Source organism: Nostocoides sp., assembly GCF_037045025.1.
Classification (GTDB): Bacteria; Actinomycetota; Actinomycetes; order Actinomycetales; family Dermatophilaceae; genus Nostocoides_A.
Genome location: NZ_JBAOHM010000013.1, coordinates 519,043 through 576,713 on the forward strand (window position 1 = coordinate 519,043; position 57,671 = coordinate 576,713).

Consider the following 57,671-nt stretch of genomic DNA (forward strand, 5'->3'; position numbering starts at 1 on the left):
GACCTTGAGCACGTTCCCGGTGGCCACGAGCGATGTCGCGCTCGTCGTCGACGAGGCGGTGCGCGCGGCCGACGTCGAGGCCGCGCTGCGCGCGGGCGCGGGGGAGACGCTGGAGTCGGTGGCGCTGTTCGACGTCTATCGCGGTGCCCAAACCGGTGACGGCAAGAAGTCGCTGGCCTACCGGCTGGCCTTCCGCGCGCCCGATCGGACGCTCACTACCGAGGAGGTCTCGTCCTTGCGTGACCGCGCGGTCGCCGCCGCGCTGGCAGCGGTCGGCGCCGAGCAGCGCACCTGACCCGGAGTCGCGGGCTCGACCCGTCGTGCCGCTGGCGGCGACCCGCATGTTCTTGCCAGGGACTGTATAGTCATGCGAGTGAAGCTACGGGTCGCGGTCGCGGGAGCGAGTGGGTATGCCGGAGGCGAACTCATTCGTCTCCTCCTCGGCCACCCCGAGGTCGAGTTGGGGGCGATGACGGCGAGCAGCAACGCCGGTCAGCGGCTCGGGGCCGTTCACCCGCACCTCGGGCCGGTCGCCGACATCCCGATGCAGGCGACGACCGCGGAGGTGCTCGCCGGCCATGACGCGGTCTTCCTGGCACTCCCGCACGGGCACAGTGCCGCGCTCGCGGCGGGGCTGCCCGAGGACGTCGTGGTTGTCGACTGCGGCGCCGACTTCCGGTTGGAGCGCGACCACGACTGGACAGCGTTCTACGACACCCCGTATGCCGGCAGCTGGCCCTACGGGCTGCCCGAGCTCCCGCTTCCGGATGGCCGGCAACGCCAACAGCTGATCGGTGCCACCCGAATTGCCGTCCCGGGCTGCTACCCGACCGGCATCAGCCTGGCACTCGCCCCCGGGCTGGTCGCCGGGGTCATCGAGCCTCGCGACATCGTCATCGTCGCGGCGTCGGGCACCTCCGGTGCGGGCAAGGCGCTCAAGCCGCATCTGCTCGGGAGCGAGGTCATGGGGGCGATGTCGCCCTATGGCGTCGGGGGAGTGCATCGGCATACGCCGGAAATCGAGCAGAACCTGACGCGTGCTGCGGGCACAGCGGCGACGGTCTCCTTCACGCCGACCCTCGCTCCGATGTCCCGCGGGATCTTGGCGACGAGCACCGCGCGGCTCGTGCCCGGCGTCGAGCCCGGCGCCGTGCGCGCCGTGTGGGAGGAGGCGTATGCCGAGGAGCCGTGTGTCACGCTGCTGCCCACGGGCCAGTGGCCGCGCACGAGCGATGTCCTGGGCTCCAACGTAGTTCACCTCCAGATTGCCGTCGACGAGCGCGTGGGGCGATTGATTTGTGTGTCGGCAATCGACAATCTGACCAAGGGAACAGCGGGTGCGGCCATGCAATGCCTCAACCTCGCATTGGGTTTCCCGGAGCTGGCAGGACTATCGCTCGTAGGTGTGGCACCGTGAGAGGTATCGACCCGACCAACCGAAGGGTGGCACCGACATGAGCGTGACCTTCCCACAGGGTTTCCGAGCGGCTGGCGTGACCGCTGGGCTGAAGTCCAACGGTGCTCTCGACCTGGCCCTCGTCGTCAACGACGGCCCCCGGCACGACGCCGCGGCCGTATTCACCGCCAATCGAGTCCAAGCGGCCCCGGTCATCTGGTCGCGGCAGGTCCTGGCGGACCACCGAGTGGACGCCGTCGTCCTCAATTCCGGCGGCGCCAATGCCTGCACCGGGGCCCGGGGATTCCACGACGCCCATACGACCGCGGAAAAGGTTGCCGACGTCCTCGGTGTCTCGCCCGGCGATGTCGTCGTCTGCTCGACGGGGTTGATCGGCGAGCCGCTCCCGATGGACAAGCTTCTGCCCGGGGTTGACGCGGCAGCGGCGGCCCTGAGCGTCACCGGCGGCGAGAGCGCGGCTGAGGCGATCCGGACGACCGACACCGTCGCCAAGACGAGCACCTATGCGGCCACGGGATGGAGTGTCGGCGGCATGGCCAAGGGCGCCGGCATGCTGGCACCGAGCCTGGCGACGATGCTCGTCGTCCTGACGACGGACGCCGTGATCGAGCCGGATCGACTCGACGCCGCACTGCGTCGCGCCGTCTCGCTCACCTTCGACCGGATCGATTCGGACGGCTGCATGTCGACCAACGACACCGTCGTCCTGCTCTCCTCAGGTGCCTCGGGGATCCCGGTCCCGGATCAGATCTTCGAACGGGCCCTGATTGAGGTCTGCGCCGAACTGGCAATCAAGCTGATCCAGGACGCCGAGGGGGCGGCACACGACATCCGCATTGATGTCCGCGGCGCCGCAACGGAATCGGACGCAGTCGAGGTCGCCCGAGCGATCGCTCGCAACAACCTGTTCAAGTGCGCGATTTTCGGCGGAGACCCCAACTGGGGCCGCATCCTCGCGGCGATCGGGACCACGTCAGCAGCCTTCGACCCCAACGCAATCGATGTCACGATCAACGACGTGACCGTATGCCGCTCCGGCGACGTCGGCGACGACCGTTCGCTCGTCGACCTCACCGACCGGCAGGTCCGGATCCAGATCGACCTGCGCGCGGGTGAGGAGGGCGGCGTGCTGTGGACCAACGACCTGACCCATCAATACGTCCACGAGAACTCCGCCTACAGCACATGAACCCCACCCCAACCCTGCGCGACACCACCGGCATCGCCGATGCCGCCGTCAAGGCGGCCACTCTGGTCGAGGCGCTGCCCTGGCTGGAGCGCTTCCGCGATGCCCTCGTCGTCGTCAAATACGGCGGCAATGCGATGACCGACCGCTCGCTCCAGGAGGCCTTCGCCCAGGACGTCGCCTTCATGCGGTATGCCGGGCTGCGCGTCGTGGTCGTGCACGGTGGCGGCCCGCAGATCAAGGCCATGCTGACCCGTCTCGGCATGAGCAGTGAGTTCAAGGCCGGACTTCGGGTCACGACTCCGGAGGTCATGGACGTCGTCCGGATGGTGCTCACCGGGCAGGTGGGTCGCGAACTCGTGGGCCTGCTCAACCAGCACGGCCCGATCGCCGTCGGCCTTTCGGGCGAGGACGCTGCCCTGTTTGGCGCTCGCCGACGCGGGGTCGTCATCGACGGGGTGGAGGAGGACATCGGTCTTGTGGGCGACGTGGTTGAGGTCAACCCCGCTGCCGTGCAGGACATTCTGGCCGCTGGAAGAGTGCCGGTCGTTTCGACGATCGCCCCCGATCTCGATATCGACGGCCAGGTGCTCAACGTCAACGCCGACACGGCGGCGGCGGCGCTCGCCGTGGCGCTCCGGGCGCGCAAGCTGGTCGTGCTGACCGATGTCGAGGGTATTTATGCCGCCTGGCCGGATCGCGGCAGCCTGCTCTCGGAGATCGACCTGACCGGCGCCAAGGACCTGCTCACGCGCGTCGACGCCGGAATGATCCCCAAGCTCGAGGCGTGTGTGAAGGCGGTCGAGGAAGGCGTGTCACAAGCGCATGTCATCGACGGTCGGGCCCCGCATTCGCTTTTGCTCGAAGTGTTCACGTCGGAGGGGACGGGCACGATGATCCTGCCGGATACTCCGAGCGGCTGGGAAGGAACCACCGATGACGGGGACTAGCGACTATCAGGCCAGGTATGCCGACAGCCTCCTCGGTATCTTCGGCACTCCGTCGCTCGTGCTGGAACGCGGCGAGGGCTGCTGGGTCTGGGACGTCGACGGCAACCGGTATCTCGACCTCGTCGGCGGCATCGCGGTGAATGCCCTGGGGCACAACCATCCCGAGTTGGTCGCCGCCGTCTCCAAACAGGTGGCCAGCGCCATCCATATCTCCAACTTCTTCACTTCCCGCGCTCAAATCGAGTTGGCCGAGCGACTCCTGGAACTCGCCGGCGCTCCTGCGGGATCGCGGGTATTCTTTGCCAACTCGGGCGCGGAGGCGATCGAGGGGGCGATCAAGCTGGCCCGCCGAACCGGCCGACCCGGCATCATCGCCGCCGAGGGGGCCTTCCACGGGCGCACGACCGGCGCCCTGGCGTTGACCGCGAAACCGGCCTACCGTGAGCCGTTCGACCCGTTGCTCCCGGGCGTGGTCCGGGTTCCCTACGACGATGTGGCGGCCCTGGAGGCTGCTCTGACGCCGGACATCGGAGCCGTTGTCCTGGAACCGATCCAGGGTGAGGCCGGCGTCGTGGTTCCGAGTCCGGACTACCTGGGCAAAGCCCGTGAACTCACGACCTCCGCCGGCGCCTTGCTGATCATTGATGAGATCCAGACCGGGATCGGGCGCACCGGATCGTGGTTCGCCTTCCAAGAGGCCGGGATCACCCCCGACGCGATCACGCTGGCCAAGGGCTTGGCTGGTGGGGTGCCGATCGGCGCACTGGTGACCTTTGGGCCGGACGTCTCCGGCCTGCTCACGGCCGGCATGCACGGCTCGACCTTCGGCGGCAACCCGCTGGCCGCCTCGGCCGGCCTCGCCGTGTTGGCGACCATCGAGCGCGACGACCTGCTGGGCAATGCTGTCCGCCTCGGCAACCACATTGCCAATCGCGTTGCCGCGCTGGGACATCCGGGTGTTCAAGGGACTCGGGGCCGCGGCCTGCTGCGCGCCATCCAGCTGACCGCCGAGATCGCTCCCGCCGTCGCCGCGCAGGCACGCGCGGCGGGCTTCATCGTCAACCCGGTGCACCCGTCGGCGCTGCGGCTTGCTCCGCCGCTGATCCTCACGACGGCAGAGGCGGACCTGTTCGTCGACGCTCTGCCCACCCTCATCGACGCGGCCGAGGAGACCTCGTGACCATCAGGCATTTCCTACGTGACGACGACCTGACCCCTGTCGAGCAGGCCGAGGTCCTCGCCCGGGCCGCTGTCCTTAAGGCCGCTCCCTTTAGTGACCGCTCACTCGAGGGACCTCAGGTCGTGACGATCCTCTTCGACAAGCCGACGCTGCGCACGCAGGTTTCCTTTGTCGCTGCCGTCGTCCACCTTGGTGGCCAGGCGATGACGGTCGACGGCAACCTTGCCAAGGTAGGAGTGCGGGAGTCGATCGCGGACGTTGCCCGCGTCCTTGGCCGACAGTCCGCAGCGGTTGTCTGGCGGACTTTCGGCCATGACCGGATCGAGGAGATGGCCGCGTATGCCGGGGTGCCGGTCGTCAACGCCCTCACCGATGACTACCACCCCTGTCAGATCCTCGCGGACCTGTTGACCATCCAGGAGCACAAGGGCGCCCTCGCTGGGCTAACGGTTGGCTACGTCGGCGACGGCGGCAACAATATGGCGCACTCCTACCTGCTCGGCTGTGCCCTCGCGGGCATCCACATCCGCATCGGCACTCCCACGGCGCACCAGCCCAAAGCCGAGATTGCCGAGCGGGCTGTGGCCATCGCCCGGCAGACGGCCGGCTCGGTCCTGATCACCGACGACCCCGTCGCTGCGGTCATGGGCGCCGACGTAGTCATCACCGACACGTGGGTGTCGATGGGCATGGAGTCGGAGAAGGACGAGCGACAGGGTGAGCACTCACCCTTCGAGAAGTATTCCGTCACACCGGAACTGATGGACCTGGCCGATCCCAAGGCGATCTTCCTGCACTGCCTGCCGGCCTATCGCGGGTTTGAAGTGGCCGCCGAGGTCATCGACGGTCCGCAATCGGTGGTTTGGGACGAGGCGGAGAACCGGCTACACGCACAGAAGGCGATCATCTCCTTCCTGCTCGAGAAGTCGGGTCCGTCGGCGTCCCATGCGGGGACGGTATGACGGTCGCCTCATCCCGCGGCGCCCGCCAGCAGCGGATCGTTGACCTCCTCGGCGAGCACGCGGTCCGCTCCCAAATCCAGCTGCTCGAACTTCTCGCCGCCGAAGGCATTGAGGTCACCCAGGCGACGCTGTCGCGGGACCTGGTCGAACTCAGCGCCGAGAGGGTGCGGGTCGGCAAGAGCTTGATCTATGCCGTGCCGGGGGAGGGCGGGGATCGCACCGTCCGCCCGGCGCCCGAGGCCCGCGAAGTGAGCCGCCGGCTCGCGGCCCGCTGCCAGGAACTGCTCGTCTCGGCGGCCACGTCGGCCAATCTCGTTGTGCTGCGCACCCCCCCGGGCGCGGCCAGTTTCCTCGCGTCGGCCATCGACCACGGCCAGGTGGACGGTGTCCTCGGCAGTATCGCCGGGGATGACACGATCATGCTCATCACCGAAGGGCCGACCGCGAGCGAGACCGTGGCCGCCACCCTGCTCAGCCTTTCCGGGAAGGACCCCGCGTGACCGACCAGCCTGCTGGTGACCAGACCGGAAAAAGTGCAGGCACCGACAAGGTCAGCCTCTGGGGTGGTCGCTTCAGTGGCGGTCCGGCCGATGCCCTGGCCGCGCTGAGCAAGTCCACCCATTTCGACTGGCGACTGGCTCCCCAGGACATTGCGGGCAGCCGCGCCCACGCCCAGGTGCTCGCCGCGGCCGGGCTGCTCGATGAGCCGACGCAGCGGGCCATGCTCGACGGGCTCGACCGGCTCGAGGTCGATGTGCGCTCGGGCGTCTTCACACCGGGCGAGGACGACGAAGACGTGCACACTGCCCTCGAACGCGGTCTCATCGAGCGCGCCGGAGCCGACGTCGGCGGCCGGCTGCGCGCGGGCCGGTCCCGCAACGACCAGATCGCCACGCTTTTCCGGATGTACCTGCGCGAGCAGGCCCGCCACCTCAGCGCCCGCATCCTCGATGTCGTCGATGCTCTTGTGGCACAGGCCGATCGGCACTTGGGGGTAGCCATGCCCGGGCGCACTCACCTCCAGCACGCCCAGCCGGTCCTGCTTAGCCACCACCTCCTCGCCCACGTGTGGAGCCTGTTGCGCGATGTCGAGCGCTTCGGCGACTGGGACAAGCGGGCCGACACTTCGCCCTACGGCTCGGGCGCCCTTGCCGGGTCCTCACTCGGCCTGGACCCGGAGAAGGTCGCCGCCGACCTCGGCTTCTCTCGGTCGGTCGAGAACTCCATCGACGGCACCGCGGCTCGCGACTTCGCCGCCGAGTTCGCCTTCGTGTGCGCCCTGACGGCCGTCGATATCTCCCGGATCGCCGAGGAGATCGTCCTCTGGGCGACAAAGGAATTCGGCTTCATTCGGCTCGATGACGCCTATTCGACCGGGTCGAGCATCATGCCGCAGAAGAAGAATCCCGACATCGCCGAACTAGCCCGAGGCAAGGCCGGCCGGCTGGTGGGTGACCTCACTGGACTGTTGACGACGCTGAAGTCGCTCCCGCTCGCCTATAACCGGGATCTGCAGGAGGACAAGGAACCGGTCTTCGACGCGATCGACACTCTCGACGTCTTGCTGCCCGCCTTCACCGGCATGATTGCAACGATGACATTCGACGCTGCTCGCCTGGAAAGCCTTGCGCCCCAGGGGTTCTCGCTAGCGACCGATGTCGCCGAGTGGCTGGTCAGGAGGGGCGTGCCCTTCCGGATCGCTCACGAGGTCGCCGGAGCCTGCGTGCGCGAGTGTGAGGGCAGGGGGATCGAGTTGTGGGAGCTGAGCGACGCCGACCTGGCCGCGATCTCACCCCACCTGAATCCCGGCGTGCGCGACGTCCTCTCGGTGCAGGGCTCGCTCGCCTCACGGGACGCCAAGGGCGGCACCGCGCCGGCCCGCGTCAGCGAGCAACTGCTCACGGCGCGATCGGCCGTGGCGCGCGCCCGCGAATTCGCTTCCGGCTGAACTCATCTGCTCAGCAGCCCAGACCCGCGGGTCGAGAGGACCGGTCGGCACGGTTCTGACCACAAACGTTCCGACACGCTCCTCTCGACCCCGTCGGACCGATCATCCGCCGCTCCGGACAACGTCACGACACCAACCCACCAGTAGCCCTTCGTCTGGCCCTCGACATCGGCTCAGTCACCACGCCACTCACCGAACTCCTTGAGTCAGTCCAGTTGGAGCCGCATCTCGCTCGTTGAGGTGAATCCTGCTGCCGCATAGATCGCCCGGCCAGCATCGGAGGCATGCAACGTGACAACGTCGACCCCTTTGGTCCGGCAGGCGTCGAGCGCGGCTGCCGGCAGGATGCGGGCGATGCCCTGCGAGCGGTGCACCGGATCGACGTACATATTGAGCAGGTAACCGCGAATACTCTTTGTGGTATTCATGTTTGGTGGCAGGTCCTGCCACAGGATGCCGACGCCGCCGACCACCTGGCCGTCGAGGTGCACTAGTAGCCCGACATAGCGGCCATCGCTTAGCTTAGGGCTGCCGTCAACCATGCGAGCGCGGGAGCGCTTGCCGCGGTGACGTCCTCAGCGGCGATTCGCATATCGGTGAACATCGCGTCGCGGCGCCCAGAGATGGTTGCGGCATCCTCCACACGGGCTTGTCGGATCTCCAGACGCGCAGTCACGTTATGCGGTCTTGCATGGGCGAGGATGGGAAGATGGATCCTCGGTTGCCGCGGGCGTTCTTCGCCCGCCATGTGCTCGAGGTGGCGCCAGATCTGTTGGGGCGCAACCTGGCTCATGCTGGGGTCACCGTGCGCATCACCGAGACGGAGGCCTACGCCGGGGAGGCCGGCGACCCGGGCTCGCACGCCTTCCGCGGGTGGACACCCCGGACCGCACCGATGTTCGGCCCGGCTGGCCTCACCTACGTCTACTTCACCTATGGCATGCATTGGATGCTCTGCCTGGTCACCGGCAGGGACGGCGGCGCCCAGGCCGTCCTCATCCGAGCGGGCGAAGTGATTGCTGGACACGAGATCGCCGCCGCCCGCAGGCCTGGTGTGGCACAGCGCGATTGGTGTCGCGGCCCCGCACGGTTGGCGACGACCCTTGCACTCGATGGCAGCCACACCGGCCTCGACTTCTGCCGGCCCCCTTTGCGCAGGCCGGGCCTGCGCAGCATTGACCTCGTCCTTCGCGCCGGCAGTTCAGCCGACCCGGCGTTGATCCGCACGGGCCCCCGGGTGGGCGTGAGTGGTCCAGGGGGTGACGGGTCCGCATACCCGTGGCGCTTTTGGATCGACGCCGAGCCGACCGTCTCGCCCTATCGGCCGGGCGTGCTCAGGACGAGTTCGGGGCCTCCAGGGTGAGCACGCGTGCCACGTCCGTAACGTCCACGGTGCGCCCCGACCGGGCCGCCTCCTCCACGGCGAGTGCGACCGCGACCGCTTGCGTCCCCGCGATCGCGCTCACTGCCGGGGCCTCGCCCTCGGTGACCGCCCGGGTGAAGGCGCCGACGCTGACGGCATACAGGTCCTTCCGCTCGCCGACCTCGACGCTCGACATGCCCGAGGAAGTGCGTAGCTGGAGGTCACCGATCGGGTCCTGAGTCAAGGCATCGGTGGCGTGCAAGCTGCCCTCGGTGCCGTAGATATCGATCGAACTCGAGTTGTAGGGCACCGTGTACGCATCGTGCGTCTGGGCGAGGAAGTCGTCCTCCCAACGCAGCACGGTCATGACCGCGTCGGGGGCGCCCTTGGGCCAAGGGCCCTGACGGACCGTTTGCGCGGCTGCAGTCGCGGGTGGAGGCTCTCGCAACAACCCGATGACGGCCGCGTCATGCACGGTGATGTCAAGGATCACGCCGCCACCGGGAACGTCCTCGAGGCGCCAGCCGCGAAGCCGCTCCCGCAAGAGGAAGGCATGGTTGATCCGCATCCCCAGGAGCGAACCAATCGCGTCTTCGCGGGCCATCGAGGCGAGCGTGCGGAGCACGCTGGAACACGGCAAATGGTGGTTGACGGCGAACACCAAATCCTGCTGCCGGGACAGGTGGATCAGCCCCACCGCTTCCCGCAGGTCGAGCGTGATCGGCTTTTCGCACAACACGTGCACGCCCGCCGAGAGTGCGGCCCGGGCCTGCTCCGCGTGCTTGGGATTGTGCGAGCTGATGTAGGCCACGTCCACGCCGTCGAGCGCCGTGTCAAGCTCGGTGGTGGCTCGCTCGATTCCGTTGGCGGCGGCATACGCGCGGGCGTGGTCCGGCGAGCCACTAAGGACGGCGGCCGCCTCCCCGCCGAGCCCGCGTATGGCCGGCAACATCCTGGAGGCAGCGATATCGCTGGCTCCCAGCAGCGCCCATCGCAGTGGTCTCATAGCGTGTCCCCTTCGCAGTTCGGTTTCGGGTGTGCGGTGTTGAGGTGATCGGTGATCTCCGCGGTGATGCGGTCCTTGACCTCCGGCGGTGCGAACGAGACCGACACCGCGGTGGTCGCGAGGTTCGCCAGGCTGCGGGCGTCGAGGTGGAGCAGCTCGGCGGCAATCTCGTACTCCCCGTTCAAGGTCGTGCCGAACATTGGGGGATCGTCGCTGTTGACCGTCACGACGACGCCGGCGTCGCGCAGGGCGCGGATTGGATGGTCGGCCAAGCGGTCCACACAGCGCGTTGCGACATTAGACGTTGGGCACACTTCCAGCGGAATCCGTTCGGCGACAAGGCGTTCGACGAGAGCAGGGTCGTCGATCGCCCGGATGCCGTGGCCGATCCGCTCCGCGCCGAGGTGGTCGAGGGCGTCCCACACGGACTGGGCGTCGGTCGATTCGCCGGCGTGGGGCACCGAGTGCAATCCCGCCGCGCGAGCGCGCGCGAAGTAGCCGGCGAACGGGCGGCGCGGCACCTCCGGCCCGCCCAGGCCGAAGCCGATCAGCGCGGCCGGGCCGTGCTCGACCGCATAGGTCACCGTGGCCTCGGCCCGCTCGACCCCGACCTCGCCGGGGATGTCGTAGATCCACCGCACGACGACCCCGTGATCACGTTCGGCCGCGACCCGCGCGTCCTCGATCGCCTCGGTGTAGGCCTCGATCGGGATTCCCCGGACGACCGATGTGTACGGCGTCATCGTCAGCTCGGCGTAGCGGACGTTCTGCGCCGCCAGGCCCTCGATGACCTCGTAGGTGAGGAGGCGGATGTCCTCCGGGGTCCGCAACAGGTCGACGACCCCGAGGTAGACGTCGATGAAGTGGGCGAAATCGGTGAACGTGTAGAAGCGGCGCAGGGCGTCGAGGTCCTTCGGCACAGCGGTGTCGGGATGGCGCTCGGCGAGCGCGAGCACCGTCTCCGGCCGGGCCGAGCCGACGTGGTGCACGTGCAACTCCGCCTTCGGCAACCCCGCGATGTATGCCGTGAGGTCGCCTCCAGACCCGCCGCGCGTCGTCGTCATGGGCGGCAGTGTGCCTCAGCGGAGTTGGCGGCTCGCCAGCCGGTCCGGTGAAACGCCGGTGCGGCGCCCGGCGCGGGCATGGCAGGCTGGGCGCCCGGCCGGCAACCGGCGCACGGTGCGCCGCCCGGCATACGAGCCGCACGGCATACGAAGCAAGGAGCGAGACGATCGTGACCAACATCCTCGACGAGCTGCAGTGGCGCGGAGCGGTGGCGCAGTCCACCGACGAGGCCGCGCTGCGCCAGGCCCTCGCGGACGGACCGATCACGGTGTATTGCGGGTTCGACCCGAGCGCGCCCTCGCTGCATTTCGGCAATTTCGTCCAATTGATGTCGCTGCGGCGGATGCAGCGGGCGGGGCACAAGGTCATCTGCCTCGTCGGGGGCTCGACCGGACTGATCGGCGACCCGAAGCCGACCAGCGAACGGGTGCTGAAGACCAAGGAGGCGACGGCGGCGAATGTCGCGCGGATCAAGGCGCTGGTGCGTCCGTTCCTCGATTTTGAGGGGACCGACCCCGCCTGCGCCCACCCGGCGATCCTCGTCGACAACCTCGACTGGACCGCGCCGATGTCGGCCCTCGACTTCCTGCGTGACGTCGGCAAGCACTTCCGGGTCAACCAGATGATCCGCAAGGAGGCGGTTGCCGCGCGGTTGGAGAGCCAGGAGGGGATCTCGTACACCGAGTTCAGCTACCAGCTGCTCCAGGCGCTCGATTTCCTCGAGCTCTACCGGGTCCACGGGTGCACGATGCAGATCGGCGGGTCCGACCAGTGGGGCAATCTGACCGCCGGGGTCGACCTGATCCACAAGGTCGAGGGGGCGACGGTCCATGTGATGACCTCGCCGCTGCTCACCGACTCCTCGGGGGTGAAGTACGGCAAGTCGGAGGGCAACGCGATCTGGTTGTCGGCGGATATGACCAGTCCGTACGCCTTTTACCAGTACTTCCTCAACGTCGAGGACGCCTCGGTGATCACGCTGCTGAAGATCTTCAGCGACCGGGGGCAGGAGGAGATCGCCGACCTGGAGCGCGCAGTCGCCGATGAGCCATTCCGCCGGGCGGCGCAGAAGGCGCTTGCCGCCGACTTCACCACCCTCGCCCACGGCGCGGCCGCGACCGCCGCAGTCCAGGCGGCGTCGGAGGCACTATTCGGCAAGGGTGACCTGCACGCCCTCGACGCGGACACCCTGCAGCGACGCGACCGCCGAACTGCCCGGCGGTGACGGGGACGTTGGGCTGGGAGTTGTGGACGCACTTGTCCGCACTGGTTTGGTCGACTCGCGCAAAGCGGCTCGTCGCACGATCAGTGAAGGCGGGGCGTCGCTCAACGGGGAGAAGCTCGCCGACCCGGAAGCCGTCATCGCAACGGCGGACTTCCTCCACGGCCGCGTGGCCATCTTGCGGCGGGGACGCCGCAATCTCGCCGCGCTGCGCCGCCGGACGGCCAGTCCGCCGGAGCGCTCACCCGCCTCCTGAGGGCCGATTTGCATCCCCCGAGCCGCTCATCTAGGGTTTTCCCTCGTCAGCCCGCACGGGAGGAACGGACGCCACCGCGGGAGTGATACTCCCGACGAAGCCGGCCGGTCCCAGGTTGACACCACCTCCCAGCACGAGCAGACCTCGCGCTGGGCCAAGCAGGCGAGCAGCACCCGCTGCACGACTAGCGAGCAGCCGGTCACGGCTGCTAACCTGGTTAACCCGCTGCAGGCAACAACCGTCAACGGCCCCGGTCAGCTCCCATCTGGGAGCGGGGCCCAAGTTGACGCCGATGTCGTCAGCGGGTAAGCTAGAACGGTTGCCCCAAAATCCGCGATGAGAAGTCACCGTGGGTGAGGTGCGCGCCCGAACCTTGAGAACTCAACAGCGTGTCAAAAATCGATGCCAATAACCTCGTCGTGATCCTCGGCGCCTGCCGTGGTCACACGAATCCTTTTTGGTTGACAACGATCATCTAGCAATAGCTAGTTGTTCTTGCTCAGCCAGTGATTTTGCCCTTCGGGGTGTTTGATTTCTCGGGCCCCAGCGGTCCGAGGCCAAAACATCAACGGAGAGTTTGATCCTGGCTCAGGACGAACGCTGGCGGCGTGCTTAACACATGCAAGTCGAACGGTGACGGAGAGCTTGCTCTCCTGATCAGTGGCGAACGGGTGAGTAACACGTGAGTAACCTGCCCCAGACTCTGGAATAACCCCGGGAAACCGGAGCTAATACCAGATACGAGACGGAGAGGCATCTCTACCGTCTGGAAAGTCTTTCGGTCTGGGATGGACTCGCGGCCTATCAGCTAGTTGGTGAGGTAACGGCTCACCAAGGCGACGACGGGTAGCCGGCCTGAGAGGGCGACCGGCCACACTGGGACTGAGACACGGCCCAGACTCCTACGGGAGGCAGCAGTGGGGAATATTGCACAATGGGCGAAAGCCTGATGCAGCGACGCCGCGTGCGGGATGACGGCCTTCGGGTTGTAAACCGCTTTCAGCAGGGAAGAAGCGAAAGTGACGGTACCTGCAGAAGAAGCACCGGCTAACTACGTGCCAGCAGCCGCGGTAATACGTAGGGTGCGAGCGTTGTCCGGAATTATTGGGCGTAAAGAGCTTGTAGGCGGTTTGTCGCGTCTGCTGTGAAAACCCGGGGCTCAACCCCGGACTTGCAGTGGGTACGGGCAAACTAGAGTGTGGTAGGGGAGACTGGAATTCCTGGTGTAGCGGTGAAATGCGCAGATATCAGGAGGAACACCAATGGCGAAGGCAGGTCTCTGGGCCATTACTGACGCTGAGAAGCGAAAGCGTGGGGAGCGAACAGGATTAGATACCCTGGTAGTCCACGCCGTAAACGTTGGGCGCTAGGTGTGGGACTCTTTTCACGAGTTCTGTGCCGCAGCTAACGCATTAAGCGCCCCGCCTGGGGAGTACGGCCGCAAGGCTAAAACTCAAAGGAATTGACGGGGGCCCGCACAAGCGGCGGAGCATGTGGATTAATTCGATGCAACGCGAAGAACCTTACCAAGGCTTGACATATACCGGAAACATCTAGAGATAGGTGCCCCGCAAGGTCGGTATACAGGTGGTGCATGGTTGTCGTCAGCTCGTGTCGTGAGATGTTGGGTTAAGTCCCGCAACGAGCGCAACCCTCGTTCTATGTTGCCAGCGCGTTATGGCGGGGACTCATAGAAGACTGCCGGGGTCAACTCGGAGGAAGGTGGGGATGACGTCAAATCATCATGCCCCTTATGTCTTGGGCTTCACACATGCTACAATGGCCGGTACAAAGGGCTGCGAAACCGCGAGGTGGAGCGAATCCCATAAAACCGGTCTCAGTTCGGATTGGGGTCTGCAACTCGACCCCATGAAGTCGGAGTCGCTAGTAATCGCAGATCAGCAACGCTGCGGTGAATACGTTCCCGGGCCTTGTACACACCGCCCGTCAAGTCACGAAAGTCGGTAACACCCGAAGCCGGTGGCCCAACCTTTTGGAGGGAGCCGTCGAAGGTGGGACTGGCGATTGGGACTAAGTCGTAACAAGGTAGCCGTACCGGAAGGTGCGGCTGGATCACCTCCTTTCTAAGGAGCACTGGTCGCGCAAGCGATCCAGAGCCTCGCCGGCGGCGACCGTTCGCCGGGAGGAGCTCATGGGTGAAACATCGATTAGTTGGCATCGCGCGCATCGTCGGAACTGGCAAGTACAAGTCCTTAGGGACAGTGGAACGCGGCCGATGAGTGCGGGATGCCTGACACGCTGTTGGGTCCTGAGGGCTCGGGCATTCTAACCAGTCTTCACGGCCGATGAGAATCGGACGCGGACCCTGATCAACGCTGAACCGTCGCGACTGCGATAGGCACGATCATGATCAGGATGCCGCCCGTATTTTGAGAACTACACAGTGGACGCGAGCATCTTTGTGGCTCAAGTTTATAAGGGCACACGGTGGATGCCTTGGCACCAGGAACCGAAGAAGGACGTAGGAATCTGCGATAAGCCTCGGGGAGTCGATAACCAGACTGTGATCCGAGGATTTCCGAATGGGGAAACCCGGCTGGAGGCAAGTCCAGTCACTCTCATCTGAACACATAGGGTGAGTAGAGGGAACGTGGGGAAGTGAAACATCTCAGTACCCACAGGAAGAGAAAGCAACCGCGATTCCGTTAGTAGTGGCGAGCGAAAGCGGAAGAGGCCAAACCAGACATGTGTGATAGCTGATCAGGCGTTGCATGTTTGGGGTAGTGGGACTTCTCAGTCAGTGCTGATTCACTGACATGGAGTAAAAAATTCGCGTCATAGTCGAAGGGCATTGAATGGCCCGGCACAGAGGGTGGCACCCCCGTAGACGAAATGGCGCGAACTTCAGAGAAATATCCCAAGTAGCACGGGGCCCGAGAAATCCCGTGTGAATCTGGCGGGACCACCCGCTAAGCCTAAATATTCCCTGGTGACCGATAGCGGACAAGTACCGTGAGGGAAAGGTGAAAAGTACCCCGGGAGGGGAGTGAAATAGATCCTGAAACCGCGTGCCTACAATCCGTCGGAGCCTCCTTGTGGGGTGACGGCGTGCCTTTTGAAGAATGAGCCTGCGAGTTAGTGCTCGGTGGCGAGGTTAACCCGTGTGGGGAAGCCGTAGCGAAAGCGAGTCCGAATAGGGCGTTTTAGTCGCCGGGTCTAGACCCGAAGCGGAGTGATCTACCCATGGCCAGGTTGAAGCGACGGTAAGACGTCGTGGAGGACCGAACCCACTTAGGTTGAAAACTGAGGGGATGAGCTGTGGGTAGGGGTGAAAGGCCAATCAAACTCCGTGATAGCTGGTTCTCCCCGAAATGCATTTAGGTGCAGCGTCACGTGTTTCTTACCGGAGGTAGAGCTACTGGATAGCCGATGGGCCTCACCAGGTTACTGACGTTAGCCAAACTCCGAATGCCGGTAAGTGATAGCGTGGCAGTGAGACTGCGGGGGATAAGCTCCGTAGTCGAGAGGGAAACAGCCCAGACCACCAGCTAAGGCCCCTAAGCGTGTGCTAAGTGGGAAAGGATGTGGAGTTGCATTGACAACCAGGAGGTTGGCTTAGAAGCAGCCACCCTTTAAAGAGTGCGTAATAGCTCACTGGTCAAGTGATTCCGCGCCGACAATGTAGCGGGGCTCAAGCACACCGCCGAAGCTGTGGCATTGACACACTGCCTGGCAGCAATGTCCAAGCGTGTTGATGGGTAGGGGAGCGTCGTGTGGCGAGTGAAGCGGCGGAGTGATCCAGCCGTGGACGCCACACGAGTGAGAATGCAGGCATGAGTAGCGAAAGACGGGTGAGAAACCCGTCCGCCGAATAACCAAGGGTTCCAGGGTCAAGCTAATCTGCCCTGGGTAAGTCGGGACCTAAGGCGAGGCCGACAGGCGTAGTCGATGGGCATCCGGTTGATATTCCGGAACCGGCGAAGAACCGCCCCTGATGAATCTAGTGATGCTAAGCGCCCGAAGCCCGCTGATCTCTTCGGAGTGACGTTGGTGGAGCGCGCGACCCTACCTAGTAGTAGTCAAGCAATGGGGAGACGCAGGAAGGTAGCCTCCGCGTGGCGATGGTTGTCCACGTCCAAGGGTGTAGGGAGTGAGGTAGGCAAATCCGCCTCACACATATCCTGAGACCTGATAGTGACCGCGAATGCGGGAAGCAGGGTGATCCTATGCTGCCGAGAAAATCCTCTAGCGAGGTTCTAGCCGCCCGTACCCCAAACCGACTCAGGTGGTTAGGTAGAGAATACCAAGGCGATCGAGTGAATCGTAGTTAAGGAATTCGGCAAAATGCCCCCGTAACTTCGGGAGAAGGGGGGCCCGGATTCTGAAGTCCTTTCGGACTAGGATGATGGGCCGCAGAGACCAGGGAGAAGCGACTGTTTACTAAAAACACAGGTCCGTGCGAAGTTGCAAAACGATGTATACGGACTGACGCCTGCCCGGTGCTGGAAGGTTAAGAGGACGGGTTAGCCGCAAGGCGAAGCTCAGAATTTAAGCCCCAGTAAACGGCGGTGGTAACTATAACCATCCTAAGGTAGCGAAATTCCTTGTCGGGTAAGTTCCGACCTGCACGAATGGCGTAACGATTTCTCCACTGTCTCAACTGCGAACTCGGCGAAATTGCATTACGAGTAAAGATGCTCGTTACGCGCAGCAGGACGGAAAGACCCCGGGACCTTTACTATAGCTTGGTATTGGTGTTCGGTACGGCTTGTGTAGGATAGGTGGGAGACTGTGAAGCATGCACGCCAGTGTGTGTGGAGTCAACGTTGAAATACCACTCTGGTCGTTCTGGATATCTAACCTCGGTCCGTGATCCGGATCAGGGACAGTGCCTGGTGGGTAGTTTAACTGGGGCGGTTGCCTCCTAAAATGTAACGGAGGCGCTCAAAGGTTCCCTCAGTCTGGTTGGCAATCAGATTTTGAGTGTAAGTGCACAAGGGAGCTTGACTGCGAGACTGACAGGTCGAGCAGGGACGAAAGTCGGAACTAGTGACCCGACGGTGGCTTGTGGAAGCGCCGTCGCTCAACGGATAAAAGGTACCCCGGGGATAACAGGCTGATCTTGCCCAAGAGTCCATATCGACGGCATGGTTTGGCACCTCGATGTCGGCTCGTCGCATCCTGGGGGTGGAGTCGCTCCCAAGGGTTGGGCTGTTCGCCCATTAAAGCGGTACGCGAGCTGGGTTTAGAACGTCGTGAGACAGTTCGGTCCCTATCCGCTGTGCGCGTAGGAAACTTGAGAAGGGCTGTCCCTAGTACGAGAGGACCGGGATGGACGAACCTCTGGTGTGTCAGTTGTTCTGCCAAGAGCACTGCTGATTGGCTACGTTCGGAAGTGATAACCGCTGAAAGCATCTAAGCGGGAAGCACGCTTCAAGATTAGGTTTCCATGGGCTTTGCCCGAGAGGCTCCCAGTAGACGACTGGGTTGATAGGCCAGACGTGGAAGTGCAGCAATGCATGTAGCTGACTGGTACTAATAAGCCGATAACTTGACCAACACATTGTAAAAGTGTCAAAGATTTTGCTCGCGTCCACTGTGCAGTTCCCGAGATACGGTCGGGAACCAGATATCTCCATAGAGTTTCGGCTGTCATAGCGAAGGGGAAACGCCCGGCTCCATTCCGAACCCGGAAGCTAAGCCCTTCAGCGCCGATGGTACTGCACTGGTGACGGTGTGGGAGAGTAGGACGCAGCCGGACATACTTTGCAAAGACGCCCTCCCGGAGACGGTTGAGGGCGTTTTGCTTTTTCCACAGATAGTCTTGGGCCACACGGCAGCCGGAGGGTCGACAAGAGCGTTGGCGGGAAGCGGGAGGAAGGATCAAGCGTGAGCGACAACGAGGAGCGCGGCTCGCAGGGCGAGGACGGGCGCCGTTCGGAAAGGCGAAGCGGAGGATCGGGGCCGAGCCGCGGGGGCAGGTCGCGCTTCAGCCGTAAACAAGGCCCGGGTCGTGACCAGCGGTCCGGCGGCGGCCAGCGGTCCGGCAGCGGGCAGCGGTCCGGCAGCGGGGAGCCGTCCGACAGGCGGCAGCGAACGGGCGGCGGACAGCGTGGCAGTGCGTCTCCGGGGGGTCGCACTGGTCTTGGCCGGTCTAGTGACGGCGAGCGACACGATGGTTCCCGAGGGGGCGCCGGTCGGGGTGAGCGCAGTCCCGCAGGTGCCCGCAGCTTCGGCCCGCGCTTGGTGCCGACAAAGGGTCGCCTGCCCGAGCCCGCAATCGATGACGGCGTGACCGGGAGGGAACTTGACCGGGAGGTGTGGACACAACTGCGGACGTTGTCGAAGGAAAACGCCGAAGGCGTGGCCCAGCACTTGGTGATGGTGGCGATCCGCCTGGCGGAGGAGGACGTCGACGGGGCCCTCGCCCATGCGGAGACCGCGGTTCGTCGTGCCGGACGCGTCCCGGCTGCCCGGGAAGCCCTCGGCATGGTTGCCTATCGGCAAGGTGAGTTCGCTCGTGCCCTCGCTGAGTTCCGCACGGTGCGGCGGCTCAGCGGCTCGGCCCACCTGCTGCCCCTGATGGTGGACTGTGAGCGTGGTCTCGGCCGTCTAGATCGGGCGCTGGAGTTGGCGGTGAGCGCCGAGGCGGCAGAACTCCCCGCGCCCGAGCGGGCCGAACTCGCCATGGTCGTCTCCGGTGTCCGACGCGACCTCGGCCAGCTTGACGCTGCCGTCGTTGGTTTGGAGCCATTCGTCTCCGGGCCAGTGCGGCCGTGGTCGGCGCGGGCCTATTACGCGTATGCCGATGCGCTGCTCGCCCGCGGCGAAGAGGTCGAGGCGCGGCGGTGGTTCGCCGCGGCGGTCGATGCCGACACCGAGGTGAGCACCGATGCCGCCGAGCGCCTTGACCTGCTCGATGGCGTAGCGTTCGACGACGCGTGCGACGAAAGCCTTGCTGATCACGTGGACTTGGGACCGCAGACGGGCGTGGGGGAGTCGGAACAATGACGGACACTGCTCTCCAGGAACGCTATCGGGGATTCGTGTGTGATCTCGACGGTGTCGTCTACCGCGGACCCACAGCGGTGCCGCACGCGGTCGCAGCCTTGAACAACCTGCCGGCCGCGGTCGTCTATGCCACCAACAACGCCTCGCGGACACCGCAGGAGGTCGCCGACCACCTGGTCGGTCTCGGCCTGCATACCGGTCCCCAGTGGGTCGTCAACAGCTCGATGGCCGCGGCGGACGTCCTGGCCTGCGAGCTTGCCGCGGGCGCCACCGTGCTCGCGATCGGCGGCCCCGGAGTGGCTGCCGCACTCACCGGCGCCGGCTTGCACTCGGTCTTCGACAGCGATCAGCCGGTTGCCGCAGTGCTGCAGGGCTACGGGACCACGGTCACGGCTGGGGACTTGGCCCAAGCGGCATACGCAATCCAGCGCGGAGCGCGCTGGGTCGCCACGAATGACGACCTAACGCTGCCGACCGACCGCGGCATCGCACCGGGCAATGGGGCGCTCGTCGCCGCGGTCGCGGCGGCTGCCGGAGCCAGGCCCCGGGTCACCGGAAAGCCACACCCGCCTCTCTATCTGATGAGCGCCCGTGTGCTCGATCAACCCCTCGAGCGGGTGCTCGCCATCGGCGATCGATTGGAGACCGACATCGCCGGCGCCGTCACCGCCGGGATGGATTCCGCCTTGGTTCTGACCGGCGTCCACCGGGCCACCGATGCCGCGCTCGCACCCCCGGAGCAGCGCCCGCGTTATGTGCTCGGCGATCTGCGCGATCTTGCGCTCCCGTATGCCGAGCCGCTGCCAACTGACGACGGCTTCCGCTGTGCGGGAACGAGGATCCGGGTCGACGGTGCCCAGTTGCGGGTCGACGCGAGCCCCGAATCGCCCCCGATCGAGGCGGTGCGTGCGGGGATCGCCGCCATTTGGGCGGCGGCCGATCACGGCGCCGGGGAGGACCGGCTGCGCGCCTTGGCCAGTCAGTTGCCGGGCGCCAGTTAACCTGCGAGGGCAACCACGCGAGAGGAAAGACCGTGATCGACAAAGTGGTCCGCCAGGGCGTCTCGAGCGCACTCGGACTTGCCGAGTTCCTGCTCACCCGGTCGCTGGAGGCCGTGCGACTGGTCAACGAGGCCCTTGCCGAGGACGATGCGGCACCGCCCGGCATGCTTGACGGATACGGAGCGGGCGCGGCGCAGCCGTCCTGGCGACCCGCCGAACTGGGTGATCTCGCGGCTACGGCTGCCATCCTGCGAGACCGTGCTCGGTCGAATGTTACCGAGCTGCCCACGACGCTCCCGGACGACACCCCCGCCCGCGCCCGAGACGACACCGCCGCCCGCGTCCCAAGTGCCGACGGCTCGCCCGGGGCAACCCGCTCGGCCGGGCCGGGCGACGACGCGGGATCGGTGCCGGCGCGGCCGCGGCCGTCACGCGCCGCCATCCGCCAACGCGCGAGCGCCGCCACCGACCGCGCGCCCGCGCCGGTGTCGGCCGACACCGACCCCACGCTGAGCACCTCCGCCGATGGCGGTGCCGCACCACGGCGGCGAACGGCCACCAAGAAGCGAACGTCCACGCAGCAGCCGACTGGCACGCGGAGGAGATCGACCACCAAGACACAGAGCGCTACCCACCAGCCCAGCTCCACGAAGACCACGGCAAGGTCGCCGCGCAAGCGCGCGGCCGCGGCTGCCGACGAGCCGGTGGGCGCGCCTACACGGGCGAGCGGGCCCACACCGGCGAGCGGGCAGAGCTGATGAGCGAGTCCCCGGCCATGGTGGAGCCCCCTGCCGGCGATCCGGCGGTCGAGGCCGCCTTGGCGACCCTGCTCGCCAGCACGGCCGACGACTCCGACGCCGTTCTCGGCGCGGCGGAGACGCTCCACCGGACGTTGGGGGAGCGGCTGCGCGACCTCGACGGGTGAGCCGATGACCCGTCTGGACAACGAGCCGGTCAGGCGTGGCCTGATCCGCTCGCCCGTCGCGGGAGGACGGGGCACTGTCGAGTGCCTGATCTTGGCTGATCCGGGCCGACAGGGGCGCCCCCGCCGGCGCCCCTGTCGGCGTTCCGTGGCAGGCTCTGGGGGAGCAGGCACGCACCCTTGACACCGAGGAGACCTCATGACCGCTCGCTCGCGGCGCGTGCTGCTCGTGCTGCACCCGCGGCGCCGAGAGGCCAGCGAGTTGGCCCAGGAAGTGATGGCTCAGCTCACCGGCGCCGGCGTCGAGGTCGTCGTCGACGAGCTGTCGGTGGAGACCTTCGGCGCGCCCCTCACGTCCGGCGTGGACCGAGCTGACCCGCAGGACCCCGCCCGCGACTGCGAGCTTGTCCTCGTCCTCGGCGGCGATGGCACGATCTTGCGCGGTGCCGAGCTCTCCCGCGGCTCCGGCGTGCCCCTCCTCGGCATCAACCTCGGCCACGTCGGCTTCCTTGCCGAGGTCGAGCAGGAAGACACGCCGGCCACTGTCGAGCGCATCCTCGACCGCGACTACACCGTCTCCGAGCGAATGACGTTGGCGGTCACCAGCTTTGTCGACGGCCGGCAATTGTCCTCCACATGGGCGCTCAACGAGGCGACGGTCGAGAAGGCCGCCCGGGAGCGGATGCTCGAGCTGACCGTCGAGGTCGACGGCCGGCCGTTGTCGACGTGGGGCTGCGATGGTGTCGTCATGGCCACGCCCACGGGGTCGACGGCCTATGCCTTCTCGGCGGGCGGGCCGATCGTCTGGCCCGACCTGTCGGCGATCCTGCTCGTGCCGATCAGCGCGCACGCCCTCTTCGCCCGTCCCGTCGTGGTCGGCCCGGACTCGCATCTGGCGGTCGACATCGTCGCCGACGCCGAAGGCTCTGGCGTCTTGTGGTGCGACGGCCGGCGAGCCCTCGACCTGCCCCCCGGCGCCCGGATCGAGGTCTGCCGCTCGGGCCTGCCGGTGCTTCTGGCGCGGCTCAGCCGCGAGCCGTTCACCGACCGGCTCGTCGAGAAGTTCGACCTCTCGGTCCACGGATGGCGAGGGGCGGCGCGGATGCGCGGCGGTCACGGACCGAGCACGGCGTCCACGAGGTCGTGATCGATGCTGCGTGAGCTGCGCATCCGCTCCCTGGGAGTGATCGAGGACGCGGTCGTCGAGTTCGGCCCCGGCCTCAACGTCGTGACCGGGGAGACCGGGGCGGGCAAGACCATGGTTGTCCAGGGCCTGGGCCTGCTCTTCGGAGCCCGCGCCGATCCCGGGCTGGTTCGCGCCGGAGCCGATGCGGCCAGCGTCGATGGGGTCATCGACGCGGCGGCCGGGCATCCGGCGCTCGCCCGCGCCGAGGCGGCCGGCGCGGACACCGCCGACGGCCTGATCCTCGCCCGCATCGTCGGCGCCCAGGGACGCTCCCGCGCTGTCGCTGGGGGCCGGACCGTCCCGGCTGGGGTCCTCGCCGAACTCGCCGAGGACCTCGTCGTCGTCCACGGGCAAAGCGACCAGTGGCGGCTGCGCTCGGCCGAGGAGCAGCGCGGTCTGCTCGATGCCTTCGCCGGTGAGGAGGTGACCTGTCCGCTGGCCCGGTTCCAGGAGAGCCATTCAGCCTGGCGGGCCGCCGTCGCCGCCTGTCACCATCTTGAGGAACTCGCTCGCGCCAAGGCCGCCGACCTGGCGGCGCTGCGCGCCGGGGTCGAGCGCATCGAGAAGATCGACCCCAAACCGGGAGAAGACCTCGCCTTGCGCGCCGAGAACGAGCGGCTCGCGCACGCCGAGGGGCTGCGCAGCGCCGCCCTGGCGGCCGCCTGGGCCCTGACCGGCGACGACGCCGGCGACCAGCCGTGCGCGGCCGACCTGATCGCCGCCGCGCGCGCTGCCCTCACCCCCGAGGAGCAGCACGACCACGCGCTCACCGAACTGCTCGAGCGGCTGGCCGAGGTTGCCGGCCAGGTCTCGGAGTTGGGCAGCGATCTGGTGCGCTATGCGGGCGGGATCGACCTCGACGGGGAGCGGCTCGCCGCCGTGCAGGAACGTCGAGCGCAGCTGCGCTCCATCACACGGGACTTCGGCGGTGATGTCTCGGCCAGCTTGGAGTGGCTCGCCACCGCCAGCGCGCGGTTGCTCGAGGTCGACACCGCCGCCGACCAATTGGTTCTCGCCCGCGAGGAGGAGCGTGCGCTGCGCGAGCAGGTCGCCGGCCATGCCAGCGAGCTGAGCCGGGCCCGCGTCGCTGCCGCCGCAGCACTTGGGGATGCCGTGACCGCTGAGCTGACCCACCTGGCCATGGGGGCCGCCACCGTCACGGTGTCGGTGACATCCACCCCGGACCCCGACGGGCTCCTCCGACCGGGAGACACGGCGCCGGTCCGGGTCACGGCCAGCGGCTGCGACGACGTCGAGTTCGGCTTCCGTTCGGCGCCCGACCTGCCGCAGCGCCCGATCACCCGCTCGGCCTCCGGCGGCGAGCTCTCGCGCGTCATGCTCGCCGTCGAGGTGGCGCTCGGGGCGCGCGTCGCCGCGGTGCCGACCTATGTCTTCGACGAGGTCGACGCCGGCGTCGGCGGCAAGGCGGCGATCGACGTCGGTGCCCGTCTGGCCCGCCTCGCCGACGCGGCGCAGGTGATTGTCGTCACCCACTTGCCGCAAGTTGCCGCCTTTGCCGACCGGCACCTCGTGGTCACCAAGGAGAGTTCCGGGCAGGTGACGGCCAGCGGCATCCGGGCGCTGCGCAGCAACGAGATCGACGCCGAACTGGCCCGGATGATGGCCGGGGCCGACACGCCGGCCGCGCGCAAGCACGCGGCCGAGTTGCGCAGGCGCGCCGCGTCGATATCGGGACGCGGTTGACGAACGAGCATGGGACGATGTCGAGGATGGTCATGTCGTTGGTGCGCCGCTCACCGCAGCCGCCCCCGCCGGGGGCGACCGGGCGGGCACGCATCGACCGGCGGACCAAGAACCTCACCAAGCGGTTGCGGCCCGGTGAGGTGGCGATCATCGACCACGACGACATCGACCGGGTCAGCGCCGAGGCGCTGGTGGCCCGCCGACCCAGCGCCGTCGTCAACGCCGGCCGGTCGATCACCGGACGCTATCCCAACGTCGGGCCGCAGATCCTCCTCGAGGCGGGAATCCCACTTATCGACGTCGCAGACGCCCCGCTGTTCGATCAGGTGGCCGAGGACGACTGGCTGGAGATCGACGGGCCACGCATCCTGCGGGGAGGAACCGAACTCGCCACGGGGATGGTGCTGACTCCCGAGAGCGTCCAGGAGGAGATGGCCCAGGCACGCGCCGGGCTATCCACCCAGTTGGAGGCCTTCGCCCAGAACACCATGGAATACCTCGTCCGGGAAAAGGACCTGCTGCTCGACGGCGTCGGAGTCCCGGACATCGCCACCGAGATCGATGGCCGGCACGCGCTGATCGTCGTGCGCGGCTATCACTACAAGGAGGACCTGCAAACGCTGCGGCACTACATCCGCGAGTTCAAGCCGGTGCTGATCGGCGTCGACGGCGGAGCCGATGCGCTCATCGAGGCCGGACACCGGCCCGATCTGATCGTCGGCGACATGGACTCGGTCTCCGATGATGCCCTGCGCAGCGGGGCGGAGGTCGTCGTCCACGCCTATCGCGACGGACGGGCGCCCGGTGTCGAGCGGGTCGAGGATCTCGGTGTCACCCCGGTCGTCTTCCCGGCCACCGGCACCAGCGAGGATGTCGCCATGCTCCTCGCCGATGACAAGGGGGCCACGCTCATCGTGGCCGTCGGCACCCACGCCACCCTCGTTGAGTTTCTCGACAAGGGTCGCAAGGGCATGGCCAGCACCTTCTTGACTCGGCTACGGGTGGGCTCGAAGCTCGTTGACGCCAAGGGGGTCTCGCGACTGTATCGCACCCGGATCTCGGCCGCGTCAATGCTCGCTATGCTGCTCGTCCCGCTAGTCGTCCTCGGGCTGGCGCTGTCGGCCACCGAGCAGGGGGTGCTCATCTTGAGGTTGCTCGCCGCGCGCTGGGATGACCTGTGGGCCGCGATCGGGGGAGTCTTCACGTGATCGACTTCCGCTATCACGTCGTGTCGCTTGCGGCCGTCCTGATCGCGCTGGCCGTCGGGATCGTCCTGGGGGCCGGGCCCCTCAAGAACGGCATCAGCGAGCAGCTGAACAACCAGGTCGTGCAGCTGCGCAAGGACAAGGACGGCCTGCGCGCCCAGCTCGACACCGCGACCAAGGCCAACGCAACCCACGAGTCGTTCGAGCTGGCCCGGCTGCCTGAGCTGGTCGCCGGCAAGCTGACCGGCACCGAGGTCGTGCTCCTCACCTTGCCGCAGGCCGGCTCCAACCTCGTCTCCACGACCGACGCGACACTGGCTGCTGCCGGGGCCACCATCACCGGTGAGGTCGGGCTCACCGCCGCGTATGCCGATCCCGGCCAGGCTGCCGCCTCCACTCGCGCCGAAGCGGGCGCGCAGGCGCTGCGCGATCTCGGCGTCGCCGCGCCCGACGACGGGACGACGCCGCTGGACGCCGCGCTGGCGCATCTGCTGACGCAGGCCACCGCGACGGGAGGGGGTCAGGCCGACCCGGTCCCGCCGACGGCAACGGCGCGCGCGACGGCGTGGAACCGGTTGCAGGAGGCCGACCTGGTCAGCGGGCAACTTCCGGAGATCATCGCGGACGCCGCGGTCGTCATCAGCGGTCCGGCGTTGGCGGTCAGCGACGACAACTCCGCGCTCGTCGAGGGATACGCGCGGACCGTGGCCGCCATCGACGCCGCCAGCGACGGGACCGTTCTCGGCGCCGACCTGTCGAGCAGGGACACCCAGGTGGTCTCGCCGCTGGCCTCCACGCGCAGCGATGCGACCTTGCGCCGCGGCGTGTCGACCGTGGACGATGCGGCCAGCACGATCGGCCAGGTGAGCATCGTCGATGCGCTCGTCGAGCAACTCGCCGAAGGGGTGGGGCAATACGGCATGCTCACCGGCGCCACGCGCCCCTACCCAGCGGGTGGGTAAGGGGTGAGGCTCACCCCGCGCGCGTATGCCGCGGCAGCAGCCGGCGCCTGGGGTCTGGCGCTCGCGGCTTCGCGGACGTTGGGTGCCCGGCCACCCGGTGGAGCTGCCCGCTGGCAGCGAACCAACCACGCCGGACGACAAGTCAGCCTGCTCGAGGGGCCCGCCCTGATCATCGCCACCGCTGCCGGCGCGTTGGCGAGCCTGGCAGCAGGCACCGATCCGCGGCCGGCGCAGACAGCGCTGGTCGCCAGCCTCGGCCCGGGCGCGGCCGGCCTTGTGGACGACCTCGCCGGCGATCGGTCACGCAGCAAGGGTCTGCGTGGACACCTGCGCGCGCTGGCCCACGGCGAGCTGACCACGGGGGTCGTCAAGATCCTCGTCCTGGGTGCCAGCGGCGCGCTCGCAGCCGACCGGCTGTACCGTGTGCGCCGGTCCGCTCCCCTAAACTGGTCCGCTCCCCTCGACCGGCCCGCGGCGAGCGGCTCCCGCGCTCCGGCGGCACCCAGGTGCCGCGCCGCCCACGTCGCGCTCGAAGGTGCGGTCATCGCCGGCAGCGCCAATCTCGCCAACCTGCTCGATCTGCGACCCGGCCGCGCGCTCAAGGCGTGCCTGCTCGCGGCGGGAGTTCTCGGCATACGGGAGGATCGCGCCCTGCCCGGGGCGCTCCTCCTCGGCGCGAGCTTGGCGCTCTTGCCGGCGGACCTGAGCGGCCGCACGATGCTCGGCGACGGGGGGGCCAACCCCGCCGGTGCCCTGGCCGGCACGGCGCTGGTTGCTCAGAGCGGCACGCGGGGGCAGCTGGTCGCCCTCGCGGTGATCACCGGGCTGACCCTCGCCTCCGAGCGGGTCAGCTTCACCGCCGTCATCGAGGCAACCCCTGGCCTACGCGACCTGGATGCGTGGGGCCGTTCATGAGCGCTACCCCACGAAGTTCTTCCCCCGCTGCGCTCCGCCAGATACTTCGCCAGGCCACCTGATGGGACCGATGAGCCTCGGGCCCGGTGTGGCCGGCAATGCCCGCACGATCGCCCTGATCACCGCCGCCGCCCGGGTCGCGGGATTCGCCCGCACGATCGTCTTCGCCGCCACCGTCGGGGCCACGACCGTCGGCTCGATCTATCAGAGCACCAACACCGTCCCCAATGTGATCTTCGAGGTGGCCGCGGGCGGAGTGCTCGCGGCCGCGACCGTTCCGCTGCTGGCCGCCCGCGTCGCCGCCGCGGACCGGTCCGGCGTCGACGCCATTACGTGCGCCCTGCTCGGCTGGGTGCTCGTCCTCCTCGTGCCGGTCGCCGCCGTTGTGCTCGTTGCCGCTCGGCCGATCGCCGCGGCCTTGCTGGACGACCCGACTCTCGGTGCGGATGCCGTCTCCCGCGGGGCGTTCCTGCTGGCGATTTTTGCCCCTCAGATCGTGCTCTATGGCGTCGGCATCGTGTTGACCGGGGTGCTCCAAGCCTATCAGAGGTTCGCCGCGGCGGCCGCCGCACCCCTGGTTTCCAGCGGCGTCGTGATCGCCACCTATGTCTTGTATGGGCTGCTCACCCCCGACCCGTCTAGGCCGAGCCGGGCGGCGCTGCTCGTCCTCGCCGTCGGCACGACCCTCGGGGTCCTCGCCCTCGTGGCGACCCTCCTGCCGTCCCTGCGTGCGACCGGGGTGTCCCTCCACCCGCGGCTGCGCTTCCCCGACGGGGTCGCCCGCCGGGCGCTCGATCTCGCCGGGGCGGGGCTGATCGCCCTGCTCGCCCAGCAGCTGGCGGTGCTCAGCGTGATCTGGCTGAGCAACCATCGCGGCGGCGCGGGCGTCCTCATCGCCTACCAATACGCCCAAGCCGTCTATCTCCTCCCGTATGCCGTGCTCGCCGTCCCGCTCGCCACCGCAGCCTTCCCGGTGCTCGCCGCGGGTGTCGCGGATTCGGATCGCGAGCCCGCGACGGCCGTCCTGGCTCGGACGCTGCGCTCCGTGGGGGTCGTGTCGGTGGCCGGCGCGGCCGCGCTGATCGCGGCGGCACCGGACGTCGGTGGCTTTTTCGCAGCCCTCGACCGCACCCGAGGCACCGCCCGCGGCGGCGCGCTCGCCGCCGTGCCGGCCGCGCTGAGCGCTATGGCGCCGGCGCTGGTCGGGTTCGCGCTGCTGGCGCTGCTCACCCGTGCCCTCTATGCCCGCGGACCCGCCCGGCTGGCCGCCGGGGTCGCCGCCGGCGGCTGGCTGATCGCCGCCGGGCTCCCGGTTGTGCTCACGGCGGGTCGCAGCGAGGTCCGCGGCACGATGATCGCCCTCGGTCTCGCCATGTCGGTCGGGATGACGGGGGCCGCGGCCGCACTGGCCGCGCTCGTGCGCGCAGCGTGGGGTCCGTCGGCGCTCGCCGGCGTGCCCCGGACGCTCGGTGCGGCGCTGGCCGGCGGCGCGGCGGGTGTCGCGCTGCTCCGCTGGGGCCTGCCCCAGCTCTGGGCGGTGCCCGACGATGCGTTGCTGCCCAACCTGCTCCACGGCGCCCTCGCCGGCCTCGGTGCGGCGGTGCCCGCGCTGGCGGCAGTCGTCCCCGCCACGCCTGGGGTGTTTGGGGGAGCCGGCGACCCGAGGGCAGCGCGGTGACCGAGCCCTCCCTGCGCGTCCTGCTGCTCCTCGGCCGCTCCGCCGGCGGGATCGGCACTCACGTCGCCGACTTGCGGCATCAGCTAAGCGGCCTTGGTGCGCGGGTGGAGGTCGCCACGGACGACTCGACCGCGGCCGCCTTCGGCTGGGCCGAGGCCAGGCGGCTGTGGCCCGGCGCCGCTGGCGTCGCCGCCAGCGCGCACCGGTTGAGCGCGCTGCGCCACTGGTGCGCCAGCACCGACATTGTCCACGCCCACGGCCACCAGGCCGGTGTGCTCGCCGCGGCGCTCCGGGCGACTCTGGCGCCGGCTGGGCGTCGCCGTGGGCAGCCGGCGCTGGTGATCAGCCTGCACAACGAGCTGCCTCCGCTGACCACCGCCGCTGCCCGGGCAATCGCGCGGGCCAGCGCTGCGGCCGTCCGATCGGCCGATCTGGTGACCGGTGCCAGCAGCGACCTGGTGGCGTGGGCCCGGGACTCCGGAGCACGCCGAGCGCAGCTCGCCGAGGTCCCTTCCCCGCGCGTGCCGGAACTCCTGGCGGCGGGGACCAAACAGCGGGAGGAGGCGCGCCGCGGCATACGAGCCGAGCTTGGCCTGGCGCCGGGAGCCCCGCTCGCGGCGACGATCTCGCGGGTCGCACCCCAAAAGGACCTGGGGACGCTGATCGCGGCGTCGGCGTTGCTGCCCGAGGTCGCGTGGGTCGTCGCCGGAGCGGGTGATGCCCCGCTGCTCGCCCGGGCGCGCGAGCAGGCACACGAGCAGGGCGCACCGGTGCGCTTCCTGGGCGCCGTCGCGAACCCGGCGCGATTGCTGCTGGCCGCCGACATGTTCGTCCTGACCAGTCGGTGGGAGGCCAGGGCGCTGGTCGTCCAGGAGGCGATGGCCGCCGGGACGCCGGTGGTCGCGAGCGCGGTGGGCGGCATACCCGATCTGCTTGGTGACGTCGGCACGCTCGTGCCCCCGGGCGATCCCCATGCCGTGGTCGTCGCCGTCGCCGGCCTCCTCGCCGACCCCCGCGCGGCCGCCGGGCAAGCCCACCGCGGGCGGGCGCTCGCTGCGCGCTGGCCAGACGGACGGCAGGCGGCACGCCGGTGGCTCGCAGCTTATGCGGAGCTCCTCGCGTGACGTACAGTTGAAGCCCGTGGCGGCTGCGACGAAACACATCTTCGTTACCGGGGGCGTCGCCTCCTCACTCGGCAAGGGCCTGACGGCCTCCAGCCTCGGCAACCTGCTGCGGGCCCGGGGGTTGCGGGTGACGATGCAAAAGCTCGATCCCTATCTCAACGTCGACCCGGGCACGATGAACCCCTTCCAACACGGGGAAGTGTTCGTCACCGAGGACGGCGCCGAGACCGATCTCGACATCGGACACTACGAACGCTTCCTCGACGTCAACCTCGCCGGCAACGCCAATGTCACCACCGGACAGGTCTATTCGGAAGTCATCGCCAAGGAGCGCCGCGGCGAATACCTCGGCGAAACCGTCCAGGTGATCCCGCACATCACCAACGAGATCAAGCGCCGGATGCGCGCCCAGGCCGCCGGCTCCCCCGGAGTGGCCGATCAGGACGCGCCCGACGTTATCATCACCGAGATCGGCGGCACCGTCGGCGACATCGAATCGCTGCCCTTCCTCGAGGCCGCCCGGCAGGTGCGCCACGACCTGGGCCGGGAGAACTCGATGTTCCTGCACGTCTCGCTCGTTCCCTATCTGGCCCCGAGCGGGGAGCTGAAGACCAAACCGACCCAGCACTCGGTCGCGGCGATGCGCCAGGTGGGTCTGCAGCCCGATGCGCTTGTGCTGCGGGCCGATCGCGAGATCCCCGAGTCGATCAAAAAGAAGATCTCGCTGATGTGCGATGTCGACCTGGACGCCGTGGCCGCCTGCGTCGACGCGCCGTCGATCTACGACATCCCCAAGGTGCTGCACCGCGAGGGCCTGGACGCCTACGTGATCCGCCGGCTCGGCCTGAACTTCCGCGACGTCGCCTGGACCGAGTGGGACGAGCTGTTGCGCCGCGTCCACCGGCCGGCGCACGAGGTCGAGGTTGCGCTCGTCGGCAAGTATGTCGACCTGCCCGACGCCTATCTGTCGGTCACCGAGGCGCTGCGCGCCGGCGGCTTTGCCCATGACGCCAAGGTCCACATCCGGTGGGTTCCCTCGGATTGCTGCGAGAGCGAGGCGGGCGCCGCGCGCGAGCTGGCCGGCGTCGACGCGGTCGTCGTCCCCGGCGGCTTCGGGGTCCGAGGCATCGAGGGCAAGGTGGGCGCGCTGCGCTGGGCCCGCGAGCGGGGCGTCCCGACGCTCGGGTTGTGCCTCGGGTTGCAGTGCATGGTCATCGAATACGCCCGCCACGTCGCCGGAATCGACGGCGCCTCCTCCAGTGAGTTCGACCCGGACACGCCCGCACCGGTCATCGCGACCATGGCCGAGCAGCGAGCGTTCGTCGACGGGGCCGGGGACCTCGGCGGCACGATGCGCCTCGGCTCGTATGCCGCCAAGCTCCTGGAAGGCTCGATCGTCGCCGCTGCGTATGGCGCAGCGTTCGTCGAGGAGCGCCACCGGCACCGCTACGAGGTGAACAACAACTACCGCGACCAAATCGCCGACGCCGGGCTGGTCTTCAGCGGCACCTCCCCGGACGGCACCCTCGTCGAGTTCGTCGAACTGCCGGCCGAAGTGCATCCCTACTATGTCGGCACGCAGGCGCACCCCGAGTTCAAGTCCCGTCCGCACCGCGCCCATCCGCTGTTCGCCGGCCTGATCGGCGCCGCGATGGATCGCCAGCGGGCGATGCGCCTAGTCGAGGTCGACCCGCCGCGGGCCGAGTCGGTCGCCGCCGAGGCGGACGCGTGAGCCTCGCCGACGAGGTCGACCCGCAGCCGGTACTCGCGTCCGAGACCGTCTATCACGGGCTGGTCTGGGATGTGCGCCGCGATCTGGTCGACCTCGGCGTCGCCGGTCACGTGCAGCGCGACCTGGTCGAGCACCCCGGAGCGGTGGCCGTGCTTGCGCTCGACGAGCAGGACCGGATCGCGCTCGTCCAGCAATACCGGCACCCGGTCGGAGTGCGCGAGTGGGAGATCCCGGCCGGCCTGCTCGACCTTGACGGAGAAGACCCGTTGGTCACCGCGGCCCGGGAGTTGGCCGAGGAGGCCGACCTGGCCGCCGAGTCCTGGGCGGTCCTCCTCGACTATGTCACCTCACCGGGCTTCACCGACGAGGCGATCCGGATCTATGTGGCGCGCGGACTGAGCGAGATCCCGCCCGCCGAGCGGCATACCCGATCCGGCGAGGAGCACGGTATGTCGTTGTGTTTCGTCCCCCTCGACGAAGCACTCGAGGCGGTGCTCTCCGGGCGGCTGCACAATCCGCATACGGTTATCGCGATCCTGTCCGCCCAGGCGTTCCGTTCCCGCGGCTGGGCCGGGCTGCGGCCTGCGGATTCGGCGTGGCCGCAATGGGAGCGGCTGCACCGGCCAGCTCCACGATCAGCCCCACCAGAACGAGGCGGCGATCACGGCATACAGCGCCAAGAGTGAGGCTCCCTCGGCCCACGTCGACTCGCCATCGAAGGTGATAAACGCGGTGATGATCACCGCCACGACCACTGAGATCACCAGCATGGGCGAGAAGACCAGGGTCAACGAGGCAAAACCGAAGGTCTGCGAGAGGATCACCAGCAGCGGCGCGAGAACGAGCGCGATCTGCATGGGGGAGTTGATCACCACCGAGAAGGCATATTCGGAACGGTTGGCGGCGGCGAGCTGGATCCCGACGACATTCTCGATGGCATTGCCGGCGATCGCGACGACGACGAGACCGGCGAAGGCCTCGGAAATCCCAAGCGAGGCCATCGCCGGCTCCAGCGCGTGAACGAACCAGTCGGAGACAAAGGCCGCCAGCACCGCCGCGAGCGCCAACAGGCCGACGGCGAGCCACAGGGGCCACCGGGGTGCTTCCTGCTCGAGAGCTTCCTCGGCCTGATCACCAGCGCCGCGACGCAGTGACGCGGGCAACGTCACAAGGAAAACGATGAGCAAGACGACCGAAGCGATCAGCGAGAACGTCTTTTCGTGTTCGGAGACCGGGGTGTGGACGTAGTGGGCGATGGACGGGATCACCATGGCGGCCACGGAAAGCACCATGAGCACGGTGATACTGCGGGCCCGGTCGGTGTCGAGATTCTGCGCGCCGTGCTTGAGCCCGCCGACCAGGAAACACAGACCGAGCACGAGCAGCAGGTTGGCCAGAATCGACCCGATGAGCGCGGCCTGGACGACGGCGACCAAGCCGGCTTTGAGCGCGAAGAGGGCGATGAACAGTTCCGGCAGATTGCCCAGCGCCGACTGCAAGACCCCGGTGGCTCCAGGTCCAAAGCGGTCCCCGAGCTGCTCGACGCTGCGCCCGACGAGGGACGCGAGCAAGGTCACGGCCACGGCGGAGCAGAGGAACGGGAGAATGTCCCCGGTATCGACATAACGCGTCAGCGCCGCGAGGATCACCGCCGCGAGGCCGCCGATGAGGACCACGCGGTCCGAGCGGATGAAGGTGGACTCGGAGATGGCCGAGGCGGCGGGGTGGCTCACGTGGTGCATCCTGCCACCGCGGCCGCGGCGTGGCGCGCTCGCCAGCCGCGGTTGTGCAGCCGCAGAGAGGAGCATCCGATGGTCGAACGAGCCCTGCGCGTCCCGGTGGACAGAGGGGAGTTGATCGCCACCCTCTTCAACGACGGGGCCGCCGGCGCGCCCGTCGTGGCGATCCACGGGATCACAGCCAATCACCGCTCGTGGGTGGGACTCGCCGAGCAGCTCGACGCGCCGATTCTCGCGGTCGACCTGCGCGGGCGCGGCGGCTCCCGCTCGCTTCCGCCGCCGTACACGCTGGTCCAGCACGCCGACGACGTTGGCGCCGCGATCGCCCACGCGCAACTGCCACCGGCGGTCGTCGTCGGCCACTCGATGGGCGCCTTCGTGGCCACCCGGCTCGCCGAGCGGCACCCGGGCCAGGTCGCGGCCACCGTGCTCGTGGATGGGGGGCTGCCGCTGCCGCCGCCCCCGCCGGGCGTCACAGTGACGCTCGAGCAAGCGCTCGGCCCGGTCGTCGACCGGCTCCGTATGACCTTCCCCGACCGAGCGGCATACCGCGACTTCTATCGCCAGCATCCCGCCCTCGGACCGTACTGGAATCCGCAGATCGAGGCGTACGTCGACTACGACCTCGTCGAGGTCGACGGCCAGTTGCGTCCCTCGCCCAATCTGGAGGCGGTCGCCACGAACTTCGCCGAGTTGGACGGCAGCGGCGGGTATGCCGAGGCACTGGAGCAGATCGCGTCGCCCCGGGTCCTGCTGACCTGCCCGCGGGGCTTGTTCGACGAGACGCCGGGGCTCTATTCCGGGGAGTGGCTTGCCCACTGGCGGGCACGGCTGCCCGATCTCGCCGTCGCCGAGGTCCCCGACACCAACCACTTCACGATCGTCTTCGGTCCGCAGGTGCGGGCCGTCGCCGACGCTGTCCGGTCGCTCACCGCTGGCGGCGACGGGCTCGGTTAAGGGTTGGTCGGGCGCCGGAAGGGTTCCGTAGAATCGTCGGGACCGAATCCCGAACTTGAGGACACTCCGTGCTGCGCAGCCACCAGGCCGGCTCCCTGCGAGCCGCCGAGATCGGCCAGACCGTCACGCTCACCGGCTGGGTGGCCAAGCGGCGCGATCACGGCGGTGTGGCGTTCGTGGACCTGCGTGATGCGAGCGGGATCGTCCAGGTCGTCGCCCGCGACGAGGTGCTGACCGGGGCGGCGCACGACCTGCGCAGCGAATACTGCGTCCAGGTGAGCGGCGAGGTCGTCGCGCGCACCGCCGAGAACGTCAACCCCGACCTGGCCACCGGCGAGGTCGAAGTCGTGGCGAACGCCATCGACGTGCTCAACCCGAGCGCGCCGCTGCCCTTCCAGATCGACGAGCGGGTCACCGTGGGGGAGGAGGCCCGGCTGAAGCATCGCTATCTCGACCTTCGGCGGCCGGGGGTGCATTCGGCCGGGCACGGAATCCGGTTGCGCAGCAAGGTGAGCGCAGCCGCACGACGGGTCCTCGAGGAGCGCGACTTCGTCGAGGTCGAGACGCCGACGCTGACGCGGTCGACGCCCGAAGGGGCGCGTGACTTCCTCGTGCCCGCGCGGCTGGCGCCCGGTTCGTGGTATGCGCTGCCGCAGAGCCCGCAACTGTTCAAGCAGCTGCTCATGGTCGGTGGGCTGGAACGGTACTACCAGATCGCCCGCTGCTATCGCGACGAGGACTTCCGCGCCGACCGGCAGCCCGAGTTCACCCAGCTCGACATCGAGATGTCCTTCGTCACCCAGGAGGACGTCATCGAGCTCGGCGAGGCGATCGCGGTCGCGCTGTGGGAGGTCATCGGCGTGCAGCTGGAGCCGCCCTTCCCGCGGCTGACGTATGCCGAGGCGATGGCCCGCTACGGCAGCGACAAACCCGACCTGCGCTTCGGTGTCGAGCTGACCGACTGCACGGCGCTTTTCAAGGACACGACCTTCCGGGTCTTCCAGGCTCCGTATGTCGGTGCGGTCGTCATGCCCGGCGGGGCCTCGCAGCCGCGCAGGGTGCTCGACGGTTGGCAGGAGTTCGCCAAACAGCGCGGCCACAGGGGACTGGCGTATGTCCTTGTCCAAGAGGACGGTTCGCTCACCGGTCCGGTCGCCAAGAACCTCTCCGAGACCGAGACCGCCGGGCTGGCTGCGCACGTCGGCGCCGAGCCGGGCGACTGCATCTTTTTTGCCGCCGGCCCGGCGAAGGCGGCCCGCTCGCTGCTGGGCGCGACCCGGTTGGAGATCGGCAAGCGGTGCGGGTTGATCGACGAGAGCGCCTGGTCGCTGCTCTGGATCGTGGACGCGCCGCTCTTTGAGCCGGCCGCGGAGGCGGTGGCTGCTGGCGACGTGGCTGTCGGTGCGGGCGCCTGGACGGCCGTGCACCACGCGTTCACCTCGCCGCAGGGGCAATTCCTCGACACGCTCGAGTCCGACCCGGGCTCGGTGCTCGCCTATGCCTATGACATGGTCTGCAATGGCAACGAGATTGGTGGCGGCTCGATCCGTATCCACCGCAGGGAGATCCAAGAACGGGTCTTCAACGTCATGGGCTTGAGCGCGGAGCAGGCGCAGGAGAAGTTCGGCTTCCTGCTCGACGCGTTCAAGTTCGGCGCACCACCGCACGGCGGCATCGCCTACGGCTGGGACCGCATCGTCATGCTGCTTGGCGGCTACGAGTCGATCCGGGACGTCATTGCCTTCCCGAAGTCCGGTGGCGGCTACGACCCGCTGACCGATGCCCCGGCGCCGATCACCCCCGAGCAGCGCAAGGAGGCCGGCATCGACGCCGTGCCTGCGCCCCCCAGCGACGCGGCCAGTTCCGGCGGCTCGTGAGCCCGGCTCGGCCACGAACCAGTGCGGGCCTGTTGCCGATCCGGGTGACCGCAGCCGGCGACATCGAGGTGTTCATCGCGCACATGGGCGGGCCGCTGTGGGCGCGCAAGGATGACCGGGCGTGGAGCATTGTCAAGGGCGAATTCGATCCCGCGACGGAGTCCGCCCGCGACGCGGCTCTGCGTGAGTGGGCTGAAGAGACCGGTGCGCCTGTGCCGCAGGGCGGTTGGTTCGACCTCGGGGTCGTGAAGCAGTCGGGAGGCAAGACCGTCCACGCCTTTGCCGTGCTCACCGAGGATGAGCTTTCGATCCACCCGGAGGCCGGCGAACCGGTCACCATGGAATGGCCTCCGCGCTCGGGCCGCACCGTCAGCTTCGCCGAGATTGACCGCGCCGAATGGTGCGCCGTGGACGTGGCCCGGACGCGGCTGGTGGCGGCCCAGGCCGGCTTCCTCGACCGACTTGACGTGGCCAGGTGATGCTGCCACGCCGCTCGAACATCGGTCCGGATGCCGTTCTGGCCGAGCGTGATCCGGGGCTGCGGGACGCCAAGCTCAGTGAACTCGGTGAGGGGTGGGACAATGTCGCCTGCGCGGTGATCCGCGACGAAGGCGAACCGCGGGTGGTGCTGCGGATCAGCAAAATCGTCGACCCCCAGGAACGGTCGCAGGTCGTAGTCCAAGACGTCGCCCTGCTCGACTTCGTCGCCCAGCACGCGTCGTTGGCAACCAACGTGGTCGCCGCCGCGGACCCCGGTAACGGCGTCCTGCTCATGTCGCTCGTTCCCGGAGAAGGCGCTGACCGGCTCGCGCCGCGGGACGAGGCCGCAGCGGCTGCGGCGCTGGGTCGGTTCTTGGGTGGAATTCACCGGGCGGACGCGCCGGCTGGTCTCGTCGCGGCAGCGACCTCGCTCACCACCTGGCCCGCGCAGGCTCAGGCGGAATTCGCCGCATCGGCGACGCTTTTCGCCGATCCTGACCGCCGGGCGATCGAGGCCTTCCTGGCCGAGCGGCCTCCCGAGGGTGCACCGCACAACATCCTGTGTCACAACGATCTCGGTGACGAGCACGTCATCGTTGACACTGCCCGGAGCGACGTCGTCGGCGTCATTGACTGGAGTGATGCCGTGTTGGGCGACCCCGCACGGGACTTCGCTCTGTTGATGTTCGACTTCGGGCCGGCGTTCTGCGAGCGGACGCTCGCAGCATACGACCGGCCGGTGGACTCTGACTTGTGTTCTCGGGCAAGGTGGTTTGGCGCGCGCGCCGGCGTCGTCGGGGTGGCCCACCGTGCGCGGGAGCACGATCCCGGGCTGAGCAGCACGTTGGCACGACTGCGTCGGGTGCTCGCCTATCGGGGATAGCTCGTAGAGCCGCCGGCGGGACTACTCGCGCACGCCCCACCGCTCGTGGAAGCGACGCAACGGCCCGGGAGCCCACCAGTTCGCTTGCCCGAGAACGGACATCGTGGCAGGAACGAGCAGCATACGGACAATGGTCGCGTCCAGGGCGACGGCAACCACGAGGGCGACCCCCATTTCCTTCATCGTCAGCAGCTGCGCCGCGGCAAAACCGGCGAACACGATCATCATCAGCAGCGCGGCCGAGGTGATGATGCGCCCGGAGCGCTGCAGGCCCAAGGTGACCGCTGACTGCGTGTCATGGCCTTGCTCGTGCAACTCGACGATCCGGGAGAGGAGGAAGACCTCGTAGTCCATCGAGAGGCCAAATCCAAAGGCCAACAACAGGACCGGGATCGTGTTCTCAATCGCGCCAACCGGTGAGAAGTCCAGAATGCCCGCGAAATTGCCTTTCTGGAAGATGAACACGACGATCCCGAGCGTGGCACCGAGCGATAGGACGTTCATCACCAGAGCCTTGACCGGGATGACGATCGACCCCGTCATCAAGAAGAGCAGCACGAGCGTGGCCAGAACGACGAAGCCGATCGCCAATGGGGCCCCCTCCCGGACGGTCGCGAGGTAGTCCTCCAGTGCCGAGGCCTGACCGACCGTCCACGCCTCGAACGGCGGCCGGTCGGCGCGCAGCCCGGCGGCGACCTGGCGAGCGGCACGTCCAGTCGGCCCGTCGCTCGTGCTGATCCCGAGGATGACGACCCCGTCGGCCCGCTCGACCGGAGGCAGGACCGAGCCGACTCCGGGCCGGTTGGCCAGCGCGTCCGCAAAGGCGGTCACCTGCTCGACCGGAGCGCGCGTGACGACCGTCAGCTCGGGACCGGCGAGCGCCGGATAGTGCCGGCCGAGGGTCTCGAAGAAGGTGCGCTCGGGGGCACCGCGCGGCAGCATCGCCTCCGCGGACGAGGTCAGGCGCAGGTGCAGCACCGGCAGGGCCAAGAGCACTAGGAGGACGGTGACGACCGTGATCACGACCCACGGGATCCGGTGGACGGCCTGGGCCAGGCGCGAGAAGATCCCGACATCGGCGGCCACCTCGGTTGCTTTGCGCAGCAGGCGGCGGGCGGCGAGCGCGCAGAGCGCGGGGATCAGGGACAGGGCGACGCTCATCGCGAGCAGCACGATCGCTACGCCGGCGGCGCTCACCGCGCGAATGAACGCGATGTCGAAGACCGACAGCCCGAGAAGGGAGATCGCGACCGTGAGGGCGGAGAAGACGACCGTGCGCCCGGCTCGATCCAGCGTCGCTCCCGTGGCGGCGACGATCTGATCGGCAGCCAGGTCGGCGCCCGACGCGGGATGCACGGCGCGCAGTTGTTCCCGGAAGCGGCTGACCACGAGCAAGCCGTAGTCGATGCACAGGCCGAGGCCGAGGACGGTGACCACGTTGACGACGGTCGCGTCGAGGTCGAGCAGATAGGACAGCCCCAGCAAGGTCGCCAGTGCCGCGCCGATGGAGGCGATAGCCCCCAGGAGCGGGATTCCGGCGGCGATGAGGCCGCCGAACACGACGATCATCACGAGAAAACTGACCGGCAGGGCGATGCCCTCGCCTCGCTGGCCGTCCTTCTTGACTTGGTCGATGATGCCGTCGACGAGACCGCGGACCCCGCCGCGCTCGGACCCGGTTGCCCCGGTCGCCGTGACGAGGTCGTCGAAGACGTCGTCCACCTGTTCACGCGCGCGCGTTTGTTGCTCACGGGTCAGATCGGCGTCGAAGGTGACCACCGTGGCGAATCCGGGTTGGGGTCCCCCCTGGGCGAGCATGCTCCAACCGGCCGGTGAGCGTGGACCGCCTCGCACGGCAACGGGATTCGCCGCATCCGCGACGTGCTCGATCCGCCGCAACTCCCGCACGGCGGCCGTTCCGGCGCGGGCGACCGCTCGATCCTCGATGTCGACACCCTGTAACAGCAGGGTGTAGGTCCGAAATCCTCGCGCGCCGGACTCGCCGAGGACCTCCAGCCCGGTCTGGTTTTCGCCGGGCGCGGAGACGTCGCCGCTGTGCACGCGCTCAAAAAGCCCGGGTGTCCCCAACAGGCCCAAGGCAGCGCCGAAGGCGAGCGCGATGGCGACCAGCCACCCACCGACCACGAGCCGCCCGTGCCGCGCGACCCAACAACCCCACCGGTGGAGCCAACGAACCTTCCCCCCAGCCGTCTCCCTCACGACGAGCTGAGGGTCGGGACGCGGGTGATCATCACGGCCTCGATGCTAGACACCCCAGCTGAGGACCGAGTCGCTAGGGTCTAAGGCTATGTCGGAACTGCCCGTGCTCGACCCCGCCGAGCAGCGCGTCCTCGGTGCTCTCCTGGAAAAGCAGGTCACCGTCCCAGCCAGCTATCCGTTGTCGCTCAACGCATTGCAGACGGCGTGCAATCAGGCGACGAGCCGTGAACCGGTGACCGACTATCCGGTCAGGGAGGTCGAGGAGATCGCCCGTCGGCTAAAAGACCGGCGCCTGCTGCGCAGCGTCTGGGCTGGCGGCGGCGCCCGGGTGCTGCGCTTCCATCAACTGCTCGACGAGGTGCTCGATCTCCAGGTGGACGAGAAGGCCCTGATCACCTTGCTCCTCCTGCGCGGCGAGCAGGCGCCGGGAGAGTTGAAAACCCGCTCGGAGCGGCTGCACCCGTTCCGCAGCCGGGAGGAGGTCGAGGAGTGCCTGGCCGGCCTGGCCGCCCGCGAACTCCCGCTGGTGCGGGAGCTGCCCCTGCAGGCGGGCCAGCACGACCGCCGCTGGGTTCATCTGCTCGGCCCGATCCCCGGCGCGCATGCCGAAGTGCCGGACCCGGCGGTCGACCGCGACGCGGTGATAGCCGACGGAGCCGGGGCGCGAGACGCGCGGGTCCGGGCGGCCTACGACGCCGCAGCGGTGGGCTATGCCCGCGCGTATGCCGACGAGTTGCAGGACAAACCCTTCGACCGCTGGCTGCTCGGCCAGATCGCCGACCGCACCGCCGGACCGATCGCCGATGTCGGCTGCGGGCCCGGCCAGACCACAGCCCTGCTGGCCGGCCTGGGCGCCGACGTCACCGGACTGGACCTATCGCCCGGCATCATCGCTCAGGCGCGAGAACTGCACCCGGAGATCGGTTTTGACGTCGGGGACTTCAGCCGTATGCTGCGCCCTCCCCGCGCCCCCGCCTGGGGGGCGATCACCGCCTGGTATGCCTTCGTCCACCTGAGTGGATCAGAACTTGCGCCGGTCATCGCGGGCCTTGCTCGCGTCCTGGCGCCCGGCGGCACACTGGCGTTCTGCGTGCATACCGGCAACGAGGTGCGTCACGCCGCCGAGTTGTGCGGAGCTGACGTCGATGTCGATTTCGTCTTGCACGACCGTGACCAGGTGCTCGCCGCGACCGCCGCCGCGGGACTGAGCGACATCGAGTGGTACTTGCGCTCCCCGCTGCCGGTCGAGGTGGCCACCGAGCGGCTCTACGTTGTCGCGAGTCAGGCGACCGCAAGGCGATAGCCGCGCTTGACGACCGTCTGGATCAGATCGCTGCCGACGGCTTGGCGCAGCCGGGCGATGGCGACTTCGGCGGCGTGCGGGTCGGTGGAGCTGCCAGGCAAGGCGCTGAGCAGCTCGCCGCGAGAGACGACGGCGCCCCGCGCGCCGGCCAGCACCCGCAGGACGGCCAAACCGGTCGGCGAGATCGGTAAAACCCTTCCATCGAGCAGTGCCACGGACGCCTGCACCCGCAACGCGCCCGCCCGAGTGAGGACCGGTGCCCCACTGTCCTCGACGTGGCGCACGAGCGCGCGAATCATCGCGCCCAATCGGCCCCGCTCCGGCACGACGGGTTCGATCCCGTTCTGCCGCAAGGGTGCTGCTGTGACTGGGCCAACGCTGAGGAAGACGCATTTCCCGCTTGCGGAGCGCTCGCGCAGCCCGTCGAGCACCCGGCATTTGGCGGCGGCGCCCAGCCAGGACGCCGCCGCCGGCGCCGAGGTGAAGAGCACGACGTCGATGTCGCCGGTGGCCACATCGCGGACTGACCGGGCAACGGCAGCCGAGTCGGGGGGCGGTCCCCAGCGATAGACGACCAGGGCGGTGACGGCGGCGCCCGCAGCGCTGAGTTGCTCATCGAGGCCGTCGCTGCCGGCCCCGTGATGCTGCACGCCGATCCGCCGCCCGCGGGCGCCTTCGGACAGCAACACCTCCAGCACCTCGGCGCTGGTCTCGGATTCGGCCACCCAGTCCACGTCCAGGCCCGCCTGTTGAACCGCGCCTCGCGCCTTTGGACCGCGGGCGACGATGCGCGCCTGGTCGAGCACGCCGAGCAGCTCCTCGGCAACCCCGGCCGCGTCGGCCGCCTCGAGCCAGCCGCGGAAGCCGATGCCGGTCGTCACGACGACGTCAATCTTCCACCAGCACCTGCTCGAAGCCGGCCACGCCGAGAACTCCCCGGAGCTTGTCCACATCGAGATGGCCTACCGCGACGCATCCTTCCTGGCCCTCGGCACCGGGTTGACGATCTCCCTGCTCGCAGCCGGCATCGTCACCTGGCTGCTGACCCGACGGATCCGCACGCCCCTGTCCAACCTCACCCACGGAGCCCGCGAACTGTCCCGGGGCCACTACTCCACCCGCGTGAGCGACACCGGCTCCGGAACCGAATTGGACACCCTCGCCGACGCGTTCAACCTCATGGCCGAACGCCTCCAAGGGATCGAGGACACCAGACGACGCATGCTCGCCGACCTCGCCCATGAGCTGCGCACCCCCATCACCACACTGACCGCATACCACGACGGTCTGCACGACGGAGTCGTCGCACTCGGCCCCGGCTCCCAAGCTGCCCTCACCGAACAGACCGACCGTCTCGCTCGCCTCGCCGAGGACATCGATGAGGTCTCCACCGCCGAAGAAGGCCGGCTCAGCCTCCTGCCCGAAGCGGTCGCGGTCTCGGACCTGCTGTGGAACGCCGGCGAAGCCGTCCGGGACCGCTACCACGACGCCGGCGTCAACCTCGCCGTCGACACCACCAGCGCCGCAGGACTCACCGTCGACATCGACCGGCAACGCCTCGGGCAGGTCCTCAGCAACCTTCTGACGAATGCCCTGCGCCACACGCCCGCCGGCGGGATCGTCACGGTCTCCGCCCGTCAGGTCGACGACGAGATCGACATCACCGTCACGGACACCGGGGAAGGGATCACGCCCGATCACCTGCCCCACGTCTTCGAACGGTTCTACCGAGGCGACGCCGCCCGAAGCCGCGGCCACTCCGGATCCGGCATCGGCCTGACCATCAGCAAGGCCATCGTCGACGCTCACCACGGAACCATCCGGGCCCTGAGCCAAGGCCCTGGGCAAGGGGCGACCTTCGTGGTCACCCTGCCGCGGCGCCAGACCTGACCCGACGGGGCTCATGGCTCCTTCCGATGGACCGAGGCCGAATCCGGTACGGTCGTAATGATTTACTACCACTGTGAGCCCCGAGTCTTCCACGCATCTGTCCCGCAGCCAGGTACTCGGCTCCCGCATCGCGTACGCGCGTCGGGAGCGGGGCATGACTCAGGAACGCCTGGCAGCCGATGCTGGAGTGGGACTTGAGTCGCTGCGGAAGGTCGAGCAGGGACACGTCGTTCAGCCTGGAGTCTTCCGCATCGCCGACATCGCCAATGCTCTGGGCATGACCATCGATGGGCTGCTGCCGGCACGAGCGAGTCGAGTGACCTCCATCGGATATGAGGGTTACGACATTGGTGGCTTCGTCGAGGGGGTCACAATTGCCGGGATCGATCTTGTGGCCGACGTGCGCCTCACTCCGTTGAGCCGCAAGCAAGGTTTCAGCAAGCGTGGCCTTAGTGAGGCGCTCGGGGAGGTTGGGGTGCGGTACGAGCATCTTCGGCCGCTCGGAAACGCGAAGGAGAACCGGCCACTGTTTGCCGGTTCAGATCTGGAGGTGGGGAGAGAGCGTTATCGCGCGAGCCTGCGGACTCCCGAGGCACGGGCCGCTCTCAAGCAACTGACCTCCTGGCGACAGGATCATCATGTCGCGCTGCTCTGCTTTGAACGGGACGAGGAGAGGTGCCATCGCTCCGTCGTGCTCGAGGAGCTCGCTTAGACGGGGTAGTAGATCCCGAGCACGTGGAACACGTGATGTCGCTTGGCTTGGTTCCCGACGAAGAAGGCGGGAAGCCGGGGTGGTCGAAACATCATGTCCACGAACTTCGCTTTGAGAGCCGCCCGAACCTCAGCGTCAGGTGCGCCGTTGAGACGTCGTTGGAGCGCGACGAACTCCCAGTCGATGATGCTCTGCTCATGACCCCGGCAGAGTGCTTCAAAGCACTTCCAGCGGTACCGGCCCTCAAATCGAGGAGCCTCGAGCGCGCTCTTGTCCGCGCTGTCGAAGAGATCGAGTTGATTGACGTAGGCGTCGATCTTGGCTTGCTCGTTTTGCGACCAGCCTGGGTGCTCAGTGACCCGGAGGTCGATGAGTTCTCGCACTGGCACGAGCCCGAGCGACGAGGCGACCGCTTCGGCTTGGTTCTCGCGGTTCAGGGAGCACATCGTGTCTGATGCCGTTGGGTCCAACAGGGCTCGGCGTCGCTTCCACGGGTCGAGATGGTCGATGACCTTCATCGTGGACATGTCCGGTCGCCAGGACTCGACTCGGGTGTCGCCGGAGGCAGGAGTAGCCCGAACGCGGAGGATGTCGTACTTCTTGAACTGCTGATCCTGTTCGAGGAACCGGAAGTTGATGGGGTATAGCCGGATCCATCGCGACTGGGTGCGGCTCCCCGAGAGTCCCAGGCCTGCGACGCACACAGTCTCGCCCGACTTGGCCGACGGGTTGGGAGCGGCCTTCACGGTGACAAGGACCTCTAGTTCGTCCGCTTGCGTGGGCTTCGCCAACGTGGCGGTCAGGCCCACCGAATAGTGCATCCTTGGCTGGTCATTGTCAGCCCTTCTCGTGGTCGAGGCGGGCGAGCATGTAGTCGGCGACTGTGGCCGCCTCTCGAACGACAAGCATCGCGAGGTCTTCGGTCACGCCGCTAGGGCAGGGTGCGGCCGTGGCCGGTGCCCTGGAGGTTGCGGAGTCGCGTTGACCTGGTCGGCGATGTTCCACGTCGACTGGTGAATCGCGCGGATCGCGTCGGCGCCTTGCAGGTTCGGGTCGACCTGCTGCGGGAGGAGGTTGAGTCGTTCGCGCGCGAGGTGCCAGAGGTGGTTGTAGTCCATCTTGTCGTTGACCGGGCATGCCGCGTCTCTTCGAGGACGAACTTGGACACCGACTCCAACAGTTCCTTGGCAGTGCCGATGAGCAGCGCAGGGTCGGTGGTCGAGCGCCGCAGGCGCTCGACCTGCTCCTCGAGGGCCGGCGCGGCCGCCGGTGTCGAGGTCGACGTGGCCGAACGGTTGGAGGTGTCCGTCCTCCGGTGAGGTACCACCCTGCCGAGCCGAGGGCACGCTTCAGCCTGACGACGTCCTCTCCTGCGGCATCGCCGCCGACCAGGCCGGCGGTTCGGAGCAGGCTGATAGCAGTTCTTCGACAAGGTCTCGTGCTCGGGCGGGATGCCGCTTGCGCCTGCGCTCAATGCCCTGCAGGACCCGCTGTCTCCTTGTTCGGGCCCTTGCACGTCGGGGTCATACGTGTAGTCGTCGCCGTATCCGGTTCCGGTTAGGACTCGGCTCACGACGGTGTGGCTCGGTCCGGCACCGCCGTGGAAGAACATGGCTATGGCTGCGCTGATGTCGTTGGTCAGCGGGACGGAGGCTCGGGGGCTCACGTGTGGTCCTCCTCGTAGCGATTGGTGGGCATCGGTACGGCCGCGGACAGGGTCCGGACCTGCGCGCTGGTTAGTGAGCTAGCGAACCTTCGGGCTCTGGCGGCGGTCGTCCTGGCGGGCGAGGCGTTCGGGTGCCCGCCGGCGGCGTTCACCCAGAGCCACCAAACAGCGTTGGCGTGAGAGGCGCGGCGGGTGCCGGCGCGGTGCGTCCTGGCCCACTGGATGAACCAGCGGGTAGCTCGGGCGAGATGACGGACGCGGTCCTCTAGGTCGCGGAAGTCGACCCCAAGTTCCCGAGCTGCGGCGCCGAGCGCCTTGACGACGTCGTGGGGTGCGCCGGTGAGGGAAGCAGAACTGGCTCGGGCGGTGCGTTCGCCGAGTTCAGGCTGGAGGCCGAGTTCTCGCGCCGCGTCGGCCCACGAGTGGATGTGCGGGTGGGTTCGGGCGAGGCAGAGGGACGCGAAGAGGCCAACGGTCGCTGGGCGGGCGTTGAAGAGCCCAGCGAGATATTCGTCGACGAGGCGCGCGGGGAGGACTTGCGGGATCTGCCGGGTCGAGGCGGTGAGCGGTGGTGACTGGTCGAGGAGATGTGACAGGCGACGTCGCGGTGAGTGGGCGGCCATGACGAGTCGTGTGAGGGTCGGTGTCATGCGGGTGTGGTCGGCCAGCCATCCGAGCCGGCCTTCGGGGACCTCGGGCATGTGCTGGAGCCAGCACCTGAATCGGGCCGCAGCCGTGTCGATGTCCTCGGCGGCGAGGATGTGGTCTGCGGCAGTGAGGGCGCGTGACCGGAGCACGGGGTCCTGGGGTGGGCGAATGTTCCAGCGCCGGACACCGGCCGTGCTAGCTGCTGCAATGTCGCGTGCCCAGGAGGGGAGGTGGCTGGGCGTTCGGGTCGCTGCGGCGAGGTGCAGCAAGAGCGCGGTCAAGGACCTGAGAGTGGTGGTGAACTCGGACGCGACGAGCTCGCCCGCGAAGGTGCCCACCGTCCCGCCGGCATCGGCGGCGTCCTGACGCGTTTGCCGTCGGACGCAGTCATCATCGGCCGGCTCGACGGTGAGGGTGGCGAGGTCGACACGACATTGCTTGCGTGGGCCTTGGCCGAGAGGGTTGCCGCACAACGTCTGGGGACCAACGACGCGCAGGGGTGAATGGCGCTGGTCACGGAAGGGGCGCTGGCAGCCGGGGCACGTGGCGAGCAGGTATGTGCCGTGGGCGCCGCATACGGTCGTGGTGGGCAACCGCCAGGTGATCCGCCAGATCCCATCGTCGACCAGGCACTTCGGGCAGATCTGGGTGCCGTGGCCGGGGATCCAGCCTCGGGCGGAGATGGTGCGGAAGCTGGACTGGTGGGCGGGGTCGAGCCCGTGCAGGTCGAGGCTCGTTCCGTCGTATGCCGCGAGGGTCGCGTTCTGCAGGGCGGCGGTGTTGGCTCCGGTGAGCTGGCCGATGCGCTCGAGGGTGGCCGGCGTGGGGGCGAGCATGAGGTACGCGGTGGTGGTGTCGTGCCCGGCCCGCACGATCTCGATCAGGCGGGCCGTGGTGAGGTAGTTGGCGTCCGCCACGCGTTCGAGATAGGCATCGAGGGCCTCGCCAGCGGCGAGGTCAACGAGAGTAGGCAGGCAGGCATCGGCGTGGTCAGCCCGCATCTCGACTCTCCTCGGTTGCACCGGCTGGCGAGGCGGATGCCTCGGCCGTCACCAGGTCGCTGATGCTGCTGAGTCGGTTGTGCCACCAAGTGCGCAGGCCGAGTTTGGATTCCGGGTCGAGGGTGGAGTCGAAGGTCACGATGTCGGCGTTTGCTCGGGTGGGGTGGGGTCCGCCGGCGGGGCGGCCTGCGGTGGCGTCGAGCCACACCCAGGCGGCCGCGACCTCGCGATCAATGGGTGTGCCGCTGGTTCGCGGGACATCTCGGACGGCGCTGACCGGGAGGCGTCGTATGCCGCAAAGTTCTGCACGGGCATGAGCGCGGTCAAGCAGACCGGCCGAGTGCAGTAGCTCAGCGTGCACCGCGAGTCGGCGGAGCGCATAGGTGTCGTCGAGCAGGCGTGCCGCGACTCGTTGGACGCGGGGGGATGAGCCGGCTGCGTGGAGGGTGGCGGCTCCGGCGATCGTCATGGGGGTGCCGTGGGCTTCACTGGCTAGGGCGGTCAGGGCGAGGGCTTCGGCGGTTCGGTGGGTGCGTTGGTATTCAGGGAGGACGATCGGGTCGGCGGGCAGGCGCAGGATGGTCGGTACGTTGCGTGCGTGAATGCCGAGGGTCCGCAGGACGTCAAGAAGGCCGTCGCGCGCCTCGAGGTGGTCGCGCCAGTTCGGCATCTCTTGGGGGACGGGATCCCACGGGTCAGCCATGATGGCAATGTCATCGAGCATCGCCTCGGCGGTGGCTCGATCTGTCGATGCGTCCCAGGTGAGAGCGAGCAGGGTGGCAGTGACCGACGGCGGACGAGCGATCGTGTATCGGCCGGGGATGACGTTGCGGTCCACCCAACGCACCACGCGAGTTCTCCACTGCTGTGTTTCCCCGTCGAACAGCGGCGGCCAGTTCTGCCAGAGGGCGAGCTCCACCTCGGCCATGAGCGACTCCAGGCGTCGGAGCCGATCTCGGGCAGAGCGGTGGTAGGTCGCACCGAGGGTGGTCATCACTTCTCGGTGAACGTGCCGGATTCGGGTAGGCACTTGGGGTGGGGTGGGGTCGAGCCCATCGATCAAGAGGTCCCCGCAGTTGGGGCAGAGGACGATCAGGTTGAGTCGCGCCGCCACCGTGTCAATGCAGCCGCGGGGGCACGAGGCGGGTTGGCCGGTATACCGGCGCCCGGTCCGGGCCCGTCCGAACGCCATCTCCGGGTACGCGCCCCGCAGCGTCGCAGCCTGCAGGCGTTTCTGGCTGACCCCGGTGATCGACTCGAGCCGGGCGAGCAACGAGGCGCCCGGCTCTTCCCAGACTCGGGCGGTGCGTCGGTGGCCGGTCAACAGGGGAAAGTCGAGGTAGTTGGCGTCGGCGACTCGTTGCAGGAAGGCGGCGATGTCTTCGCCGGATTGGATGTCAAGCGCGACGGGGAGTTGGTATGCCTCGTTCATCCGGTGACCTTCCCGGGCTGGGTGACGCTGACCGTGGGGTGAAGCTGGGTCGGCTTCGTGGCGGCCTTGTCTGCCTTCTTGGCGAGTTCGTCGACGGTCAGTTTCGACGCGGGAACGGCCAGCACATGTCTCTCGGTGACCGCCCAAGTGCCGTCCTCGATGGCCGCGACAGTGGCCCGTCGTAGGAGGTTGACGATGGCCTGCATTCGCCCGTGGGTGCGTTCCAGGATCAAGCCGGGCAGGTCGTTGTGGAGCATGCCTGGCCCAGCGCACGGCAGGAACGGGGAGATCACGTCGCCGGACTCTTTGAGGAACCGCTGCCACGCCAGCGCCTGATCGCGAGTGTCGGAGCCGTACGGGGCGACAGTGATCTCGTAGGCGCGCCCAGTGATCTGGGGGTCGCTCATCACGTCGTGGTCGTGCAGGTTGGCACCCGAGAAGATCACGGTGATGCCGTACTCCCCCAGCGCGGTCACGATCGCCTTGAGGTGGTCCAAGGCATAGCGACCGAGGCGTTCGGTCAAGATCAGCTGGTGTAGGTCGTCGATGACCAGCAGCCGCACGCCATGCTCGAGAACTAGGTCGAGAGTGGAAACCTTCTTCGCGGTGCTCTTGTCCATGTCGAAGGCCTCGACCACCAGTTCGTTGAACCGGGTGACGGTGGTCGCAGCTTCCAAAGATAGGAACAGCACCGGAGCGTGGGTGGGATAGATCTCTTGGTCGCGGCCCCCGAAACGGCGGCTCGTGGTTCGACGCGCCATACGTTCGGGGTCACCGTTGGGGCCGACGTGGTGACGGTGGACGGCATACGACAGCTGGTAGAGGAGCGTGGACTTGCCGAGGACGTTGAGTCCGGTCAGGAGTGCGACCTCCCGGGTGCCGGTCAGTGTCTCGGCGTTATCTTCGATCAGGTCGTTCAGAATCTGCCGGATCCGACGGTCGCGCTCGGAGTCGAAGTAGTGGCCGTTCAGGTAGCGGCGGACCGCACGTGCATAGTCACGACGCTTGGTCTCGGACAGGTCTGCAGCCGCAGCCCGAGTCAATGTCGGGGGCGGGACCAACCGGGATGCATATGCCTGAGCGTGCAGGCGGGACGCCTTCACGGCTCCCCCTCCTGTGACTCCAGAGTCGGCCATGCCGTTTGTCTCGGGTCGAAGGCCGGCGGAGTGCCCGACCTGCTCGCATCCGCGCGGGATCCCTTGCGTGTGGCACCACGCCCGATCCGTCGGGTGCCACGGGCGCCGGCATCGGCTGCCTCTTGATGGTCAAACTGGGATCGTGATTCGCGCAGGTGGGCAGCGGCGACCTTGTTGGGTTTCCAGTCGACCAGGTCCGGGTTGGCCCGGATGCGGTCGACTGAGGCGATGTCGTTGACGGTCTCGAGGATTTCCCGCTGAACGCTGTCCTTGTTGATGGTGTTGTTCGTGCCGCCTCGGCGTATCACGGCCTTGGTGGCGGCTGCGAGGACTAGGTCGGTCATCGGTGCCTGCAGCTGGAAGGCTCGTCGCCATGGCACTTCGACCACGGCGCCTGTGTCGGGTCGGCGGAACCACAGCCGCGAGAGGTCCCGCGGGTCCATGAAGAAGGGGGCGGCCCGGTCCTTGTCGCGGAAGAAGCCCTTGGAGACGGTGCGGAAGTCGTCCAGTTCGGCGCAGTCGAACGTGAGGTCTTTGTACTCGACGCCGTCGTGGCGGATAGTCAGCCACAGCTGTGGCAGCAGGTCATAGAGAAGGTCTGGACGCTGGAGGACGTGCAGTCGGCCGACCGCCGCCAGGAGCGAGTCGAACACCTCGAGGGGGGTCATCCCCACGGCCGGTGAGCGGTCTTCCAAGGTGCGGTCGACGACCGCAATACCGCCGTGGCGGGTGCGGTGGTAGTCGGTGCTGATGAACTCTCGCAGCCGTAGTTCGAGCTCGCGCGGAGTCAGGCCGGGCCCGTCGCCCTTGAAGACGGCGCGACCCTTCTTGTCGACGACGATCTTGCCGGCGTCGCTCCCACGTTGGGACACATTGCGGCCCTTATGGCCGGACAGTTGCAGCAAACAACGCTGCAGCGTCTCGTGCCAGCGCTCCACAAACGCGTTGTCGGTGGGCTTCTTTCCCCGGGAGAGCAGCAGGTGGATCCCCAAGAGTGTTGCACACTTCACGGAAGAAACGGCCCGTGAAGATGCTGCCCTTGTCGGCGCGGATCGCATCCGGGAGCAGACCTGGGTATTGCGTGCTCGCCCAGGAGGGGGCGGCCGGATAGGCGCTCGGCCTCAGCGACGGCATCATCGATCGCGCCGATAGTCTCGGGTACCCCGGCCCAACGCCAGTCGTGGACCTGGCCGGGTTCAACGACCTGGCTGAACGGGCGCAGCACGTCATAGAGGATCAAGCCGGCCTCGATCGAGTTAGCGCTGCGAGGCACGACCCGTAGCGCCAGGACGACCCGCGTACACACATCCAGGGCGGTGATGATCTCGACCGAGATGGGCTTACCTGTCCACGGGTCGACGCAGAACGTGTCGCTGCGGGTCACGTCGATCGCGACGACTTGGCCCGGTCGAAGGGCCGGGTAGGCGGTCAAGGCCAGGACACCGCGCAGCTTCTTCGTCGTGTGGGAACGAGTTGTGCGTCCCGCGGCCTGAGCAGCCTGCGTCAGGTATGTCCGCAGGGTCGACTCCGGAGGGTCGAGCGAGTCCAAACCCTCGGCTTTGAGCGCCAACAGGGTGCGGCGGAGAAGTTCATCGATCGAACGAACCGGCTTGGGTTCCATCGATGCGAGCGGCGATGTCGTCGGCGACGCGTCGGACCTCAGGATCGAGAGCTACCGAAGGCGGAATGCCGGCGAACACGACGTTTGTCCACCAAGGCCAGGAGCCCGCCGTTGATCGGCCGGTCGAAGTCGGACAGCCAGTTCATCAGCTGACGCTGCGAGACCGCGCCAACCCTCGCTCGAGGTGTGGCTTTGCCCGCCTCCATGTTGCGTTGACGACGCCGATCGAGCAGAGCCTCCCGGGCGAGGATCTTGGCCATCGCCTCGCACTTCTTGCTGTCCGAGACACGCCGGTCCGGGTTGAACAGCGAGTACGGCTCCCCAGGTCGGGCGAGAGCGGGGTGCCCCCGGGCGAAGCCAGTACGCATGGTCAGGACGACTTCCAGCTTGTCCAGCGACTCTTGGAGAGCGTCGTCGCTCAGCCCGGACAGGACGGCCATCAGTGACTCAGCCACCGCGTCCACCCGCCCGTCGACAATGGCGCGTGCCGGTTGGACATCGGTCCACGACACCTCGTGGACCCCGCCGGTGACATCGCGGACCGTGTACCCAAACGGGCCGACCGCGACCACGACACGAGGACCCTCCGGGAAGAGGATGCTGGCGCCCTCGTACAGCGTCACTCGGGCGTTCACGACAGCACCGCGTTGTGTTGCCCAACGCCAGTCGCGAGCGCCTGATCCCACGGGACGTTGAGGTCCATCTCGATCTCGCCGGACCAGACCAAGTGCCACATCGCTGACGTCAGGAACCCGCGATCGTCGTCGGCGGCGATGACATCGCCAACGCTGCGGCCACCGTCGGCCAGGACACCCTGCAGGATCGCCTTCGCAGGCATGAGCCACTCCGGGGCTCGGCGCGCCGACGCGATCCAGCGCAGGTTCAACGACGCCACCGGGCTCGAGACCACCGAACAACTCGTAGCGCCACCCGACCTTCTCGCAGGCCGCCCGAGTGCGCGTCGACATGACCATGAACGTGTCATCGCGCTCTTCAGGAGCTCGGACGTCCCAGATCGTCACCGAACCATCCCAGTGAGCGCTCAGCACGTCGGGGAAGTGCTTCGTTCCGTCCTCCCAGCGCAACAACACGGGTTGACCGACCAGCCACGTCACCTCAGGCTGACGGTCCAGCCACGTCGCCAGCTCGTGCTCGAAGACCCGACTCAGGAACAGCCAGCCACCCGTCGTCGTCGACATCGCCTGCACAGGGATGTTCCTCGACAGCCGGCCGGACTTCGTCTCGCGCACCGGCTGCAAGCTGCGCGGATCGGGCGGCCCGTCGACCCATGACCACTCGGATCGCGAACCCCCAGCACACCGAAACGACCACGTCGCTTCACCCACTTGGGCACCGACGGGCCGTAGCCCTACACTGGGCATGACGACACCTCCTGTCTCCTCACCCGGATCAGGTACTTGTCTTACGAGGGCGCTCCGCTGGAACGGGGCGCCCTCGACGTTTGTCTAGTGCGTTGAGCGTAGACCTTCCCCCCTCGCGCCTCCTAGCGCAGAAATCACGATCTGACAAGAAGACACGCCGTAAACCCTCCTATGAAACATAGGTGACCGGTTTATGAAAAGTAGGCCCCATCTCGACAGCGCCAACGCGCCCAACATTGGCGTGCACACGAACGTGCAGTAGTCCCCCTTCGTGTCCGATTTGCGGTGGTATGCCGCCTCGGATTCTGACTACTGCACGTTTGAGTGCGCGTTGAGCGCAGGCGGCGAGGGCACCTCGGCGGCTGTGTGGCGGGCAGCCGGGCCGGGCCGGAGCGGGCGCGGCCCCCGCCGAGCGGCACTTTCGGTCCGCCGGTCTGCTGGCTCCCGACGAGCCGGCAGGTGCCTACCTGGCCACGGACGTTGGCCGGCGACCGGCGCCGTGACGGCATCGCCGTCCTTCCCCTCGGACTGCTGGCTCCGTGGGTCCTCCGTGCCTGGTCTTCACCCGCTGCTGGGTAGAGGATTCGACTCGGACCGAGCCTCGCTGAGGTACGGGGCATCGAGCACTCCCCATCGGGGGTGACCAGAGGCAGGAGGAATGACGTGACGGGATCGGCGCGCGGCGGGCCGGCGCTGGGAGAGTTCCTGACAGCGCTTCACGACCGGTTGCGTCCGCTGTCGCGGGAGGATCTCGTGGCCGTGCTCGGCAAGCACGCTGAGCGGCTGCCGGCGCGGGAACGCCAAGCATTCCTCGACATCTTCCGCGACCCGACCCTTGCGCCCCCGGACCCGCGGAAGAGCGTCGGCGTCGAAGCTGGAGGCTCGGATCAAGTCGTTCGCGGCCCGGGTCGCCGCAGGTGAGTATGCCGAGGATGAGGGGTACCGCTGGGACGGCTATGGGTGGGAAGAGGAGGAGACCGCGTGGGCTCCGGACGCCGACGCGTTGTTCGCCGAGGTCGGGGAGGTCTTCGTTGGCGGTGACCTCGCCGCGGCACGGGCGGCATACGAGCGTCTGCTGGCGCTCTTCGGACTGGCGGGCGACGACGGCTGGTCGCTGGAACTGTGGCAGCTGGAGTCCACAGACGTGCCCGAGACGCTGGCCAGGTACGTGCGCTGTGTCTTCGAGACGACGCCGACGGCCCAGCGGGTCCAGGCCGTCTACCAGGTCTTTCGTGACCTTGCCGGAGTGCGGGCCTTGAGCCTGGCGGAGGTGTCCACCACGCGGGTTGACCCGCTGCCCGACCTGGGCGCCTTCGTGCCCGGGTGGATCGACGCGTTGGTGGCCGAGAACGACGTGCTGTTGTTGCGTGATCGGGTCCGGCTCCTCGTCGAGGCCGCCAACCTGCGCGGCGGGGTGGACGCGCTGGCCGATGTTGCCGGGCGCCCTGGCCCCCACCAAGGCGGTGTCGGCCTGGCCTGGATCGATTCCTTGACCGAGCGGGGCCGCCTCGTCGAGGCGCGGGCAGCGGCCGAGCTGACTCTGGACCTGCCCGGGGCCGACGGGGCCCACCGGGCTAGGGCCGGCGACCGGCTCGCCGACCTGCACGCCCGCGCGGGTGACACCGGGGAAGCGGTGGCGGCCCGGCGCCGCGCCTGGAGTCTCCAACCGACGCGCGCCCGACTGCTCGCCCTGGCCGGCACGAGCGGGGACGCGGGGGTACTGCTCGAGACCCTTGCTGCGGAGGCCGACGCGCTGGTTCCCGCTGGTCGGGCTGGCAGGGACCGGCTCGGCTGCGAGCTGCTCCTGCTGGCTGGTCGCCTCGACGAGGCGGTCGCCGCGCTGACCGGGTCACCCCCCCTCGGCTGGCACCGCGCCGATCACCCTGGCCAGGTGGTTTTGCCGTTCCTGTGGGCCGCGGCCATGGGCACGGCGCCGCCCGCAGGCTCTGGTCACCTCGGCCGGCTATACGCGGAGATCGACGTTGATCCGGATGCTCTGCCCCAGTTCGAGGGATGGTCCGGCTGGGATGGTATGCCGGGTGTGACGCCGGACCCGGGCCGGTTGCCGTCGACCGGCCCGTCGGCTGGCCCGTCGGCGACCGGTCCGCTGCTGACCGGTCTGCTCGCTGACGCCATCGGCCGGCTCTCGCCCGACCCCGGCACCCGCGAGCAGTGGCTGGTCATCGCCGGCGGGGTGGCCGACGCACGGATCGACGCGATCGTCTCCGGCAAGCACCGGGGCGCCTACGCCCGCGCGGCATCTCTGGCGTATGCCCATGCCGAGGCACTCGCCGGGGTTGGCCGAACGGCGCATGCGCGTGACTATCTTGCCGCCGTGCGGGCCCGGTTCCCCCGGCATACCGCTTTCCGCGGTGAGTTCGACGCTGCCGCGACCACCTCGACCCTGCGCGGCAAGGGCAGGTGAGCCCCCGCACGGCGGGATGCGGAACGGCGGCCGTGCCACTTGCCCAACGAGTCTTGCCGATGACCCGGACTTTGCGTTCGTTCGACACCTGACGTACAGTTTTCCGTACAGGAGGTCCCTATGAAGACGATGAGCTACACCGAGTCCCGTGCTCGCTATGCCGAGGTGCTTGACGGTGTTGCCAACGACCGGGAGGAAGTCATCATCACCCGGGCCGGGCACGAGCCGGTGGTCATCGTCTCTCTCGAAGACTACGAGTCACTGCGCGAGACGGCATACCTGATGCGTTCGCCGGCCAACGCGCGTCGGCTGTTGGATGCCATGGAGCGACTGGAGGCCGGTCGCGGCGAGCCGCACGACATGATCGACGCCGACTGACGTGCTCCTCGTCTGGGACGAGAACGCCTGGCAGGACTACCTGTGGTGGCAGACCCAGGACCGCAGAGTCCTCAAACGGATCAACCTGCTGCTGACCGACATCCAGCGCAACGGCAACGAGGGAATCGGTAAGCCGGAGGCGCTCAAGCACGACTTCGCCGGCTACTGGTCCCGGCGCATCACGGATGAGCACCGCCTCGTGTACAAGCTGGTGGACGATGAGATCCGGATCGCCGCCTGCCGGTACCACTACGGCTAGAACCGCCAGGCGACGCCACAAGCCAAGGGCACTGTCCGTGGCAGATGGGCGTTCGGTCACAGCCACGTCGATGTGGGCTCCGTCCTCCCTTCTTTGCTGGATGCCCCGTTGAGACTGTGGGCAAAGCCGGGATCGGCGGAGATGCGGGGGGCGGCTCATCCCCTACCTAGGGGGTGATCAGCAGGTCGATGGCGCGACGCTGCGCTTCCAGGACGCTGGCGCACCTGCAACCGACGGTCACCAGGTCGCCGGCCGGGAGTGGGCGTCGGACCAGCCCGTAACCGCGTTGGCCGTCGCCCTTGGCTGAGCGGACGGGGGCACGCACAGTCGGGCCATGCGCGTGCAGGTGCTGGGTCCCTCCACGTGGCAGGCAGGGTGGACGTGCAGCAGCGCGATCGGTCAGTGCTTGCGGCACTGGTCGTGCGCTTGCCGTTGACGACCGGCGGGTCGGCGGAGGCACTGTGGGGCGATGAGCCGCCGGCGTCGTACCGCAAGGTGATTCAGGCACCCAACTCCCCTGGTGGGGGCGATCCTCTGAAGGAGGGCGAAGGAGAGCGGTCGGGGCCGGCGCGAGCCCCGTCCCCAGCGGTGTTCGAGATCCGGGCCCCCGCCGGCGGAGCCGATGCGGCCCGACCGGCCGGCAACGCGCCGTGGTCGTGCGCGGCACTCGGGCCGAGGCCGTCCTGGCGGCGTGACCGCCGCGGTTCGCGAGGCTGCCGCGGGCTCACTGACCTGAGACGCATCCATTCGACTGCGAACTCCATGATTCACGTACTGCGAACTGTCTGATTCAGGCCCTGCTCGTTGTATGGGTGCAGCATGGAAGGCACACCGATCGGCCCCCAAGCCGGCACCCTGCTCGGTCATCTCCTCGAGTCCCTCGCCACCGTGTGCGTGCGCGTTCCTGCGCAAGCAGCCGACACCACAAACTCTGAGCAAGAGGCCGCTTGGCCATCGCGGCCGAGCAGTCGGCGCGACGGAGCGCCCGGCCGCCAGGGAAAAGGTCTCGTTCACGCTGGACCCGCTGACCGGGGCCTCGGCCACCGCCAGCAAGGCGGCCGGCCGGACGGTACTCGGTCGCGCCCCGGGAAACATGTCGTTCCCAGAGGGCGCCCGACGGTCAGCGGAAGGCCGGAATCCCGGTGAGCGCCTGTCCCACGACGAGCGTGTGCATCTCGACCGTGCCCTCGTAGGTCAGCACGGACTCGAGGTTGTTCATGTGCCGGATCACCGGGAACTCCAGCGAGATCCCATTGCCGCCGAGAATCGTCCGAGCGGTCCGGCAGATCTCCAATGCCGCTCGCGGGTTGTTGAGCTTGCCCAGGCTGACCTGCTCAGGACGCAGGGTGTGGGTGTCCTTGCGCCGGCCGAGATGCAGGGCCAGCAGCAGACCCTTGGTGTACTCCAGCGACATCTCGGCGAGCTTGGCCTGGGTGAGCTGGAAGGAGGCGATGGGACGGCCGAACTGCTCCCGCTGGAGGGTGTAGCGCACGGCCGACTCCAACGCGGACCGGGCCGCCCCCATCGCCCCCCACACGATGCCGTAGCGCGCCTCGTTGAGACAGGACAGCGGTCCCTTGAGGCCACGGACCTCGGGGAAGACGGCCGACTCGGGCAGCCGCACCTCGTCGAGGACGAGCTCGCTGGTCACCGACGCGCGCAGCGAGAGCTTGTGCTTGATCAGTGGCGCCGAGAAGCCCGGCGCG

General features: G+C 68.0%; 48 protein-coding genes, 3 rRNA genes and 1 pseudogene (2 of these 52 only partly in view). 36 read left to right on the forward strand and 16 right to left on the reverse strand.

What is annotated here, in order from left to right; translation table 11 throughout:
- The 8 genes from pheT to argH all read left to right on the forward strand — a co-directional run.
- Positions 1 to 295, forward strand: partial view of a phenylalanine--tRNA ligase subunit beta gene (gene pheT / locus V9G19_RS18300; RefSeq protein WP_462286844.1) — the final stretch only. Its footprint begins 2,258 nt before the window's first position; 295 of the gene's 2,553 nt are visible here — the last part of the coding sequence; its start codon lies beyond the left edge, outside the window; it ends in the stop codon at positions 293 to 295.
- 78 nt (positions 296 to 373) lie between these two features.
- Positions 374 to 1,417: an N-acetyl-gamma-glutamyl-phosphate reductase gene (gene argC, locus V9G19_RS18305; protein WP_462286845.1), complete on the forward strand. Its 1,044-nt coding sequence runs from the start codon at positions 374 to 376 to the stop codon at positions 1,415 to 1,417.
- Positions 1,418 to 1,454: 37 nt separating this feature from the next.
- Entirely contained in the window at positions 1,455 to 2,606 is a 1,152-nt protein-coding gene (argJ, locus tag V9G19_RS18310) for a bifunctional glutamate N-acetyltransferase/amino-acid acetyltransferase ArgJ (protein WP_462286846.1), read from the forward strand.
- Complete coding sequence (gene argB, locus V9G19_RS18315) at positions 2,603 to 3,553, forward strand: acetylglutamate kinase (protein WP_462286847.1); 951 nt, start codon at positions 2,603 to 2,605, stop codon at positions 3,551 to 3,553. The genes argJ and argB overlap by 4 nt, the downstream gene beginning before the upstream one ends.
- Entirely contained in the window at positions 3,540 to 4,733 is a 1,194-nt protein-coding gene (locus tag V9G19_RS18320) for an acetylornithine transaminase (protein WP_462286848.1), read from the forward strand. Before argB ends, V9G19_RS18320 begins: the two co-directional genes overlap by 14 nt.
- A 2-nt stretch (positions 4,734 to 4,735) precedes the next feature.
- Positions 4,736 to 5,695, forward strand: coding sequence for an ornithine carbamoyltransferase (argF, locus tag V9G19_RS18325; RefSeq protein ID WP_462286918.1), 960 nt, complete (start codon positions 4,736 to 4,738; stop codon positions 5,693 to 5,695).
- Entirely contained in the window at positions 5,692 to 6,195 is a 504-nt protein-coding gene (locus V9G19_RS18330; RefSeq protein ID WP_462286849.1) for an arginine repressor, read from the forward strand. Before argF ends, V9G19_RS18330 begins: the two co-directional genes overlap by 4 nt.
- On the forward strand, positions 6,192 to 7,643 hold the full coding sequence (gene argH, locus V9G19_RS18335) for an argininosuccinate lyase (RefSeq protein ID WP_462286850.1): 1,452 nt from the start codon (positions 6,192 to 6,194) through the stop codon (positions 7,641 to 7,643). The genes V9G19_RS18330 and argH overlap by 4 nt, the downstream gene beginning before the upstream one ends.
- Before the next feature lie 206 nt (positions 7,644 to 7,849).
- Here argH and V9G19_RS18340 read toward each other — a convergent pair whose 3' ends face one another.
- The gene (locus V9G19_RS18340; protein WP_462286851.1) at positions 7,850 to 8,185 is read right to left on the reverse strand and encodes a GNAT family N-acetyltransferase; all 336 of its coding nucleotides are present in this window, start codon (positions 8,183 to 8,185) and stop codon (positions 7,850 to 7,852) included.
- Positions 8,186 to 8,352: 167 nt separating this feature from the next.
- On the opposite strand from V9G19_RS18340, the gene V9G19_RS18345 reads away from it, so the two are divergent.
- On the forward strand, positions 8,353 to 9,006 hold the full coding sequence (locus V9G19_RS18345) for a DNA-3-methyladenine glycosylase (RefSeq protein ID WP_462286852.1): 654 nt from the start codon (positions 8,353 to 8,355) through the stop codon (positions 9,004 to 9,006).
- Here V9G19_RS18345 and V9G19_RS18350 read toward each other — a convergent pair.
- Both V9G19_RS18350 and add read right to left on the reverse strand, forming a co-directional pair.
- The gene (locus tag V9G19_RS18350) at positions 8,978 to 10,012 is read right to left on the reverse strand and encodes a Gfo/Idh/MocA family protein (RefSeq protein ID WP_462286853.1); all 1,035 of its coding nucleotides are present in this window, start codon (positions 10,010 to 10,012) and stop codon (positions 8,978 to 8,980) included. The two genes, V9G19_RS18345 and V9G19_RS18350, sit on opposite strands and share 29 nt — an antisense overlap.
- The gene (add, locus tag V9G19_RS18355) at positions 10,009 to 11,076 is read right to left on the reverse strand and encodes an adenosine deaminase (protein ID WP_462286854.1); all 1,068 of its coding nucleotides are present in this window, start codon (positions 11,074 to 11,076) and stop codon (positions 10,009 to 10,011) included. The genes V9G19_RS18350 and add overlap by 4 nt, the downstream gene beginning before the upstream one ends.
- Before the next feature lie 170 nt (positions 11,077 to 11,246).
- Between add and tyrS the strand changes: the two are divergent.
- The 17 genes and pseudogenes from tyrS (at position 11,247) to V9G19_RS18440 (ending at position 32,642) form a co-directional block, all read left to right on the forward strand.
- Positions 11,247 to 12,555: pseudogene (tyrS, locus tag V9G19_RS18360) on the forward strand (tyrosine--tRNA ligase).
- 565 nt (positions 12,556 to 13,120) lie between these two features.
- Positions 13,121 to 14,639, forward strand: a 16S ribosomal RNA gene (locus tag V9G19_RS18365).
- Between the two features lie 341 nt (positions 14,640 to 14,980).
- Positions 14,981 to 18,075, forward strand: a 23S ribosomal RNA gene (locus V9G19_RS18370).
- Between the two features lie 85 nt (positions 18,076 to 18,160).
- Positions 18,161 to 18,277: ribosomal RNA gene (gene rrf / locus V9G19_RS18375) — 5S ribosomal RNA — on the forward strand.
- Together the 16S, 23S and 5S rRNA genes form the textbook arrangement of a ribosomal RNA operon.
- Positions 18,278 to 18,807: 530 nt before the next feature.
- Complete coding sequence (locus V9G19_RS18380) at positions 18,808 to 19,527, forward strand: tetratricopeptide repeat protein (protein ID WP_462286855.1); 720 nt, start codon at positions 18,808 to 18,810, stop codon at positions 19,525 to 19,527.
- A complete protein-coding gene (locus tag V9G19_RS18385; protein ID WP_462286856.1) occupies positions 19,524 to 20,528 on the forward strand; it encodes an HAD-IIA family hydrolase in 1,005 nt (334 codons plus the stop codon). Before V9G19_RS18380 ends, V9G19_RS18385 begins: the two co-directional genes overlap by 4 nt.
- 32 nt (positions 20,529 to 20,560) lie before the next feature.
- Positions 20,561 to 21,286 (forward strand): hypothetical protein, encoded by a 726-nt coding sequence (locus V9G19_RS18390; RefSeq protein WP_462286857.1) that lies wholly within the window; start codon positions 20,561 to 20,563, stop codon positions 21,284 to 21,286.
- On the forward strand, positions 21,286 to 21,453 hold the full coding sequence (locus V9G19_RS18395; RefSeq protein ID WP_462286858.1) for a hypothetical protein: 168 nt from the start codon (positions 21,286 to 21,288) through the stop codon (positions 21,451 to 21,453). Before V9G19_RS18390 ends, V9G19_RS18395 begins: the two co-directional genes overlap by 1 nt.
- A 196-nt stretch (positions 21,454 to 21,649) precedes the next feature.
- Entirely contained in the window at positions 21,650 to 22,597 is a 948-nt protein-coding gene (locus V9G19_RS18400; RefSeq protein ID WP_462286859.1) for an NAD kinase, read from the forward strand.
- 3 nt (positions 22,598 to 22,600) lie between these two features.
- Entirely contained in the window at positions 22,601 to 24,340 is a 1,740-nt protein-coding gene (recN, locus tag V9G19_RS18405; RefSeq protein WP_462286860.1) for a DNA repair protein RecN, read from the forward strand.
- 26 nt (positions 24,341 to 24,366) lie between these two features.
- The gene (gene steA / locus V9G19_RS18410) at positions 24,367 to 25,548 is read left to right on the forward strand and encodes a putative cytokinetic ring protein SteA (RefSeq protein WP_462286919.1); all 1,182 of its coding nucleotides are present in this window, start codon (positions 24,367 to 24,369) and stop codon (positions 25,546 to 25,548) included.
- Complete coding sequence (locus V9G19_RS18415; protein ID WP_462286861.1) at positions 25,545 to 26,507, forward strand: copper transporter; 963 nt, start codon at positions 25,545 to 25,547, stop codon at positions 26,505 to 26,507. Before steA ends, V9G19_RS18415 begins: the two co-directional genes overlap by 4 nt.
- Positions 26,508 to 26,510: 3 nt before the next feature.
- Positions 26,511 to 27,422: a hypothetical protein gene (locus V9G19_RS18420; RefSeq protein ID WP_462286862.1), complete on the forward strand. Its 912-nt coding sequence runs from the start codon at positions 26,511 to 26,513 to the stop codon at positions 27,420 to 27,422.
- Positions 27,423 to 27,492: 70 nt separating this feature from the next.
- A complete protein-coding gene (locus V9G19_RS18425; protein WP_462286863.1) occupies positions 27,493 to 29,100 on the forward strand; it encodes a lipid II flippase MurJ in 1,608 nt (535 codons plus the stop codon).
- Complete coding sequence (locus V9G19_RS18430) at positions 29,097 to 30,224, forward strand: glycosyltransferase family 4 protein (RefSeq protein WP_462286864.1); 1,128 nt, start codon at positions 29,097 to 29,099, stop codon at positions 30,222 to 30,224. Before V9G19_RS18425 ends, V9G19_RS18430 begins: the two co-directional genes overlap by 4 nt.
- Entirely contained in the window at positions 30,205 to 31,956 is a 1,752-nt protein-coding gene (locus V9G19_RS18435) for a CTP synthase (RefSeq protein ID WP_462286865.1), read from the forward strand. Before V9G19_RS18430 ends, V9G19_RS18435 begins: the two co-directional genes overlap by 20 nt.
- Positions 31,953 to 32,642: an NUDIX domain-containing protein gene (locus V9G19_RS18440; RefSeq protein WP_462286866.1), complete on the forward strand. Its 690-nt coding sequence runs from the start codon at positions 31,953 to 31,955 to the stop codon at positions 32,640 to 32,642. The genes V9G19_RS18435 and V9G19_RS18440 overlap by 4 nt, the downstream gene beginning before the upstream one ends.
- Here the strand turns inward: V9G19_RS18440 and cax are convergent.
- Complete coding sequence (gene cax, locus V9G19_RS18445; RefSeq protein ID WP_462286867.1) at positions 32,592 to 33,689, reverse strand: calcium/proton exchanger; 1,098 nt, start codon at positions 33,687 to 33,689, stop codon at positions 32,592 to 32,594. The genes V9G19_RS18440 and cax overlap by 51 nt on opposite strands.
- Positions 33,690 to 33,767: 78 nt before the next feature.
- Here cax and V9G19_RS18450 point away from each other — a divergent pair, with 78 nt between their 5' ends.
- From V9G19_RS18450 to V9G19_RS18465, 4 genes are all read left to right on the forward strand, one after another.
- Positions 33,768 to 34,652 carry an alpha/beta hydrolase gene (locus tag V9G19_RS18450; RefSeq protein ID WP_462286868.1) on the forward strand — a complete coding sequence of 295 codons (885 nt, stop codon included), beginning with the start codon at positions 33,768 to 33,770 and terminating at the stop codon, positions 34,650 to 34,652.
- A gap of 68 nt (positions 34,653 to 34,720) precedes the next feature.
- On the forward strand, positions 34,721 to 36,529 hold the full coding sequence (gene aspS / locus V9G19_RS18455; RefSeq protein WP_462286869.1) for an aspartate--tRNA ligase: 1,809 nt from the start codon (positions 34,721 to 34,723) through the stop codon (positions 36,527 to 36,529).
- Between the two features lie 32 nt (positions 36,530 to 36,561).
- Positions 36,562 to 37,008, forward strand: coding sequence for an NUDIX domain-containing protein (locus V9G19_RS18460; protein WP_462286870.1), 447 nt, complete (start codon positions 36,562 to 36,564; stop codon positions 37,006 to 37,008).
- A complete protein-coding gene (locus V9G19_RS18465; RefSeq protein WP_462286920.1) occupies positions 37,008 to 37,892 on the forward strand; it encodes an aminoglycoside phosphotransferase family protein in 885 nt (294 codons plus the stop codon). Before V9G19_RS18460 ends, V9G19_RS18465 begins: the two co-directional genes overlap by 1 nt.
- Before the next feature lie 21 nt (positions 37,893 to 37,913).
- On the opposite strand, the gene V9G19_RS18470 is transcribed toward V9G19_RS18465, so the two are convergent.
- Entirely contained in the window at positions 37,914 to 40,037 is a 2,124-nt protein-coding gene (locus V9G19_RS18470) for an MMPL family transporter (RefSeq protein WP_462286871.1), read from the reverse strand.
- A gap of 163 nt (positions 40,038 to 40,200) precedes the next feature.
- On the opposite strand from V9G19_RS18470, the gene V9G19_RS18475 reads away from it, so the two are divergent.
- Positions 40,201 to 41,415, forward strand: a complete 1,215-nt coding sequence (locus V9G19_RS18475) for a DUF480 domain-containing protein (RefSeq protein WP_462286872.1) — start codon at positions 40,201 to 40,203, stop codon at positions 41,413 to 41,415.
- Here the strand turns inward: V9G19_RS18475 and V9G19_RS18480 are convergent.
- Entirely contained in the window at positions 41,394 to 42,296 is a 903-nt protein-coding gene (locus tag V9G19_RS18480; RefSeq protein WP_462286873.1) for a uroporphyrinogen-III synthase, read from the reverse strand. The two genes, V9G19_RS18475 and V9G19_RS18480, sit on opposite strands and share 22 nt — an antisense overlap.
- On the opposite strand from V9G19_RS18480, the gene V9G19_RS18485 reads away from it, so the two are divergent.
- On the forward strand, positions 42,283 to 43,305 hold the full coding sequence (locus tag V9G19_RS18485) for a sensor histidine kinase (protein ID WP_462286874.1): 1,023 nt from the start codon (positions 42,283 to 42,285) through the stop codon (positions 43,303 to 43,305). The genes V9G19_RS18480 and V9G19_RS18485 overlap by 14 nt on opposite strands.
- A 73-nt stretch (positions 43,306 to 43,378) precedes the next feature.
- Positions 43,379 to 44,017 (forward strand): DUF488 family protein, N3 subclade, encoded by a 639-nt coding sequence (locus V9G19_RS18490; protein ID WP_462286875.1) that lies wholly within the window; start codon positions 43,379 to 43,381, stop codon positions 44,015 to 44,017.
- Here V9G19_RS18490 and V9G19_RS18495 read toward each other — a convergent pair.
- The 9 genes from V9G19_RS18495 to V9G19_RS18535 all read right to left on the reverse strand — a co-directional run bounded on the left by V9G19_RS18495 (position 44,014) and on the right by V9G19_RS18535 (position 52,359).
- The gene (locus V9G19_RS18495; RefSeq protein ID WP_462286876.1) at positions 44,014 to 44,838 is read right to left on the reverse strand and encodes a hypothetical protein; all 825 of its coding nucleotides are present in this window, start codon (positions 44,836 to 44,838) and stop codon (positions 44,014 to 44,016) included. The genes V9G19_RS18490 and V9G19_RS18495 overlap by 4 nt on opposite strands.
- 102 nt (positions 44,839 to 44,940) lie before the next feature.
- Positions 44,941 to 45,135 carry a hypothetical protein gene (locus V9G19_RS18500; protein ID WP_462286877.1) on the reverse strand — a complete coding sequence of 65 codons (195 nt, stop codon included), beginning with the start codon at positions 45,133 to 45,135 and terminating at the stop codon, positions 44,941 to 44,943.
- Positions 45,136 to 45,679: 544 nt separating this feature from the next.
- A complete protein-coding gene (locus V9G19_RS18505) occupies positions 45,680 to 47,332 on the reverse strand; it encodes a TniQ family protein (RefSeq protein WP_462286878.1) in 1,653 nt (550 codons plus the stop codon).
- Positions 47,322 to 48,764 (reverse strand): hypothetical protein, encoded by a 1,443-nt coding sequence (locus V9G19_RS18510; RefSeq protein ID WP_462286879.1) that lies wholly within the window; start codon positions 48,762 to 48,764, stop codon positions 47,322 to 47,324. Before V9G19_RS18510 ends, V9G19_RS18505 begins: the two co-directional genes overlap by 11 nt.
- Positions 48,761 to 49,867 carry a TniB family NTP-binding protein gene (locus V9G19_RS18515; RefSeq protein WP_462286880.1) on the reverse strand — a complete coding sequence of 369 codons (1,107 nt, stop codon included), beginning with the start codon at positions 49,865 to 49,867 and terminating at the stop codon, positions 48,761 to 48,763. The genes V9G19_RS18510 and V9G19_RS18515 overlap by 4 nt, the downstream gene beginning before the upstream one ends.
- The gene (locus V9G19_RS18520; protein WP_462286881.1) at positions 49,864 to 50,910 is read right to left on the reverse strand and encodes a hypothetical protein; all 1,047 of its coding nucleotides are present in this window, start codon (positions 50,908 to 50,910) and stop codon (positions 49,864 to 49,866) included. Before V9G19_RS18520 ends, V9G19_RS18515 begins: the two co-directional genes overlap by 4 nt.
- Positions 50,907 to 51,521, reverse strand: a complete 615-nt coding sequence (locus V9G19_RS18525) for a hypothetical protein (RefSeq protein ID WP_462286882.1) — start codon at positions 51,519 to 51,521, stop codon at positions 50,907 to 50,909. The genes V9G19_RS18520 and V9G19_RS18525 overlap by 4 nt, the downstream gene beginning before the upstream one ends.
- 38 nt (positions 51,522 to 51,559) lie before the next feature.
- Positions 51,560 to 52,144: a hypothetical protein gene (locus V9G19_RS18530; protein WP_462286883.1), complete on the reverse strand. Its 585-nt coding sequence runs from the start codon at positions 52,142 to 52,144 to the stop codon at positions 51,560 to 51,562.
- 8 nt (positions 52,145 to 52,152) lie between these two features.
- Positions 52,153 to 52,359, reverse strand: coding sequence for a hypothetical protein (locus V9G19_RS18535; protein ID WP_462286884.1), 207 nt, complete (start codon positions 52,357 to 52,359; stop codon positions 52,153 to 52,155).
- A gap of 1,379 nt (positions 52,360 to 53,738) precedes the next feature.
- Here V9G19_RS18535 and V9G19_RS18540 point away from each other — a divergent pair.
- The 3 genes from V9G19_RS18540 (at position 53,739) to V9G19_RS18550 (ending at position 55,965) form a co-directional block, all read left to right on the forward strand.
- Positions 53,739 to 55,328 carry a hypothetical protein gene (locus tag V9G19_RS18540; RefSeq protein WP_462286885.1) on the forward strand — a complete coding sequence of 530 codons (1,590 nt, stop codon included), beginning with the start codon at positions 53,739 to 53,741 and terminating at the stop codon, positions 55,326 to 55,328.
- Between the two features lie 120 nt (positions 55,329 to 55,448).
- A complete protein-coding gene (locus V9G19_RS18545) occupies positions 55,449 to 55,706 on the forward strand; it encodes a type II toxin-antitoxin system Phd/YefM family antitoxin (RefSeq protein ID WP_462286886.1) in 258 nt (85 codons plus the stop codon).
- 1 nt (position 55,707) lies between these two features.
- Positions 55,708 to 55,965 carry a Txe/YoeB family addiction module toxin gene (locus tag V9G19_RS18550; protein WP_462286887.1) on the forward strand — a complete coding sequence of 86 codons (258 nt, stop codon included), beginning with the start codon at positions 55,708 to 55,710 and terminating at the stop codon, positions 55,963 to 55,965.
- 1,120 nt (positions 55,966 to 57,085) lie between these two features.
- On the opposite strand, the gene V9G19_RS18555 is transcribed toward V9G19_RS18550, so the two are convergent.
- Positions 57,086 to 57,671, reverse strand: the final stretch of a protein-coding gene (locus tag V9G19_RS18555) for an acyl-CoA dehydrogenase family protein (protein ID WP_462286888.1). It continues 602 nt past the right edge of the window; the window shows 586 of its 1,188 coding nt (coding positions 603-1,188); its start codon lies beyond the right edge, outside the window; it ends in the stop codon at positions 57,086 to 57,088.

What these genes read in the sequence shown, in the direction of transcription:
- argJ (WP_462286846.1), top strand. Translation starts at nt 1,455, where the DNA reads ATGAGCGTGACCTTCCCACAGGGTTTCCGAGCGGCTGGCGTGACCGCT.
- argB (WP_462286847.1), top strand. Translation starts at nt 2,603, where the DNA reads ATGAACCCCACCCCAACCCTGCGCGACACCACCGGCATCGCCGATGCC.
- V9G19_RS18320 (WP_462286848.1), top strand. Translation starts at nt 3,540, where the DNA reads ATGACGGGGACTAGCGACTATCAGGCCAGGTATGCCGACAGCCTCCTC.
- V9G19_RS18330 (WP_462286849.1), top strand. Translation starts at nt 5,692, where the DNA reads ATGACGGTCGCCTCATCCCGCGGCGCCCGCCAGCAGCGGATCGTTGAC.
- V9G19_RS18340 (WP_462286851.1), bottom strand. Translation starts at nt 8,185, where the DNA reads ATGGTTGACGGCAGCCCTAAGCTAAGCGATGGCCGCTATGTCGGGCTA.
- V9G19_RS18345 (WP_462286852.1), top strand. Translation starts at nt 8,353, where the DNA reads ATGGATCCTCGGTTGCCGCGGGCGTTCTTCGCCCGCCATGTGCTCGAG.
- V9G19_RS18350 (WP_462286853.1), bottom strand. Translation starts at nt 10,012, where the DNA reads ATGAGACCACTGCGATGGGCGCTGCTGGGAGCCAGCGATATCGCTGCC.
- add (WP_462286854.1), bottom strand. Translation starts at nt 11,076, where the DNA reads ATGACGACGACGCGCGGCGGGTCTGGAGGCGACCTCACGGCATACATC.
- V9G19_RS18385 (WP_462286856.1), top strand. Translation starts at nt 19,524, where the DNA reads ATGACGGACACTGCTCTCCAGGAACGCTATCGGGGATTCGTGTGTGAT.
- V9G19_RS18395 (WP_462286858.1), top strand. Translation starts at nt 21,286, where the DNA reads ATGAGCGAGTCCCCGGCCATGGTGGAGCCCCCTGCCGGCGATCCGGCG.
- V9G19_RS18400 (WP_462286859.1), top strand. Translation starts at nt 21,650, where the DNA reads ATGACCGCTCGCTCGCGGCGCGTGCTGCTCGTGCTGCACCCGCGGCGC.
- recN (WP_462286860.1), top strand. Translation starts at nt 22,601, where the DNA reads ATGCTGCGTGAGCTGCGCATCCGCTCCCTGGGAGTGATCGAGGACGCG.
- steA (WP_462286919.1), top strand. Translation starts at nt 24,367, where the DNA reads ATGGTCATGTCGTTGGTGCGCCGCTCACCGCAGCCGCCCCCGCCGGGG.
- V9G19_RS18425 (WP_462286863.1), top strand. Translation starts at nt 27,493, where the DNA reads ATGAGCCTCGGGCCCGGTGTGGCCGGCAATGCCCGCACGATCGCCCTG.
- V9G19_RS18435 (WP_462286865.1), top strand. Translation starts at nt 30,205, where the DNA reads ATGCGGAGCTCCTCGCGTGACGTACAGTTGAAGCCCGTGGCGGCTGCG.
- V9G19_RS18450 (WP_462286868.1), top strand. Translation starts at nt 33,768, where the DNA reads ATGGTCGAACGAGCCCTGCGCGTCCCGGTGGACAGAGGGGAGTTGATC.
- V9G19_RS18465 (WP_462286920.1), top strand. Translation starts at nt 37,008, where the DNA reads ATGCTGCCACGCCGCTCGAACATCGGTCCGGATGCCGTTCTGGCCGAG.
- V9G19_RS18475 (WP_462286872.1), top strand. Translation starts at nt 40,201, where the DNA reads ATGTCGGAACTGCCCGTGCTCGACCCCGCCGAGCAGCGCGTCCTCGGT.
- V9G19_RS18485 (WP_462286874.1), top strand. Translation starts at nt 42,283, where the DNA reads ATGCCGGTCGTCACGACGACGTCAATCTTCCACCAGCACCTGCTCGAA.
- V9G19_RS18495 (WP_462286876.1), bottom strand. Translation starts at nt 44,838, where the DNA reads ATGCACTATTCGGTGGGCCTGACCGCCACGTTGGCGAAGCCCACGCAA.
- V9G19_RS18500 (WP_462286877.1), bottom strand. Translation starts at nt 45,135, where the DNA reads ATGGACTACAACCACCTCTGGCACCTCGCGCGCGAACGACTCAACCTC.
- V9G19_RS18505 (WP_462286878.1), bottom strand. Translation starts at nt 47,332, where the DNA reads ATGCGGGCTGACCACGCCGATGCCTGCCTGCCTACTCTCGTTGACCTC.
- V9G19_RS18510 (WP_462286879.1), bottom strand. Translation starts at nt 48,764, where the DNA reads ATGAACGAGGCATACCAACTCCCCGTCGCGCTTGACATCCAATCCGGC.
- V9G19_RS18525 (WP_462286882.1), bottom strand. Translation starts at nt 51,521, where the DNA reads ATGGAACCCAAGCCGGTTCGTTCGATCGATGAACTTCTCCGCCGCACC.
- V9G19_RS18535 (WP_462286884.1), bottom strand. Translation starts at nt 52,359, where the DNA reads ATGCCTGCGAAGGCGATCCTGCAGGGTGTCCTGGCCGACGGTGGCCGC.
- V9G19_RS18545 (WP_462286886.1), top strand. Translation starts at nt 55,449, where the DNA reads ATGAAGACGATGAGCTACACCGAGTCCCGTGCTCGCTATGCCGAGGTG.